Below are 57,671 nucleotides of genomic sequence, written 5' to 3'. Positions count from 1 at the left end.
ACAACGCCAAACGGCCCGGCGAACTTCCGCCGGGCCGTACTTTTTGAAAACTTCTCGTGCCGCAGGCCGGCTCTTTGCGGTATTATCCTTGCAGCGGCACGTACCCGGCTTGCTCCATCACGCTGCGCCCGGTATCCGACAGGATAAAGGCGCGCAGCTTTGCGGCCGGGCTGTTTGCCGGTTCATTGGCGCGCGTAACAAGATAATATTCATTGATGAGCGGATATGCGCCGGAGGCGATCGTTTCGCTGGACGGCGAAACGCCGTCCACGTCGAGCAAGCGTAAGCCATCCATACCATACATGCGCGATACGTAATAATAGACCGAATAGCCTAAAGCGTTCGCGGAATTATCGTATTCGGCAATGGAATCGACCAATCCGCCCATTTCTTCCGGGCGCAGTTCGGTTGGCGCCTCAACCGGCTTTTTGTCCCGCATCAGCAGCTTCATGAACAGACTTTGGCTGCCGCTCGCCTCCGGCCGCTGAAAGGCGGCGATGGACGCCCCCGCGCCGCCCACGTCGCTCCAGTTTGTTATGGCACCGGTATAGATATCGGTCAACTGCTCCTGCGTCAGGCCGGTGACCGGATTGCCGTCGTTCACCAAAAATACGAGCGCGTCGCGCCCGATCGGCGTGATCACCAGTTCATTGCCGATTTCGTCCAGCCGCTTTTTCGTTTGCTCGCTCGCTTCGTAAACGAGCAGCAGATCGGCTTCGCCGTTCGCCAGCGCCATCCATGCCTCGGGTGTTTTGCGGCAGGTAGTCATCGCCTCCGCTTGCTCGAGGGACTCGCCGGTCGCAGCGGCGCGTATGGCCGCCATCATCGGTAAGTTTGCGGTCGAGCCATCCACGCGGGGATAATCCGCGGGCGATAGGATCGGTTCGATCGACTGCGCCGGCCGTTCCGCCGGAGGCGTATCTGCGGCGGGCGGCTGCGGCCGGCTTTGAGACGCGCACCCTGCAAGCGTTAACAGCAGCAGGCAGGCAAGAACTCTTTTTTTCATCCGTCAATCCTCCAATCCGGTGAAAATGCTTTCCTTTGCGATCCAGTTGCCCTTCAGGTCCATGATACCGCAGGAAAACCCTCTGGTGCAGACGACGTAGTCCTCCCCAACATCGGTAATATCGCGCAGACCGCGCAGCAGCACTTTGCCATCCGGCGAAAACAGATCGCAAAGCGCGCTGTCATCGCTGCCCGCGTATCCGAGGGCGAAGCACGACGCTTCGTTCACATCGCCGTAGTAACCTATATAAGCATATTCCCGCTCGGTCTCGATCGGCTTGCCGTCCAAATCGTACAGCTTAATGCGGCTTTCGCGTTCCACCATGATCAGGTGCTCGTTTCCCCCAAGAATATACGAGTTCTCGCTCAGATGCAAAACCTCGCTCGCTTTTCCATCGTAAACACTCACGATGCCGTCCTGCCAGACGGAAAAGCGCAGCCGGTCGGCCGGCGCGCCCTTATTGACCGGATAAGCGCCGTTTGACCAGCCCGAATCCAACGAACGCAGGGGGATCGAAACGCTTACAAGCGCTTTTCCCTGTCCATCCAAGATTTCCACATTGGACACGGACCCATTTTCAGCGTCCACCACTTCGGAGGTCAAAATATAGCAAAACTCGCCTTTTGCATTCTGGACGACCTCTTTCGTCTTTGCGCTCAGCGGCACCAGAACCCGCCCGTCGGACGAGACCACACAGCTTTTTTTGTAACGATCCGTTGAGCAAACAAAGTATTGCACCGGCTGATCCGGTTCCACCCGTTCATTCGCGGCGGGTGCCTGCCGCTGCGCCGCGCAGCCCGTAAGCAAGCCGAAAAGCGTAAGCACTAACCAAATTCGTTTCATCTCCGGCTCCCCTCCTTTTCTCTTTTATAGCACGATTTCCCTCTCGGCGCAACCCACAAAAGGGAAACAGCCGCTCAACCGAAAAAAGCGCCGTATGCAGCAGCATACGGCGCTTCCAGAGCAGCGTTATTTTTCTTCCACCGGTTCGGATTCGGCCGCCGCGGTGGTTTCAAAGGTGACCCCGCCAACGTGAATGTTCACCTCGGTCACGGTAAGGCCTGTCATCGACTCGACCGACGCCTTGACGTTTTCCTGTACAGCCCGCGCCACATCGCGGATATTGTGGCCGAAAAGCGCCAAAAAGCTGATCTCGATCTTGACCGTGCCCTCGTCCGACAGTTCGATGCGGACGCCCTTGGACAAATTTTTCTTACCTAAAAAGCTGACGATGTCGCTGGTCAGGCTGGAATACAGCCCGCTGACGCCTTCGGTGTCGGATGCGGAAAGCGCAGCGATGGAAGCGACGACGTCCTCCGATATCTTAATCGTGCCCTGATCGCCCGCGGTTGACCAATATTCCTTATGGTCTGCCATAAAAGCTCACTCTCCTTTAGGGGCATTATAGCACAGTTTGCCCAAAAAGCAAAGCAAAATGTGTCTGTCAGGCCGCTTCTACGATCTTAATTTGCCCTGCCGCCATATCGGTTTCGGACATTACGATATCTTTAATGACGGTGACGTCGGTCGCGGCCAGACCACCCTCGGGCGGCTCGACGACGATGTTGACGCTGTCATCCCCGATCATGACCACCGCGTCCACATAGCCCTTGGCGCGGATCAGGCTTTCCACCCGTGCCTCGGTCACCGAGTTTTCAGCCAGCACCGATATCTTGGCGGCGGCCTGTTCCTTTGCTTCCGCGTCCGCCATTTCGCTTTCCGTTGTTTCCTTCAGGATGCTGACCGCCTCGTCCCTCGCCTGTTCGCGCGTCAGGCGCGAGGATACAAAGTAGTCGTCCGACTGGGCGCTCGTCTCAGCCGACCCGCCATCCTGTGCCGCCGTGTCCGCCGCGCCGTCCGTCTGCCGCGCCACCATCAAATCCTCCGGCGCGCCGACGTGGCTCCAGTTCAGGTATACCGCAACGCACAGCATCAGCGCGATCACGCCGTACACCGCCCCGCGCTTCTTGATCTTTTTCATGCAAAATCGCCCTCCCGTGTTTCATTACTAAGACTTATGACTCCGCCGCCATTTTCAGAACCGTAACTTTGTCCGTACCCACGCCGCATATTGTCGAAACCGCCTGCGTCACCGCATAGCGTACCGCGGTGTTATCCGCGCCTTCGCACAAAACCACCGCGCCGCGAAAGGTCGGCAGCAGGCTTTTGACCGTAACAGGCGTTTCGCCGTAGCTGCCATCCGATAAAACGGTCAGATCGCTTTCATAGCTCTGTCCGCTGGTACCGTTTTTGGTTTGCCGCACGTTGACCGCGTACACGGCCTCTTCCGTTTCATCGAGCGAGAGCAGCAGCGAAACGCGGCCCACTCCCTCGATCGCGCCGAGCTGATCGCTGAGCGCCTGCTGGAACTCCGCCAGATTAAACCCCTCGCCCGCGGGTTCCGTACCGGCGGGCGGCGCTTTTACCTCCGCGGCGTCGCGGAACCAGCCGCCGGAGGCGAGCAGCAGCACGCCGGTCAGCAGCACAATGATCACCGCGCGGTACTTTTTCAGCAGCGGCAGGCATTTTTCCGCCGCCTTCCGCAGCGGCGCTAAATCAATATTCTTCATTTTTCAATCAGCTCCTGTCGGTCCGCGGGCACGCCGCTCTCCTTTAAAATCAGCTCTTGCAGCTCCGCAAGGCGGGCGGCGTCCTTTTTGCGGTAAAATACGGTCACGTGATCGGTTTGCAGCAGTCCGTCCTCATCGGTCGCCATGGTGACAAGCACCGTGCATTCGATGCCGATCTCGGACGCGCGCTGTTCCAGCGCGCTTGCCACGGCGGCGCCCATGGCGTTCAGCGTCGTCTGTCGGTTTTGCGCCTCCAATTCCGCGATCGAGACGTCCCCCGCCGCCGTGTCCGCCCGCCTTGCCAGATCGGTCAGACGCAGCCCGGACAGCGGCTGTAACAGCGCAAGCGCCATCAAAAGCCCCGCCGCGATACGCACGATCTCTTTCAGCGCCGAATCCTTGGCCACCGACAGCGCCAGCGAGGACGCCGCGCCCGCCAGCGTGACGCGCAGCAGGATCGTTCTAAATAATTCCATCATACCGGCTTCACCATCGCAATGACGTAGACAAGTTCAAAATAAAGGATCATGCTGCATGTGGAAAGCATGCCGAGCAGCAGGCCGAAGCCCGTGCCGACGCCCGAGAGCAGCCCCTCCATGTTTTTGCTGCAAAGCGGTGAAAACACGGCGGCGCCGATGCGATAGAATAAGTAGCACGCGCCCGCGCGCAAAAACGGCACGATGCAGATTGCCGTGATGCACAGCATGCCGAACACGCCGACCGAATTTTTCAGCAGGGCCGCGCCGGTGAGCATGGTTTCGGTCGCGTCCGACAGGATACCGCCTACGACCGGCACCGCGCCCGACACCGCGAATTTGGCTGTTTTGAGCGCCATGCGGTCCACGCTTCCCGAAACGCCGCCCGCGATCGTGATATAGGCGATAAACAGCGTAAGGATCAGCTTTAAAGCGCCCGCCGTCAGGCTTTTGATGCCGTCCGCCAGCCCGTGCAGCAGACCGTTGCCGGTCGCCGCGTCCACAGCGGTGATGGCGAGATAAGCACAGGCGGCGGGCACGAGCAGCGTTGTCACCAGACGGATGACCAGATCGAACACCAGCATGGTGGCGACCTGCAGCGCCGTGGCCGTTACCGCAGAGCCGCCCACCGACAGCGCCGCCGCCAGAACCGGCTGCAAGGTCGCGGAAAACACGCTGATCTGTTCGAGCGCCTGTCGGCACAGGCTCAGCACGCCCGAAAAATCGGTAAGCAGGATCGCGCCGCAGCCGAGCGCGCCCGCCATATCGATCGCCGAATCCGCCGCGCCGCCCGCGGCCGAGGAAAAACCGCGCGCCACCGCCGTCAGCACGACCACGCCGGCCACGCGCAGCAGCCCGCGGAAGGCGCTTTGCACCGCGTTTTGCCCATCCTCCGCAAAGTTCCCAAACATGCCGGAAAGCGACGCGGTCAGATCGGTCGCGCTATCCGGCGTAATACCGTTTAAGTATTCCTGCTGCTCGGCGGGCAGCGCGTCCGCCAATCTGTCCTGCCCCACATCGGGCGTTTCCCCCACCGCGTATGCCGGAGAAAGGAACAGCAGCGCGAGCAGAACAGCGAAGCATATGTTTTTTCCCATTTCCGTTCCTTTCAGGATTTTTAGATCCATTCCTCGATCAGACTCAGCACCTGCTGCAAAAGCGGCATGCAAAGCGCGATTGCCAGCACCGAACCCGCGATCTCCAGCTTTGCCGCGAGGGCGGACTGCCCCGCGTCCCGGCTGAGCGCGCCCATCACCCGCACGACCACGGCCACGCCGACCGTTTTGATCACCGGCAGATAAAGCGTTTCGCTCATGCCGCCCTGCGCGAACACCTGCGTGATCTCGCGCACCGCGCCGCCCATTCCCGAGAATACGCGAAATAGGATGACCAGCCCCGCGGTGAGCGCCAGCAGGAAGGCGATGGCGGGGCTCTCCTTTTTCAGCGTCAGCGTCAGCACGATCGCGGCGAGCGCGATGCCGCACAGGGCAAGCAGATCGCCCATGTTCAAAAGCCGAACACGCTTTTCATCATCGAGAACAGCTGGCTGATCTCCTGCACGATCAGCATCAGCACGACGATGAGCCCGGCGAGCGTGGTCATCAGCGCCTGTTCCTCCCGCCCCGAGCGGGTCAGCAGCTGGCTGAGCACAGCGACCAGAATCCCCACGGCGGCGATTTTAAAAATCAGATCAACATCCATGCTTTCCTCCGCTCATATGAGCACCAGCACGAGCAGGATGCCCATCGCGATCCCACAGGTGCGGTACAGGTTCCCCTTGTTTTGCAGATCCATTGCCGCCGCGTCCCGCGCGGCGGTGAGGCGGCGCGCAACCTGCCGCAAGCCCGCGAGCTGCTCCTCCGCATGGTAGCGGCCCAGGAAATTGGCCGCGTCGCCGAGGATCTCGCACTCCTCCCGGCCAAGGCCGACCTCTGCTCCGGTCTCGCGGAAGCATTGCCGCCACAGGTAGCCGAGCGACAGGCCGCTTTGTTCGCGCATACGGCGCTGTAAGCTCATAAAAACACAGCAGACCGCCTCGTTTTCGTTTTCCGACAGCTCATTGATGATCTCGGGCAGCGTCGCCCGGCAGGCCGATATTTCGCTTTCGATCAATGAAAGGGCGAGCAGCATGGCGTCCGCCGCCGCGATCCGCCGGCCCAGCGCCTGTCTCGCGGACAGGCCCAGCGCCGCGCACGAACCGAATATCATGACCGCTCCAAGCAGCCTCAGCATTTCCTCATCCTCCTTTTAAGGGTATCGTTTGATAGCGCCTCTCCCCACCCTCCACCGAAATGACGACCGCTTGCCGGAACAGCCTAAGACCGAGCAGCTTGCGGTAGAGCGCGCGGCGGGATAGGTCCTGTACGTCCCGTGCGTGCGCGCTGGCAAACACGGCCACGCCGCAGTGCGCGCAAAGGGATACCGCTTCCACATCCGCAGGCGCGGTGATCTCGTCGAACACCAAAAGAGTGGGCGACATGGTTTTCAGCAGCATAATGGCCGCCTGTTTTTTTCCGCATCCCTCTATCACGTCGGTGCACGAGCCGATTTGGAACTGCGGCCGGCCCCCGCTGAGCGCGGCGAGCTCGCTGCGCTCATCCGCTACCGCCACCGTCACGCCCTGATCGGACACGCGGCGCGTCAGCTCGCGCAAAAGCGTGGTCTTGCCCGCGCCCGGCGGCGAGAGCAGCAGAGTGGATACCAGCCTGTCCCCGTTTGTCAGCCGGATATCCTGTCCCACCGTGTCGATCTGCCGGGCGACGCGCAGGTTCAAGGAGGATATTTGCCGGATGCCGCGCACCTCGCGATCCTCCATGATCGCGGTGCCGCACACGCCGAGCCGGTGCCCGCCGGGCAGCGTCAAAAATCCGTTTTGCAGGCTTTCCTGATAGCTATGTACCGAATACCGCGCGGCGCGGGACAGGATGTCGCGCAGGATCTCCGGCGTGAGCGGCTCAAGCGCCGTTTCCCGCTCGCCGCCAACTGTTTTAAAAGCGGGCGGCCTGCCTGCGCGCAGGCGTATTTCCTCCACCGTGCCCGCCGCCTCGCTGCCGGTAAGCGCCGTCAACAGCGGCGGCGGCATGCATTCCAGCGCCTGCCGGAGGGCCTCGTCCTTGTTCATTTCCATTCTAATCACCTGTCTTACTCTATGCGGCGGCCTGTCCCGCTTATGACAGGTTGGGGAAAAAAGTACGTGCGAAAAACACGGCCGTCTACTTTCCATTTTCCTTCAAAAAACCATTGACAAACCGAACGGGTGAATTTATAATATCAATATATATTGCACAAAGCGATGACAGAGGAAAGTAATTATCCCAAGTGCGGCTTACAGGGAGTGTCCGGCCCGACTGAGAACGGACGCAGGCGCCGGTATGATGAAGTTCCCTCTTGAGCCGCAGCGCTGAACCGTTTTTTCAGTAGGCGCCGCCGGGTTTCCTCCGTTACTGGGATAGGATATACTTTTTGTATCCGAAAAAGTGCGGCAAGCATTTTGCCGAATGTGGGTGGTACCGCGGAAACCGTTTGTCTTTCGTCCCTCTTTGTGGATGAAAGGCTTTTTTTATGCTTTTTTGCCGCGAAAGACAAACAGAATCCCCCAACCACAAACCACTTTTGCAAAGGAGAAATGAACCATGATTATCATTATGAAACCCACCGCCACCAAGGAACATGTAGAGGAGCTGTCCCGTCACATTGAGAGGATGGGCGTAAAGGCCAACCCGATCTTTGGCACGGGCACCACCGTGATCGGCCTTGTGGGCGACACTGCCGCCGTGGACCGCGACGCGCTGCTGCGCGACCCGCAGGTGGATAACATTATTAAGGTGCAGGAGCCCTTCAAACTCGCCAACCGCAAATTCCACCCGGACGATTCCAGCGTTGCCATCGGAGGGGACGTTGTCGTGGGCGGCAAAAAGATCGTCGTCATGGCGGGTCCGTGCTCGGTAGAGGGCCACGACCAGATCATCGACGTGGCGCGCCACGTCAAGGCCGACGGCGCGACCGTGCTGCGCGGCGGCGCTTGGAAGCCCCGCTCCTCCCCGTACTCGTTCCAAGGCATGAAGGCCGAAGGCCTTGATCTGCTGCACGAAGCCAGTCAGGATACGGGTCTGCCGGTCGTGACCGAGATCACCAACCCCGCCCACATCGATCTGTTCATGGAAAAGTGCGACTGCTTTCAGGTGGGCGCGCGCAACATGCAGAACTTCGAGCTGCTCAAGGAACTGGGTCAGGTGAACAAGCCCGTACTTTTAAAGCGCGGCTTTGCCAACACCATGGAAGAATTTTTGATGAGCGCCGAATACCTGATGGCGGGCGGCAATGAAAACGTCATTTTGTGCGAGCGCGGCATCCGCACCTACGAGACCTACACCCGCAACACGCTGGACATTTCGGCGGTGCCGGTGCTCAAGCGCATGAGCCACCTGCCCGTCATCGTAGACCCGAGCCACGCGGGCGGTATTTACTGGATGGTGGAGCCGCTGGCCAAGGCTGCTGTCGCCGCCGGCGCGGACGGCCTGATGATCGAGGTGCACAACGATCCGGCGCACGCTATGTCGGACGGCGCGCAGTCGCTCACCTACGATTCGTTCCACGAAACCATGCATAACCTGCGCGCCATCGCCGCCGCTGTGGGCCGCGAGATATAACCCGATCAAAACACCACGCGAAGGAGTGTTGTCAGTGTCGTATCATTTAAGCCTGACGGGTGCGAACGGCGTATCCGATATCTATATCGAAACCGGCCTTCTGGGCCGCGCGGCGTCCCTTTGCGGCGAGGCGTTCACGCCCAGCCGCGTACATATCGTGACCGATTCGACCGTTGCGCCGCTGTACCTTGAGGCGCTTGCCAGCCAGTTTTCCCTGCCGGTATCCCATACGGTCATTCCCGCGGGCGAGGAACACAAGCGCCTTGCGACCGTGGAGACCATTTACCACGACCTGCTGGCCGCCGGTATGACGCGGGGAGATCTGATCATTGCCCTTGGCGGCGGTGTGACCGGCGATATCACGGGCTTTGCCGCCGCGACCTTTTTGCGCGGCGTGCCGCTCTGCCAGATCCCAACCACGCTTTTGGCGCAGGTCGATTCCTCGGTGGGCGGCAAAACGGGCGTTGATCTGCCCGAAGGCAAAAATTTGGCGGGCGCGTTCTACCAGCCCCGGCTGGTGCTGATCGACCCCGCCGTGCTCCAAACCCTGCCCGAGAAAACTTTGGCGGACGGCATGGCCGAGGTGGTCAAATACGGCTATATCGCAAATCCCGCGATCTTGGAGATGGCCGCGCAGCCGGACTATCAAAACCAGATCGAAGCGCTTATTTACGAGTGCGTCAAGATCAAGCGCGACGTGGTCGCGATCGACGAGCACGACACCGGCCTGCGCATGATCCTGAACTTCGGCCACACGATCGGTCACGCGGCGGAAAAGCTCGGCCATTATGTCGATCTGACGCATGGGCAGGCGGTCGCCATCGGCATGGTCGCGGCCATGCGGCTTTCCGCGGCAATGGGAAACGAGGATCTATCCGCGCCGCTCATCCGTCTGCTCACGCAGCTCGGTCTGCCGTCCGAGCTGCGATACGACCGTGAAGCGGTCTACGGAGCGCTGCTGTCCGATAAAAAGAAGTTCGGCGGCACGGTGAACTTTATTCTCGTGCGAGAACCGGGCCGGGCGGAGATCACGCCGATCGCGGCCGAAACGCTGCACGACTATATTTTGAAACTGTAAGGAGGGCGCAAAATGGGCTCCACTTGGGGAAACAGCATCAAGATCTCCATCTTTGGCGAATCGCACGGGGCCGGGATCGGCGTAACGATAGACGGGTTCCCGCCCGGCGTACCCTACGACGAAGCCTTTGTTCTGCGCGAAATGGAACGCCGCGCGCCCGGCCGCAACAAGCAGTCCACCGCGCGGCGGGAAGCCGATTTGCCCCGCGTGCTTTCGGGCATGCGAAGCGGCAAAACGACCGGCACGCCCATCTGCGCGGTGATAGAAAACACCAACCAGCATTCGGGCGACTATGCCGAGCTTGCCGACCAGCCGCGCCCCGGCCACGCCGATTATACCGGCTTTGTCCGGTACAAGGGCTTTGGCGATCCGCGCGGCGGCGGCCACTTTTCCGGGCGGCTGACCGCCCCCCTTGTTTTCGCGGGCGCGCTTTGCAAGCTGTGGCTGCGGAGCGAGGGTGTACTGGTCGGCTCGCACATCCAATCCATCGCGCAGATACAGGACATGCCGTTTGACGACGTGTCCGTGCCCGCCGAGCAGCTCGAAAAGCTGCGCCTTGCCGATTATCCGGTAAACAATCCCCGCGCGCTCACCGCCATGCTCGCCGCAATCGAGGACGCGCGCACCCAGCAGGATTCGGTCGGCGGGGTGATCGAATGCGCCGCCACCGGACTGCCCGCCGGGCTTGGCAGCCCGATGATGGACACGGTGGAAAGCCGCCTGTCCTCTATCCTATTCGCCGTGCCCGCCGTCAAGGGCGTGGAGTTCGGCGCGGGCTTCGGCTTTGCCGCCATGCGCGGCTCGCACGCGAACGATCCTCTGTGTGAGGAAAACGGCGCGGTACGCACCGAGACCAACAACAACGGCGGCGTGCTGGGCGGCATCACAAGCGGCATGCCCCTTTTGGTTCGCGCGGCGATCAAGCCCACGCCGTCGATCGCCGCCGAGCAGCGCACGCTGAATCTCCGCACCGGCAAGGTGGAGCCGCTCTCCATCCACGGGCGGCACGATCCTTGCATCGTCACGCGCGCCGCGCCGGTGATCGAAGCCGCCTGCGCCGTTGCGCTGGCCGATCTGTTGAGGGAGGCGAAGGGTTATGCGTGACCTGCCTGAAATCCGGACCGATATCAACAAGGTGGACGAACAAATACGCGACCTGTTTTTAAAACGCATGTCGCTCGCGCTTGAGGTAGCCGAAACCAAGGCCGAGACGGACGATAAGATCTTCAAACCCGACCGCGAGGCCGAAATACTCGAAAAGCGCGCGGCCGGTATGGAGGAGGAGCTGCGGCTCAAGTACGTGGCGCTGCTGCAAAGCATGATCCGCGCGAGCCGCGAATACCAGTACAGCCAAACTCTGCGGCACGTCCCCTCGAAATTCCCCATTCATGCCATGCGGCAGGCGCTTTCGCCGAAAACCGTCTATTACCAAGGCGTGCCGGGCGCTTATCAGGAACTTGCCGCCCGCTCACTCTTCCCCGAGACCGAGCCGCAGCATGTGCCGACATGGGAGCAGGTGTTCCAATCCGTTCGCGACGGCGTGGTGGACGCGGGCGTGGTGCCGGTCGAAAACACGACCGCGGGCACGGTCAGCGAGGTATACGACCTGCTGCTGCAATACGACCTTTCGATCAACCGCTCTACAATCAAAAAGATCCGCCACTGTTTGGCCGCCGTGCCGGGCGCTTCGCTTGGCGATGTCAAACAGGTATGCTCGCACCCGCACGCGCTGCCCCAGTGCCATGATTTTATCGCCGAACACGAACTGGAAGCCATCGAGGTGGCCAACACCGCGATCGCGGCGAAAAACGTCGCCGCGCGCGGGGACAAGGCGCTTGCCGCGATCTGCTCGCGTCAGGCGGCGGAGCTTTACGGGCTATCCGTTCTGGCCGAGGGCATCAACGACCTCAAGCATAACGAGACCCGCTTTATCGCGGTGAGCCGCAACCTGACCGTGCAGCCGGAGGACAACCGCATTGAAATCGCCTTCCACATCCCGAACATTGCCGGTTCACTGCGCGGCGTGCTCGACATCTTCGCGGATTACGGCGTAGACATGACGGAGATCCATTCCCGCCCGATGAAGGACAGCCCGTGGTGCTATGTGTTTTACATCGACTTCACCGGCAATCTGAACGACCACGCGGTACGGGCGATGCTGTACCAGCTGTACGAGGAGCTCCCCTACATCAAAGTCATTGGCAGCTACCGGGTTGCCCAAACGACGGAGGAATAACAAGACATGCAACTGAAACCATCCGGCCCGCTGCGCGGCTGTATCACCGTGCCGGGCGATAAATCCATTTCGCACCGCGCCGTCATGCTGGGCGCGCTGGCCAGCGGCGAGACCCGCATCACCGGCTTTCTGATGGGCGAGGATTGCCTTTCCACGATCGACTGCTTCCGCAAAATGGGCGTGGAGATCGAGATAAACGACACGGAGGTGGTGGTGCACGGCGTGGGTCTGCACGGCCTGTCCGAGCCTGAGGGCCCGCTCTACACCGGCAACAGCGGCACGACCACCCGGCTGATCTGCGGCATTCTCGCGGGCCAGCCGTTCACCGTGACCGTATCGGGCGACGCTTCGATCCAGAAGCGGCCCATGGGCCGCGTGATCGGGCCGCTGCGGGAAATGGGCGCGCGCATCCATGGCCGGGATGACAATTTTTGCCCGCTGACGCTTTACCCGAGCGAGTTGTACGGTATGGAATACACCCTGCCGGTCGCTTCAGCGCAGCTAAAAAGCGCCATCCTGCTCGCCGGTCTTTACGCCGAGGGGCAGACCACGGTGATCGAACCCACGCCCTCGCGTGACCATACCGAGCGCATGTTCCGCGCGCTTGGCGTAGAGATCGAAACGAACGGCAACGTCATCACGCTGGACCCGCCCGAGGACCTGCACGCCATCGATATCGCGGTGCCGGGCGACATCTCCTCGGCCGCGTTTTTCCTCGCCGCGGGCGCGATCGTACCGGGCAGCGAGCTGACCATTCAGGGCGTCGGCGTCAATCCGACGCGCACGGGTGTGATCGACGTACTGCGCGCCATGGGCGCGGATATTACGGAATCGAACCATCTGGACGGCGCGGAGCCGGTCTGCGACCTGACCGTGCGCCATAGCGCGCTGCATGGCACCGAGATCGGCGGCCCCATCATCCCCCGGCTGATCGACGAGCTGCCGGTGATCGCCGTGGCCGCCGCCTTTGCAAAAGGCACGACCGTGATCCGCGACGCGGCGGAACTAAAGGTGAAGGAATCCAACCGCATCGCGGCCATGGTGACCGAGCTTGTAAAGGCCGGCGTCGATATCGAGGAAACGGCGGACGGCATGATCATCCGCGGCGGCAAGACCGTGCGCGGTGCGGATTTTGCCACCTACGGCGATCACCGCATCGCCATGAGCCTCGCGGTGCTCGCGCTTGCGGCGGACGGCGCGAGCCGCATTGCCGATCCTGAGGTCGTTTCCATCTCCTATCCCGGCTTTTTCGACACGCTGGACCGGCTTGGAGGTTGACCGCAATGCTGCTTACCATGGAAGAGTTTCGCGCCTATCAGCCAAAGCGTGAGACCTACGCCCTGTTCGGCTGGCCGCTCGGCCATACCATGAGCCCGGAGCTGCACGCTTCCCTGTTCGCGGCTTCCGGGCGCGAAGCCGATTATATCGCGGTCGCCGTGCCGCCGGAGCAGCTGCAAGAGGCGTTTGACCTTGCAAGGCAAAAGCTCGGCGGTATCAACTGCACGATTCCGCACAAGAAAGCGATCATTCCCCTGCTGGACGATGTCGACACGGCCGCGCGCGACCTGCACTCGGTCAATACCGTCGCCTTCCGGGGCGGCAAGGCGATCGGCTATAATACCGATATTCTGGGCTTTGCCGAATCGCTTACGCGCGACAAAGTTTCCCTTTCGGGCAAAAAGGTGCTTCTGATCGGCTACGGCGGCGCGGCGTCCGTGATGGCGTACCACTGCGCGCGCGAGGGCGCGGTGCTCACGATCACGGGCCGCGATCTGGAAAAGGCGCAGGTGCTGCAGCAACAGATCGTTTCCGCCGTGCCCCGCGCCAAGGTGGCGGTGTTCAGCCGCCGCCATATCCCGCGCGACGTGCAGATCGTTTTAAATTCCACGCCGGTCGGCATGTTTCCCAAGGAGGAGCAGGCGCCGCTGCACTACCTGCCGCGCAAGACCGAGTATGTGTTCGACGCGATCTATAACCCGCCGGTCACGGCCACCATGCGTCTGGCCAACCCGAAGAAAACGAAAACGCGCGACGGGCTGTTCATGCTGGTCATGCAGGCGGCGCACGCACAGACCATTTGGACGGGCGACGCCTTTGATCCCGCCGCGTGCGAGACCATCCTGCGCCGCTTATACGGCAAAATGGCGGTCAAACGCCTTTCGGAAAAGCACGGCAAGCAGAACATCGTGCTGTGCGGCTTCATGGGCAGCGGTAAAACAACCATTGGGCGCAAGCTGGCAAGGCTGACCGGCCTGACCTTTATCGACGCCGATCAGTATTTGGAGGACAAGGAAGGCCGCAAAATCTCCGATATTTTCGCGGCCGAGGGCGAAGCCTACTTCCGCGACCGGGAGACCACTTACCTCAAGGAGCTGAGCCAGAAAAGCGGTATCGTCCTTTCGCTCGGCGGCGGCGCGGTGTTGCGCGAGGAAAACGTAAGAGCGGTCAAATCGACCGGCCTTCTCATCCACCTCGACACGCCGTATTACCGCATTTTGAAAAACCTTTCCTATTCGGATTCCCGCCCGCTGATCGCGGGTCCTTCGGGCCAATCCGAGACCACGCGCCTTTACCACGCGCGCAAGGGTACCTATCACCGCGTATCCGATGTTTCGGTACGCAGCCCCAAGATTTCCGAAGTACTCGAAAAAGTTGTTAAGAGCATTTGAGAAAACGAGGAGAACCATGAAACACTTTCGCAGATCCATCCGCGCGCTGGCGCTCGCGCTGAGCCTAACCCTGCTGAGCACGGCGGGCGCGGCGTTCTCGAGCGGCTTTTCCTATTCCTATCCGGTCGGTGAAGGGCTGACCTACACCAGAACCGAGGGCAAGAACGCCTCCGGCCTGCAAAAAGCCAATATTCTGACCTACGAGCCGAACGGCACGGTATCTCCGCTGATCGTTTACGCCGATGAACAGCTATACGGCAGCAACGCCACCATCATGAACGCGGTGAAGTACTTGGAGAACCAAGGACAGCGCGTGATCGGCGGAACGAACGCCGACTTCTTCGTCATGTCGAGCGGCATTCCGATCGGCCTTGTCATCGACGAAGGCGAGCTGATCTCCTCCGATGCGTGGCAGTACGCCGTCGGCTTTAAGGAGGACGGCTCCGCCGTCACCGGCAGGCCGACCATGGATATGAAGATCACCGGCGCGAGCGGCACGGTCTCGGTCTCCTATTTTAATAAAACGCGCACTACGGCGGGCGCGTACCTGCTGGACCATAATTACGATGATTCCACGCATTTTTCCGCGAACGGCACCAATATCATTTTGGAGCGCGTGGACGATACGCCGGTGCAGGTAAACGGTTCGGTCAAGATGAAGGTCATCAACAAGGGCACGGGCTCCACCCCGCTCACCATTACGGAAAACCAGATGGTGCTGACCAAATCGGACGGCGCCAAGGTGCCGAGCTGGGTCGATTTCCCGGTGGGCGAGGAAGTGACGCTGAACGTATATTCGGCGGATAAATCATGGAGCGACGTACAGTACGCCGTGGGCGGCAAGCTGCTGGTTGAAAACGGCACGGTCACCACCTCCGGCATCGACGCGGCTTCCTCCAAAACGGCGCGCAGCGCGGTCGGCGTCAAGGCGGACGGCACGGTCGTCCTGTACGAGATCGACGGCCTGCAATCCTCGCACAGCGTCGGACTGTCCGCGGCTGAACTGGGACAGGAGATGATCGAGCTCGGCTGCGTCAGCGTCATCTGTCTGGATGGCGGCGGCTCGTCCGCCATGGCGCTGCGGCAACCCGGCACGAGCGAGGCCACGCTTTTGACCAAGCCTTCGGACGGGTCGCAGCGTTCCTGCGCCAACTATATTTTCTTTGTCAATAACGCGGTGTTTGACGGCGTAACCGCGCATGCGGTGCTCTCGCCGAGCTACCGTTATTTGATGCCCGGCGCTTCCACGTATTTTGCCGTGGGCGGCGCGGATTCGGCCTACGGACCGGCGAACGCGCCGACCGATCTTGTCTATACGGTCTCCGACTCGCTCGGTACGGTTGAAGGGCAGACCTTTACCGCCGGTATGACGACCGGCAACGCCACAATCATCGGCTCGAACGGCACCGTTGAAGGGTCCATGACTGTTTCCGTCACGGGCGACGTTAATTCCATTTCGCTGCAAAGCGACGGAAGCGAGGTCTCCTCGATCTCTTTAAAGCCCGGCAAGACCATGCAGCTGGACGGCACCGCCTATCACCAAGGCCAGAAGATGGCTTCCATCAACTCTTCCTTCACATGGTCGGTAACGGGCGGCGTGGGCACGGTGGATGAAAACGGCCTGTTCACCGCGTCCACCAACATGGCGAGCGGCACGCTCACCTGCGCCTACGGCAACACCAAGAAAACGGTGGATGTGAACGTCGGCATGGGCGACCCGCAGAAGGGCCAGAAGATCGCGGACTTTGAGTCCGCGCAGCCGTTTACCGCGACCGAGGGCGTGGCCCTTTCGGTTACCGAGGATTACACGCAGGTCGCGCGCGGCGAGAAATCGCTCATGGGCGTGTTTGACGGTACCCGGGTCGACACCGCGACGCTGTCCATGTCCGGCGTAAGCGTGAGCGGCATGAAATATCTATCGCTCTACGCGCGCTCCACCGGCACGGCGGAATCGCTTCTCGCGGTGTTCACCGGCGCGGACGGCGGCGAGCTCACCGCTCCCCTATCCGCTGCGACCACCGGCTCGTGGCAGCAGCTTAGCGCGACGATCCCCGAGGGCGCGCAGACGTTTACCGGACTGCGCATGCAGCGCTCGGGCGACGGCGCGGCAAATTCCGTTCTTTACCTCGACCAGATTATTGCGACCGACCACCACGCGATTACAAACACCGACGCGCCGAAGCTTTCCGTCGATAAGACCTCGCTCACCGTATCGGGCGGCGCCGCCGCGACGATTACCGGTTCGGCGACCATGGAAAGCGGCAAATACCCGGTGCGCGCGGAAAACATCATCGTCAAGGTGGACGGCAAGGTCAACACGGGCGCCGCCAAAATGAGCGGCTCCTCCCTGACGGTGACCACCGCCGCGCTCGCGGCCGGCACGCACACCGTGACGATCGAAGCGCAGGACGATGCGGGCAACCGCTCGCGCAAGTCGGTTACCGTGACCGCGAGCGGCGGGTCGAATCCCTTTGCCGATACGGAGGGCAACTGGGCCAAGGGCTACGCTTCCCTCCTGTATACGACCGGCGTAATGAAGGGCGAGACTGCGGGCGGCAAGAACTATTTCAATCCCGGCCGCAATCTGCGCCGCATGGAGTTCGCGGTATCGATGGCGCGCATGCTCGGCCTCGACACCTCGTACAGCGGCAAGCTGGACTTCGCGGACGACGGCGAAATTCCCTCTTGGGCGCGCGGCGCGGTATACGCCGTATCCAAGGCGGGCATCATGGGCGGCCAAAAATCGGGCGACAAGCTCTATTTCTCACCGAACGCGGATATTACCCGCGCCGAGGTCATGACTGTGATCGGCCGCAGCCTGCCGCGCGGCTACGCGGCGGCTTCCCTCGGCTATAAGGACGCTTCCTCCGTGCCCAGCTGGGCGGCCGAGCAGGTAAAGATCTGCGTTTCCGCCGGTATCATCAGCGGCTACGAGGACAACACCCTGCGGCCCAACAACAAGATCACCCGCGGCGAGATCGCCAAGGTGCTCGCGGTGCTGTAAACCGGAGCAAAGTAAAGTAATATTGCATTAGAAAGAGCGCCCGGATACGCGGAATGTTGCGTATCCGGGCGCTCTTTTGTGTTTGTCTCTATGTCGGTCGCACTTATTGGCCGTCTGTAACGGTCTCGATAAAACGGCGCAATACGGCGGCGGCCTCGGCGCGTGTGGCGGTACCCTGCGGGTCGAACTTACCGCCCGGCTTACCTTGCATGATGCCTGCCCGCTGCATCTCCGTTATCGCCTGCCGCGCCCATGCGCTGATAAGCGAGGCGTCGGCGTATGCGGTTTCGTCCTGTACTGCGGAAACGGTGTAGTCCATTTTCCCGGCGTATCCATCAAGCATCACCGCGAGCTGCTCGCGTGTGACCGACTCGTCCGGCCGGAACAGACCATCGCTCCCGCCCCGAACAATGCCTTGAGCCGCCGCCCACCGCACCGCGTCCGTGTAGTAAGCGTTCGCGGACACATCGGCAAAAGCCTTGCCCGCGGAATCGCTTTGCGGCGAACCCGCGAGCCGGTACAGCGCCGTCACGAACATGCCGCGCGTGATGGTTCCCTCCGGTGTGAAAACAGTCTTGCCGGTTCCAATCAATAGGCCTTGGCTTGCCACGAACAGGATATCGTCCTCGGCCCAGTGGCCCTTGATATCGGTGAATTCCGGATAGTCTGTGATGCCGAACACGGTAAAGTGATTCGTTTGCCCCAGTACAGCCTTGGCGTTTCCGTCATATTGGGAGCCGGCCAGATGCCGCACCGTCCCGTCCGTCTCTACCCAGGCCATGCGCAGGTCGGAGCTGCGCTCTCCGCTTTGCGGAGTATAGGGCAGCGCGATGTCCACATTGCCGCCAAAGGACGAAATAAGCTTGCCGCCGCTCGTCGCGGTGAGATCGTAGGCCGGGCGGTCCCGGAGCGCTTCCGGCAGGCTTTCGGCCTTGGTCGCGTCGATGGTCACGTCGCCGGACGCGGCGTCATAAATGGTTTGCAGGGCCGCCAAATCAATGGTCAGCGAGATTTGCGGCGTGCGGATGGAAAGGTACCGCACCCCGGCGTCCACCAGCTTGCCGTAGGCCGTCTTGGAAAGTGTCAGCGGCAGGGTGTGAAACACGGTTTTAAGTCCGGTAAGATCGATGGACACGGCGATGCCGTTCTCCTGCGCGCCGTCCTTCTTGGCCTGCGCGAGCGCTTTGTCAATGGCGTTTTGAATGTCCCGGTCGGTGATCGTCACCCGTACTTTACCAGCCTGATCCACCCGGGCGGTGGGCGTCACCTCCCCCACTGTGGGTGGGTTGGGATCGTCTGCGGTAGGCGTTCCGGTAACGGCTGACACCTTGGCGCCGCTTGTTCCCGAACTGCCGCCGGTGACCGGAGGCACATCGCGCTGATTGATCAGAATGCTGAGCTGTTTGCTCGCGGAGCCGACAGCGTTTGTAACCGTCACGGTGAAGAGGAACGTACCGCTCTCCTCCGGCATACCGGAGAGCGCGCCGGTAGCCGGGTCAAGGCGCAATCCGTTAGGCAGACGGTTTCCTTCTTCGTTGCTGACGCTCCAGTGGAGCGGCGCGCCGCCGGTTGCCGACAGCAGTGTCTGATAGCCCGCATAGAGCATGCCGCTCTTCACTTTTTGATCGGGCACCGTGGGATAGGCCGGCGGTTGTTCGGACACTTCAAACTCCGCTATGATCGCAAGCGGCTCGGTCACGGTATATGTATCGCTGGACGCAAACGGCTGGCCGTTTACCGTAAGCGAGGCCAGAGCGTATCCCTCATCCGGCGTAGCGGTGATCCTAATTTGGGCATTCGGAGCCACCAGCTTATCAGCGGCGATCGGTGCGCCGTTAATACCGATCACGGTAAGCGTTCCGCCGGCAGGGTCCGTATCATAGGTGAGCTGGATCTTCTCCAAAATCCGGATTTTCAAATCAGTCTTTACTTGCTCCACGGTCAGCGTGCGCGTGTTTGGATCATACTGCTTCGGCAGCTCCGCTCCCGTGAGATCCGCAGCGTTCCACACATGGATGTTCCCTTCTGTAACAGCGTATCCCTCCTGTGGCTGGAGCACAACGGTAAGCGTTCCGCCATAAGGAACTTGGGATGGCAATTCTGACGCGGACACATGCTCCGGCAGGCTGTACGAGACTTTTAGGGAATCCGGTAATTTCTTTGTAAGCGTCCACGTTTGAAGTCCGCTTTGTGCTGCATATGACATAAAATATCCTTCCGGCGGATCTTCCATGATAAAAGCATCTTTCAGCACATAAGGACCCGTCTTGATCAGCGGCGTCGCGGTATCCCATGTCTCCCCCGCCCCAAGAGGCGCCAACTCAACCAGCCGCTCTCCGAAGGACATCGTCGATCCGTCTAGGCCGCTCAGATCGAGCGTCTGGCCATTGTGGATGCGGATTGTTCCCTGTCCAAAAAACGCATCGGTCTGAAAAGGACCGGTCACCTCAAGTATCGATCTTTGATCGATATTGATCCCGCCGGAAATCGTGCAGTTATTGACCACTAATTCAGCGCCAGCCTGAACCAAAACCGCTTTAAACGTTGAGCCGCCGCCTTTTACTTGGCCGGTTCCTTTGGCGTCCAGCAACGACAAGCGGTAGTCACCCGTTACATAGATCGCATAACTTGTATCATGCGCCAATTTATATCCGTTCAAATCCAGTGTTGCGCTATACCGAAATACTGTAATAGAGGACTGTAATTGTACATCTCTCAACAGTTTCACATGTCCCGTTGCAGGGTCAATTTCCGCGCTGCCAGCACCGCCCTTCTGATTGATACTGTTTAACAAAGTATTGTTTCCCGCCTGATCCGGATCGTCCACCGCCGTTGCCTTTACCGGAAAGAAACTAAACAGCAGACATATGACGAGCAGATAAGCCGACGCTCGCTTGATTCGTTTTTGTATCATACTTTTATCCTCCTTCTTGTTTGTAGACGGAGGAACAGAGCCCTTTGAACAGCTCTTCTAGAGCTGTTCAAAGGGGGTATACCCCCTTGCCTCCACATAATTACTTTTTCTTGCATTTGTACTCGGCTTCTCTACCCTCCTTCGTTCCGGAAACACCGCTTGCTCAGAAAAACATAAAGCACCGGCTGCCCGCGCACGATGGGCAGCCGATGTTTTCATAATTATATCATAACGCTTCGATCAAAAGCGCGAAAATCAAGAAAATTTGATTTTCGACGGGACATACCCCCCGGGGCAGGGGGCCTCCTTTTCTGCGCTTTCTTATTTTGCCACCTGCACAATCTTCTGTACGTTTGCCGATCTTATGATATAATAATGTAATTCCAAACGAACGGCCCGTAACGATCATGGATAAGGAGGCAGTGATGGTATATCTTGAGGCGATGCGTTTTCTCTCCCAATTCGGCTTAGGTGCGGTCCTCATTTCAAACGACGATATTATTCTGGAGAGCAACGAAGCGGCAGACTGTCTCCTTGCCGACGCGGGAGCGCTCAAGGGACGAACGCTTTCCGAAATTCTTCCCGATATGACCCGTCAGCTGCCGGGCACATATATCAATATTGCATTTTCCAAATATCTGACCCTCTGCCCTACACCCGTGGGGGTGGACCTGCCCGCGCACACGCGGCTTATCTGTTTTCGTGACGCGGCCAGCGAGGTATCTCACCGCATGCTGGGCACCATTGTGAACCTGATCCGGGAGCCGATCTTGTTGTGCGATGAAAAAAAGCGGATCATGCTGGTCAATGACGCGCTGATGCGGATGGAATCACTGGTGCCTGAAAACGTCGTCGGCAAGGATATCAATGAGGCGTATACCTGTATCGACGGCAATGAGTTGACCGTTCCCGTGGTGATCGCGGACAAAAAGCCCATTGAGGACCGGCGGCAAGCCTATACGACCTTGCATGGCAAACGGCTGGATATCATGTGCAACAGCTACCCGATTTTTGAGGAAGGCGCGATCTTAGGCGTGTTTTGCATGACGGCGGACGTTTCACGTATTGAGGTATTGAGCCAACAAATCATTGATCTGCAAGAAGGTCTGCTCAAAAAGCATCCGGCCGCGAAAAAGCCGCAAAAAAGCGGCTTAAGCGCAAAATTTCATTTTGACGATATTATTTGCCAGAGCGCTCTCATGAAAGAAATGATAGAGCGGTGCAAAATGATTGCCCGGTCTGATTCTTCGGTCATGCTCTACGGTGAGACCGGGACCGGTAAAGAGCTGGTGGCGCAGAGCATTCACAACGCGAGCAACCGGGCCGACGGACCTTTTTTAGCCATCAACTGCGCCGCCATACCGGAAAACCTGCTGGAATCCATGCTGTTTGGCACCGAAAAAGGGGCCTATACCGGAGCGGAACGCCGCCCCGGTCTGTTTGAACAGGCCAATGGCGGAACGCTGCTGCTGGATGAACTGAATTCCATGAGCATGACGCTGCAAGCCAAGCTGCTGCGCGTGCTGCAGGACGGCGTGGTGCGCCGCGTGGGCGGGACGGAGGAAAAGCACGTTGATGTGCGGGTGCTGTCCAACATCAATGTGCCGCCTTATCAGGCGATCGCGGAAAACGCGCTCCGTCAGGATGTGTTCTATCGCCTTGGCGTGGTCAACATCAGCATCCCTGCGCTGCGCCGGCGCAAGGAGGATATCCCGATCCTGATCCGTTCCTTTTTTCAGCAAATGAACAAAAAGCTGTCTAAAAGCGTGTCCGACGTGGACGAAGAGGTGCTCGCCATCTTTTGCGCCTACAACTGGCCGGGCAATGTACGGGAGTTGCAGCACTGCATCGAGCACGCCATGAACCTGCTCCCCTATGAGGAAACGGTGATCCGGAAAGAGTACCTGCCCGAGCATATCCAAAGCGTATGCGGCTATCAGCGGTTGGCGCTGGAAACCGCGGACGATGGTATGCTGGAACAGGTTCTTTCCAATGTGGAACGCTGCATTTTAACCAGCGCCATACAAAGAAATAAGGGGAATATCTCACGGGCCGCCCGCCAACTGGGCATCAGCCGCCAGAACCTGCAACATAGAATGAAGCGCAACGGACTGGTCTTGGAGGACATCCTCAGCGCCAAACCGCGGGCGGATTAACGCAAATATATTTGCTCTGCAAATATATTTTCACGCGCCGAGCCGCTTTTGAAAATCCTAGTTTTGAAGCATTTCGATCAATAGGCGATTGTAGATATCATAAAAAATAAGGTTATTTCATCTTTTCTTCTGTTTTGAAAAGCGCAACCATATTTGCACCTATTTCCGTCGTACAGGTGCAAATATGGTTGCGCTTTTATCTGTTCTGCAAGGCCGGTCATCATGTCCACTAAGCCGCTTTCAGCGGTTTCTATCTGATTTGCACAATTTAAAATATCAAAAACCACAGCGAAGCAGACTTTTTTTATGCAACCTGCTGAAATATGAAAAGCGTGATGAGAAAAGCGGCGCTGGCACGGAATATTGCTTTTTATCTTTATATCAAGCTGACCGCATACAGGCGGCCCACAAAACAAATGTCCCGCCGGGGCAGAAATCATTTTAGGAGGTAAGACCATGTACAACGATCGAAAAATGAAGCTGGGTATGCACACTTACACCCTGCACCTGAACGGCTTAGGTCAAAACTGGGGGTTTGTGGGCGAGCAACGCGAACAAAGAATCAACATATTTCAGCTCATGGATCTGGCTGTGGAGTGGAAGCTGGACGGCTTGCATGTGACGAACTGTGATCTGGTCGAACACGATCCGGAAAACTTGGCTAGGATCAAGCAAGCCGCCGAGGATCACGGCCTATACATGGAATTCAACTGCTCACTGGATGAGGAGTTCGATCCCCGCCTCAACGAAACCTTCGAGAGCGCCTGTCTGGTCGCGGAGGCGATTGGCGCGGATCTGGTCAAGTTCAGTTTGGATATCCGTCGCCCCACGCCGCTATACGGCAGTTGTATGCATCCCGCCGTGATGCGGCAGCTCTGCGACGTCGTCGATCAGATCAAAGAGGCGTTGCCCGAATATGAACGCACCGGCATTCGTTTGGCGATCGAGAACCACACCGAGACCTTCGCCGATGAGATCGTTTGGGTGATCGAGCAGCTCCATCATCCTCTGGTCGGCGCCTGTGTGGATACCATTAACTCGGTTTCTGTTTTGGAGAACCCACAATACGCTGTTGAGCGTTTGGCGCCTTACGCGTTCAACTGCCACTTCTGTGATAACAAGCTGGTGCGGGACGATCAGGGCGCGCATTTTCTAGGCGTCGCGCTGGGACAGGGCGATATCGACTGTAAAAAGACGCTGCAAACGCTCAAGGATCTCTCCCCCGCTTTCTTCGACCGCATCACCTTTGAAGTCGAATATCCCAGCGCCGGAGAACCGCTGGATATCGCGCAGGAAAAGGAGGTCCAGTTCTGCATCGACAGCATCCGGTATTTGCGCGAGGAGCTGGGCTTGGGCCTAAGCGGACGGTAAGGAATAGGAGGTGAAACGCCCATATAGGGGGAGCTGAAATAACATGAAAAAAAAGTTCAAGATCAACTCGATCATCTTTTACCCGGGCGCGGGCATTTTGCTAGCCCTCATCCTCTATGGCTTCTTGTTCAACGAATCCTTCGTCCATATCATGACCGGTCTGTATAACGCCGTTACCGATTCCACCGGCTGGTTCATGATGCTCATCACGGCGCTCATTCTGATCCTGTGCTTTGTCGTTTGCCTGACGCCGGTAGGCAGCAAAAAGGTGGGCGGCCCGGACGCTAAGATCAAGCACGGCATGTTTTCTTGGTGCGCCATGGTCACCTGCGCCGGTACCGCCACCGCCGTGGTATTCTATGCCGTGGGCGAACCGATCGGCTATTTCCACAATCCGCCCGCATGGTGGAACATGGCGCCCGAAACCATGGACACCGCGGTACGCGCGCTATCCCAATCGGTGTTTCATTGGAGCTTTATCTATTATGCCATGTACGCCTTCTGGGGCTTCATCTGCGGCTATATGGTGATGAACCACAAGCTGCCGCCGCGCCCCTCCTCGGCGCTGTATCCGATCATCAAGGACAAAGCCTTCGGGCCAATCGGCAAGGTATTTGACGTGATCGCCCTGCTGGGGCTGGTCGGCGGCATGGTCACCTCCCTTGGCCTCGGCGTGCAGCAGTTCGCTTCCGGCCTGAACTATGTGTTTGGCATTTCCCCCTCCAACCTTGTTTATATCATTACCCTTGTGGTGGTCATCTGTTCCTTTACCATGTCCTCGCTTCGCGGGGTAAAAAAGGGCATGGCCATCATCAGCAATGCAAACGCGTGGATTTATCTGGTCGTGATCGCGTTCTTATTTATCGCCGGGCCGACGGTGTTTGAATGCAAGATCATGACGCAGGTGATCGGCGAGGTATTCACCAGATTCATCCCCAACATCACGGCAACGGATTCATTTAACGTGGGAAACGGCTGGATCTCCAACAACACCGTGTTTTACGTCGCGTGGATCATGGCCTATGCGCCGCTGATGGGCGTTTTTCAGGGCAAGGTCGCCGTGGGCTACACTTGGCGGCGCTTCCTGCTGGTCAACGTGCTCGGCCCCGGGGTTTTCAACCTGATCTGGTTTGTCGCGTTCGGCGGGAACGCCATCTTTCTGGACGCGTTTCGAGGCGCGAATCTGGGCGAAGAAATCGCCGCCGGCGGCATACCGATTGCAAACTATGCGCTGCTCAAACACATGCCGCTCAGCGGAATCATGATCCCCTTGGTCGTTGCGGCGCTGTTTTTCGGCTTCATCACCCTCGCCGACGCCATGACCGGCACGTTGGCCAAAATGACCATCAAAACCTCGCGCAAGCAGGAAGACGAGGAAGCGCCTATGGCCATGAAGATCATCTGGGGCGCGCTGGTCGGCGTGGATACCTTTTTGTGCTTGTTCTGCCTCGGCGCGGTCGGCACCGGCGCGCTGCAGTTTATGTCCGTTATCTTCGGCCTGCCCATCTTCATCGTCACGCTTTGCGTCATCTGCGGGCTTGGTAAAATGTGCAGCGGAAAGCTGGACCAAGAAATTGAGGGCTTGCCGCCGGAGCATAAGGCGGCCCTGTACGAAGGGCGCGTGTTCAAACGCAGACCGGCGGACGCGGCGCGGAAAGATTCCGCGAGCAAGTAAGCCTTCAGGTCCCGCAGCAAAAATTGCCCATACATACCTCTATATACCCCGCCGAAGGGCCGGGAATCTAAGATAGATTCCCGGCCCTTCGGTCGCTTGTAGGTTGTTTTTCTATGTATTCCGCCTGCTTCAAAATCCGCCGGTCACGCCGATGGTCTGGCCGGTGATGAAGGAGGCGCTGTCCGAACAGAGGAACAGGATGGTCTGCGCGACCTCCTCTGCCGTGCCCATGCGGCCAAGGGGCGTTTGCTCCGCGAGGGTGCGGATGGTATCCTCCGTGTGGGCGGCGTTCATCTCGGTATCGATCACGCCGGGCGCGACGCAGTTGACGCGGATACCGCTCGGCCCCAATTCCGCGGCAAGCGAGCGCGAAAGGCCGATCAGCGCGGCCTTGCTCGCCGCATAGTGGCTTTCGCAGGAAGCGCCCTCGATACCCCAGACAGAGGACACGGTGACGATGCTGCCGCGCTTTTTATGGATCAGATCGGGCAGCACTGCGCGGATGAAATGCACCGCGCCCATGAGATTGACGCCGAGCATACGATCCCAATCGTCATTTGTCAGGTCGCAAAACATTTTTTGTTGGGCGATGCCCGCGTTGCACACCAGTGCATCCAGCGGGCCGAGGCAAACGCGCGCTTCCGCGACGCAGCGCTCTGCTTCATCCCGATGGGAAACATCGCCCGCGAGCGCGACGGCGTGCGAGAACTCCTCGAGGAGCGACGCTGCCGCCGCGCGGTTTTCGCGGTAGGTAAAGGCCACGCGCCAACCGGCGCGCGCAAATGCCTTGACGGCGGCGCGGCCTATGCCGCGCGTGCCTCCGGTAATGAGTACGCTTCCAGCCATCAGATCGCGACCGTTTGCTGGGCAAGGAACAGATCCTGTTCCAGATCCTTCTGCCGCGCAAGTCCTTCCTCGATATCCAGATCGGTCACGCGGTTGTCGTCAAACACGATGACGCGGTTGGTCTTACCCGCCTCAAGCGCCATAACGGCCTCGTATCCCATGCGGGTGGCCATGACGCGGTCGCGCGCCGTGGGCGAGCCGCCGCGCTGGATATGACCCAGAATGGTCACGCGCGTATCGATACCGGTCGATTCGTGGATACGGTCGGCCACCTCCTGCGCGGAACCGTAGCCCTCCGCCACGATGATAATGTGGTGGTTACGGCCCTTGATACGCCCGACACGCATTTTTTCGACCAGCTCGGTGTCGAAGTCGATCTCACGCTCGGGCAGCAGGATGGCGGTAGCGCCGACCGCGCAGCCAACGTGCAGCGCCAGATGGCCCGCGCGGCGGCCCATGACCTCGACGACCGAGCAGCGTTCATGAGACTGCATGGTATCGCGCAGCTTATCGATGCATTCGATCGCGGTGTTGCACGCGGTATCGAAGCCGATGGTGTAATCGGTGCAGACGATATCGTTATCGATCGTGCCGGGCACGCCGATGCAGGGCACGCCCATGCGGGAAAGCGCCTGCGCGCCGCGGAAGGTGCCGTCGCCGCCGCAGCAGATCAGGCCGTCTATCCCGAGGTATTTACAGGTATCCGCCGCCTTTTGCAGCCCTTCGTCGGTCATCATTTCCTTGCAGCGGGCCGTGTACAGCATGGTGCCGCCCTTGCGGATGATGCCGTCCACGCTGCGGGAACCCATTTCAATAATGTCTCCGTTGATCAGGCCGCTGTAGCCGCGACGCACGCCGAGCACCGAGATGTCATGCGCCGAAGCGGTACGGACGACCGCACGGATCAATGCGTTCATACCGGGCGCGTCACCGCCGCTTGTGAGTACGCCGATCCGGCGAATTTGCTTGTCCATAAAGGAGCCTCCCCTGTCCGAAATCATTCAAAACTAATATTTGTGATTATTATATCATCTTTGCCCCGTATGAGTAAAGGGCTATTGTTCCCCGGCAGCCATTTCTTAGCAAGCCGCGGCAGCCTTTCTTACTTCATCGCTACGTTTTCTTCGCCGATGACGGCGCGCAGCTCGGTCAGCAGCGGGATGCCTGCCGCGCACCAGAGCGTGCGGGGCGCCAGCATCCGCTTTCCCGTATCCGCCGGACAGAACACCACCGGCGTTTCGCCCGCGTGGCCGGCCAAAATACTTTTGATTCGGCCGCATGCGTCGCACGCCATGTCCGGCACGCGGATATACAGCTTCTGCGGCGCTTTTTGCGCTGCCTGCCGCGGTGTAAATACCGATTCCTGCGGCTTTTCACGCGAATGCGTGGAATCCACCGCCTCGACCGTCAAGGGTTGCGCTTCGTTGAGCAGCACCTTGGGCGCTTCGTCTTCGCGCGCGTCGATCTTGCCGGTGAGCAGTACGGCGCTATCCTCCGTCAAATACGAACCGCACTGTTGGAGCGAACGCGGAAACACGACCAACTCGATCGCGGCCGATTCGTCCTCCGCCATGACATAGGCCATCATGGAGCCGTTACGCGTCGATTTCAGCCGAACCGAAGTGATAACGCAGGCCAGACGCACGGTCATACCGTCCTTATAGACCGGGGCCTCGACCTCGCCCGACAGATCGTCGATGATGGCGCGGATGGAGGCGGCGTTTGCCGCCCGCGCCAGATCGCCGTATTCGTCCATCGGGTGGCCGGATAGATAAAGGCCCGTGGTCTCCTTTTCCATGGCGAGCAGCTCGCGCTTGGATGCCTCCTGAATATCGGGCAGAGCGATCTCACTGTCCTGCACCGATTCGTTGCCCATGCCGAACAAATCCATCTGCCCTTCGATATTGCGCTTGCGCGCCTGCGAGACCGCGTCCAGTACCAAGTTGGCGATTTGCAGCAACTGGCTGCGGCGATAGCCTAAAGAATCGAACGCGCCGGCTTTTATCAGGCTTTCCACCGCGCGGCGGTTTAATTCACGGTCGAACATGCGCTCGCAGAATTGCTGGAACGAGAGAAACAGGCCGTGCTGCTCCCGCTCGGCCACAAGCTGCTTCATAAAACCGCGTCCCACTCCCTTGACGGCGGCCAGACCAAAACGGATATTTTCACCCGAAACGGAAAATCCGTCAAAGGATTCGTTCACATCGGGCGGCAGCACCGCGATACCCATTTCCCGCGTGGAAGCGATGTATTCGGAGATTTTTTCCGACCAATCGAGCACCGAAGTTAAAAGCGCCGCCATATATTCGCGCGGATAATGACACTTGAGGTAGGCCGTGCGGTACGATACCACCGCGTAGCACACCGCGTGCGCCTTATTGAACGCATAGTTGGCGAAATCCATGATCTCGTCGAAAATCGAGGCGGCTATGTTTTCGGGCACGCCGCGCTTGACCGCGCCGTCGATGCCCTCCTCCTCGCTGCCGCTTATAAAGGTGACGCGCTCCTTGGCGAGCTCCTTCATCTTTTTCTTGCTCATCGCGCGGCGCACCATATCCGCCTTGCCGAGCGAATAGCCCGCGAGCTGGCGGAACACTTCCATAACCTGTTCCTGATACACCATGCAGCCGTAGGTGACCTTTAGGATAGGTTCCAGCATCGGGTGCTTGTACACGACTTTTTCCGGATGGTGCTTGCATTCGATGTAGCGCGGAATAGACTGCATCGGTCCCGGGCGGTAGAGCGCCACGACCGCGGTGATATCTTCGATCGATTGCGGACGCAGGCCGGTTACAACGTTGGTGATGCCCGCGCTTTCCAGCTGGAACACACCCATGGTCGAACCGTGAGCCAGCATGGCATAGGTCTCCTCATCCTCGGTGGAGGCCTTCTCCATGGAAAACTCCGGCGTGTGGCGGCGTATCATTTTCTCCGCGTCCGCGATGACGGTCAGGTTGCGCAGGCCCAAAAAGTCCATCTTGAGCAAGCCGAGCTCTTCCAGCGTGGTCATGGAGAACTGGGTGACCATCTGCTCGTCGTTTCTGGCGAGCGGCACATAGGTATCCACCGGGTCCTTGGTGATGACCACGCCCGCCGCATGGGTGGAAGCGTGCCGCGGCATGCCTTCCAGCGCCTGCGCGGTGTCGATCAGCTCGCGCACGGTCGGATTTTCGTCGTGCATCTTTTTTAGTTCTTTATTAACGCGGAGAGCCTTTTCAATCGTGATGTGCAGTTCGTTCGGCACCTGCTTGGCAACGGCGTCCACGTCGTTATAAGGTATGTTGAGCGCGCGGCCCACGTCGCGGATCGCGCCGCGCGCGGCCATTGTGCCGAAGGTGACAATCTGCGCCACGCGATCCTTGCCGTATTTATTAGTGACATACTCGATGACCTCGGGCCGGCGGACATAGCAGAAGTCCACGTCGATATCGGGCATGGACACGCGTTCGGGATTTAAAAAGCGTTCAAAATAAAGCGAATAGTGGATGGGGTCCAGATCGGTAATGGCGAGGCAGTAGGACACGATCGACCCCGCGGCCGAGCCGCGCCCGGGGCCGACCGGAATGCCGTTTCGCTTGGCATAGCCGATAAAATCCGAAACGATCAGGAAGTAATCGACAAAGCCCATTTGCGCGATCATATCGATCTCGTATTGCAGGCGCTCGCGCACCGTGCCGTCGTCCTCCGGGTAACGCTCCGCAAAGCCTTCGTCGCATAGCTTTTGCAGGTACTGGAGCGCCGTATAGCCTTCCGGCACGTCGAATTCGGGCAGGTGGTATTTGCCGAATTCAAAATCCACATGGCAGCGCTCCGCGATCTTGACGGTGTTCGCGAGCGCCTCCGGATGCTCGGGAAACAGGGCGGCCATTTCGTCCGCGTCCTTGATGTAAAACTCCTCGGTCTCAAACTTCATGCGGGTCGGGTCGTCCACCGTCTTACCCATCTGGATGCTCATCAGCACATCCTGCAGCTTGGCGTCCTTTCGGGTGAGATAGTGCGCGTCGTTCGTGGCGACCAGCCCCAGTTCGAGTTCCTCCGCCAGCTTAAACAGACCGGCGTTGACGCGGCTTTGCGCTTCGATGCCGTGGTCCTGAATTTCCAGATAAAAATGCTCGCGGTCAAAGATCGTGAGAAACTTCTCACACAGCTCGTAAGCGCCGTCGATGTCGCCGTCCGACAGCGCGCGCGGGATCGCGCCCGCGAGGCAGGCCGAAAGGCAGATCAGCCCCTCGCTGTGCTCGCGCAGCAGCTCCATATCGATACGGGGCTTCATATAGAAGCCCTCGGAAAAACCAAGGCTTACCATATGGATCAGGTTGCGGTAGCCCGTCATATTTTCGCACAGCAGAATCAGGTGGCTGTGCCACTCGCTGCCGACATAGCTCCGTTCCAGCCGAGAGCGCGGGGCGACATACACCTCGCACCCGATGACCGGATGGATGCCCTTGGCTTTACAAGCCTTATAAAAATCGATCACGCCGTACATCACGCCGTGGTCGGTCAAGGCGACCGAGGTCTGCCCCAAATCGGCCACGCGGTCGACGAGCTGCTCGATGCGGCACGCGCCGTCCAGCAGGCTATACTCACTATGGACATGCAGATGGGCAAAGGGTTCCATTTATGCTTCCTCCCTGAGCGTACACTCCAGCGCGCGTTCGGTGATTTTCTTCAGGCGGTGGCTAAGGCCGGGCTTGGAGATGGGCGGATCGAACCGCGCGGCAAGCTCGGACAGGCTGTCAGCCGGATACTGAAGCCGCAGCCGCACGGTCTCGCGCAGGTTTTCCGGAAAAAAAGTATCTCCGTGGCTGTTCAGCGCCGCTGTGATCGCCGCCACCTGCCGGGCGGACGCGCCGGTCGTCTTCATCAGGTTGGCGGTCTCGCAGTTTACCTGACGGTTGATCGTGTTGCGCAGGTTTTTTTCCACCTTTGCTTCCATCAGCTCCATGGCGGATTGCGGCGCGCCGATCGTCGTTAAAAAATCCTCCACGCTCGCGCCGTCCTTGAAATACAGCACATGCACGCTCCTTCGCTCGGTCTGCTTGGGAAACAGGTGCAGATCGAGCAGCAGGCTCATCTGCTCGCCCGCAAGGCTTGCATGCGAGGTGGTCAGCTCCAAATGGCTTTTTTTATCCGGCCCGGCCACCGTACCCGCCATCAAAAACGCGCCGCGCAGGAACGCGGCCAGACAGCAATCGCTTTCCAGCACATTGCGGTTCAGGTGATAGGCCACATGGTTTTTGATATCATACCCAAGCGTTTCAAAGATACGCCCGATTATCTCCGGATCGGTCAGAATGAACTGTTGTTTCTTGCCGGCCTGCACCGGCTCCGCCTCGATGGAAAAGGCGCGATCGAGCAACGCGCGGATGCGGCGCGCGACTTCCCGGTTCTCGGTCGACAGACGAATCAGCTTATGTGAAAAAACGGAGGCGTTGAGCAGCATGCCGTATGCCTCCGCGCGGATACAGCAGGCGCGCTGCATCGGCGCGCGGCACGCCTCTGTTTTGACGAAAGCGGAAAAGGACATTGGGTGTTTCTCCTTCTATATGCGAAAAAGCGATTAGCGCTGATAGTCCCGGTGCATGGTGACGACCCCGTAATCCCTGCCCCGGATATGGTTGCTGAGCGCTTCGGCGATCGCGACCGAGCGGTGCTTGCCGCCCGTGCAGCCGATGCCGATCACCACGCTGGTTTTGCCTTCCGACACATAACGCGGCAGCAAAAAGTCGATCAGGCTGGTCAGGTGGCTCATCAGAGCGTCCGCCGTGCCGCCTTGAAACACATAATCGCGTACATCGGGATCGGTGCCGTTTTTTTCGCGCAAGCTCATTTCATAATAGGGGTTGGGCAGAAAGCGTACATCAAACACCAGATCGGATTCAGCCGGAATGCCGTATTTAAAGCCGAAGGACTGCACGATGACCTCAAGCGCGCCCATATTGTCCGCCCCGGAAAAGAGCGAGAGCAGGCGTTCGCGCAGTCCCGCGGCCGACAAATTCGTGGTATCCACGACAAAATCCGCACGATTGCGCAGCACGGAAAGCATTTCGCGCTCTTTTTCTATCGCCGCGGTCATACTGATGCCCTTATCCATCAGCGGATGCTTGCGCCGGGTCTCCTTGAAGCGGCGGATCAGCATCTGCGTGTCGGTATCCAGAAACAGGATGCGATATTCGCAGCCCATGTCGCGGATAGAATCGAGCGAATCAAAAAGCTGCTGAAAATCGCCGCCCGTGCGCACATCGGTCACGAGCGCGACCCGCTCGTACCGCTCGGTCGCGGCAAGGCATATCTCCGCAAAACGCGGAATGAGCGCGATCGGCAGGTTATCCACGCAGTAATAACCCAGATCCTCCAGCGAGGCCGCCGCGCGGCTCTTGCCCGCGCCCGACATACCCGAAACGATTAAAAAATACATTTTTTTGCCCTTTCCTTTTCCCTGCGGTTTTTCGCTATCCGATGATGCGAACCTCGCATTCCAGCTGCACGCCGAACGCCTCCCGCACACGGTTTTGTACGGTTTCGATCAGCTTTAGCATATCCGCGCAGGTCGCGCCGCCGCGGTTGATCAAAAAGCCCGCGTGTTTTTCCGACACCTGCGCCGCGCCGACCGACAGGCCTTTCAGGCCGCATTGTTCGATCAGCTGTCCAGCAAAATGCCCCTCGGGCCGCTTGAACGTACTGCCTGCGGAGGGGTAATTGAGCGGCTGCTTCTCCCGCCGCCGCTGCGCCAGATCGTTCATTTTCAGCAGAATCGCCGCGGGGTCGCCCTCGGCCAGCTCCAGCTCGGCGCGGACGATCGTCCACTCCGGATGGTCGCGGAAAATACTTTTGCGATAGCCAAAGGCATTTTCCGGCCCTTCCGCCATGCAGAGGTTGCCCTCGCCGTCCAGATATTCGGTGCGGCGCACGATGAGCGCCATCTGCCCGTCATACGCGCCGGCATTCATAAATACCGCGCCCCCCAAGCTGCCCGGTATGCCCCCGGCGAACTCCGCGCCGGTCAGGCCCTCGCGCTGGGCGCGCCGCGCGATCGCGGAAAGCAGCGCGCCCGCGCCCGCCGTGATCCGCCCCCGCGTACCGACCGCGATATGATCCATCTCTGCGGTGCAAACGACCGCGCCGCGCACGCCCGCGTCCGACACCAGCATATTGGAACCGTTGCCGACCATCAAATAAGGCGTTTCGGTTTGCCGCAGGCAACGCAGCGCGTTTTGCAGCGCGCCCACGGTTTTGGGCTGTATAAACACATCCGCCGGGCCGCCGATCGCAAAGGTCGTGTGGCGGCTCATCGGCTCGTTTTCATATATTTCAATATCGCTTTCCGCCTCTTGCAGCAAAGCGATCAGTTCTTGCGTTGTTACCATACTCTCCTCCAACACCTTCAGGAAAACTCATATAGAATAGTATACCAAATTTACGCCCTTTGTGCAAAAAATATTTCTGACCCGGCGCACGGTTCCGGTCGGAAAATGCATAGAAAAGCGCCCGGATACCGATCCGGGCGCTTTTCAGAGTACCATCAAACAAAGTTCGTCTTTTATTTCAGCCACAGCTCTTCGTGCTCGCCGCGCCGCGGGCGCGCGAGAAGCTGACGGATGGCGTCCTTAGCGGCAACATCGCGGTACAAAACGCCGTACATCGACTCAACGATCGGCATGGAAACGCCCTGCTTCTGCGCCAGCATATAACCGGCTTCGGTCGCGTAATAGCCCTCTACCGTCGCGCCGACCTCCTCCATGGCCTGCTTCGCGGTCTTACCCTGACCGATCAGGATGCCCGCGCGGCGGTTGCGCGAATGCATCGAGCAGCAGGTAACGATCAGATCGCCCACGCCGGAAAGACCCGCAAAGGTCTCCTGCCGCGCGCCGAGGCGCACGCCCAGACGCGCGATCTCGGTCAGGCCGCGGGTCATAAACGCAGCCTTGGAGTTGTCGCCAAGGCCCAAGCCGTCCGAAATGCCGGCGCCCAGCGCGATGATATTTTTGAACGCGCCGCCCAGCTCCGCGCCGACCAGATCAGCGGAGGTGTACACGCGGAAAAAGCTGTCGTTCATAAAGGCGGCCTGCGTCAGCTCCGCCGCGGCGCGGCTGTGCGAGGCGGCTACGATAGCGGTCGGCACGCTGCGCGCGACCTCCTCCGCATGGGTCGGCCCGGTCAGCGCGACGACGGGGTTCTTGCCTCCCATGGCGCGGTCGATGGTCTCGGAAAAGCGGCAGTAGCCGTTTTTCGCGTCCAATCCCTTGCCCACGTTGACGATGACCGTGCCCGCCGGTACGATGTCCGCGAGCTGCTCCGCCGTTCCCGCGACCGCAAAGCTCGGCACCGCAAGCACGATCAGATCGGCGCGGGCGGCGCCCGAAAGGTCGGTCGTCAATTCGATATTTTCCGGCAAACGAACGCCGGGCAGCAGCTTTTCATTGGCGCGCTTTTCGCGCAGCAGGTCGCACTCCTCCTGCAAATAGGTCCACGAGGTGACCTCGTGCCCATTGCCGCTGAGCAGCATGGCCAAAGCCATGCCCCAGCCGCCCGTTCCAAGTACAAATACCTTCATTGCTTGCTCTCCTCCTCCGGCGCGTTTTCTATCGCCTTTTTGCTGTGAAAGGAAAACCTATTTTCATTTCCATGCAGCATCCGTCCGACATTGGCGCGGTGCATGAAGATGACCGCGACGGCCATGCCAAACGCGATGCCCACCAGTACGGGATCACGGTAAAAAATGAACATGGTGATCGGAAAGCTGGCCGCGCCCAAGATCGAGCCGAGCGAGATCCACCGCGTAAAAAGCACGGCGATCAAGAAGCAGGCCAACGCGATCAAGAAGATGCGCCAATCGAACAGCGCCAGCATCGTCGCGCCGACCAGCACGCCCTTGCCGCCCCGAAAACCGAAATAAACCGGGAACATATGGCCCAATATGACGAAAACACCCGCGAGTAGCTTGCCGAGATTGCCCGCCGCCAACGCGCCGATCGCCACGGCGGCCGCGCCCTTGGCGATATCGCCCAGCAGTACAAGCAGCGTTTTCCCCGCCCCCATGGTGCGGTACGCGTTGGTAAGGCCCGCATTGCCCGAACCATAATCGCGGATATCCTTGTGCAGCGTCATTTTGCATACGATGATCGCAAAGCTCAAAGAACCCAGCAAATAGGCGCTCACCGCGATGATCCCAAATTGCAGCATGGTCATACTGTCGTCACTCCGTTTTCTGTCTTATTCCTTATCGCCGCGCTGCCGCACGACCATGCGCACCGGCGTACCGGTCAGTCCAAACACCTCGCGGATCTGGTTTTCCAGATAGCGCTGGTAGGAAAAATGGAACAGCCGCGCATCGTTGCAGAAGCAGACGAAGGTAGGCGGGCATACGCCTGCCTGCGTCATATAATAAATCTTCAGGCGGCGGCCCTTGTCGGTCGGCGGCTGAACGCGGGCGGTGGCTTCAGCCAAGATCGCGTTGAGCTGGCCGGTCGGTATGCGCATATGGTTCTGCTCATACGTTTCGCAGATCAGCGAAAAAAGCTTTTCCACGCGCTGGCCGGACAGCGCGGAGATGAACAGCACCGGCGCGTAGGGCATATAGGCCAGTCCCTCGCGCACCTGCAAGGTATATTCCTTCATGGTGCTCCCGTCCTTTTCGACGAGATCCCACTTGTTCACCACGATGATGCACGCCTTACCCGCGTTATGCGCCTCGCCGGCCACCTTGGTGTCCTGCTCGGTCACGCCTTCGGTCGCGTCGATCATGATGACGCACACGTCGCTTCGCTCAATCGCGAGAAGCGAGCGCATAACGGAGTACTTTTCTATTTTTTCCTCCACCTTGCTTTTGCGGCGAATGCCGGCGGTATCGACAAAGGTGAATTTGCCGTATGCATTATCGAGTTGCGCGTCCACGCTGTCGCGCGTGGTACCGGCAATATCCGAAACGATCACGCGCTCTTCGCCGAGCACACGGTTCAAAAGGCTGGACTTGCCGACGTTCGGCTTGCCGATCAGCGCCACGCGGATGCGGCCTTGGTCCTCTTCCGCTTCGTCCGCGGGCGGAAAATACTCGTAAGCCGCGTCCAGCAGCTCGCCCATGCCGTAGCCGTGCAGCGCGGAAATGCCGTACGGCTCGCCAAGGCCGAGATTGTAAAATTCGTAAAACTCAGGCTCGGGCTGACCGGGCTTGTCACACTTGTTAACAGCCAGCACGATCGGCTTGCCCGACCGCTGCAGCAAGGCGGCCACGTCCTGATCGGCCGCCGTGATGCCGGTGCGCAGGTCGGTGATCAGGATGATCACATCCGCGTTCGAGATGGCGGTTTCGGCCTGATAGCGCATAAACTGCAATATTTCATTATCGTTCGACGGTTCGATACCGCCTGTGTCGACCACGGTAAAATCGCGTCCACGCCAATCGCTATCCGCATACAGCCGGTCGCGTGTCACGCCGGGCGTATCCTCCACGATGGAAAGCCGCTTGCCCGCCAAACGGTTGAACAGTTGACTTTTGCCCACGTTCGGCCGTCCGACGATCGCGACGATCGGTTTTGACATTGTAAAACCCCCTTTAACTAATTAGCAATGAGAAATTAGTAATTAGTAATTTTGGCGCCGGCTATGCCGGCCATATGATCTGTCGCGCCTTGCGCGATCCATTCATTCCTAACTTCTAACTACTGATTGATTGAAAGATTTTTTCCAAAAGGTCCGCGCCGTCGATCTCAACGGGTACGAGCGGCACGCCGATGGCTTCCGATACCTGCCGGGGCGTTAGATCGTCCAGAAACACGTCGCCGCCGTCGCGCAGCATATTGGCTGAAATCAGCACACGCTCGCCAAGATCGTTTCGGTTTTTCAGTTGTGCGATCAAATCCTGCCCCGTTATCAGACCCGCGACCGATACGCTGTGCCCAAAAAAATTGTTCTGAATCGCGCAAACATTTCCTCTTAAATTATCGCATGCGGCGGCGGCTTCGTCAAGCAGCTTTGCAAGCGAGGGCGCGGCCGCCGTACCGGTCGCTATGGTGAAGGGGCGGGCGGAACGGCCCTTGTAGTCCGGCAACGCCAGACGGAATTCCTCGGCAAACAGCGGCAGCATGCCGATGCCGTTTTCAAACTGGGTAAAATCTTCGTAATAGTCCGCGTCCGGCAGCTCGCGCCGCGCTTTCAGGTACAGCTCATCCCCGCACCAGACAAGGCGCGTGCCGATCTCCCGCAGGCAATCGGCCGCAAAGGGTTCTACGATATCGAGAACTTCCCCCGCGCTTTCCGCCGTGGTCTCCCGCAGCGGATACAGGCCCTCGCGGTGGCGCGTCTGTCCAAACGGAACGACCGAGACACTGCTCACCGCCGGATAGAGAGTCCGCAGATCGCGGAGCGAACGCCGCAGTTCTTCCCCGTCGTTAAGACCCACGCACACCACAAGCTGGCAATTCATCGTAATGCCGCCCGCCGCAAAGCGCTCCATGATCTTCAGCGCCTCGCCCGCGCGCGGATTGCGCAGCATTTCGACCCGAAGCGCGGGGTTTGTCGTCTGCACCGAGATATTGACCGGTGAGATGCGCATGCGCAAAATGCGGTCGACATCGTCCTCGGACAGATTGGTAAGAGAAATATAATTGCCCATCAGAAAGGACATGCGCGCATCGTCATCTTTGACATAAAGCGTTTCCCGCATACCTCTCGGCAGCTGATCAATAAAGCAAAAAACACAGCTGTTGGAGCAGCGCTTCATGCCATCCATCAAATAATGCTCGAAATTCAGACCGAGCGGCTCGCCTTCGCGCTTTTGCACCGACACGTCGCGGATGGTTTGTCCATCCGCCGCCAGCACGCGCAGGGTAAGCGCTGCGTCGTAGCTGTAAAATTTATAGTCCAGCACATCGCGGATCGGCGTGCCGCCGATATCGAGCAGGGTCTCCCCCACGCGAAGCCCGGCCCGTTCCGCCGGACTGCCCGCGTCTATTTGCGTGATCCGTGACGCCATACGGCACACCTCCATCCATAAAAAAACGGAGAAAGCACATCCGCCTTCTCCATTTTCATTCTGTCTAGCCTTACGCTTCCTTGACGGCGACGACCTCGCGGCCGTTGTAATAGCCGCAAGCCTTGCACATTCTGTGGCTCAGCTTCATCTCGCCGCACTTGGGGCACTTGCTCATGCCGGGCAGAGAGAGCTTCCAGTGAGAATTACGGCGCTTGTCGCGACGGGCTTTCGAGATCTTTCTCTTCGGTACTGCCATGGTGGATACACCTCCTACTTTATCTTCTATGATTCTTTTTGACTAATGAAACGTTTACTCGTCCTCTTTCGGATCGAGCAGCGCGCGCAGCGCGGCAAATCGAGGATCGATCTGCTGGCTTTCGCAGTTGCAGGTCACCTTGTTGCGGTCCGCGCCGCAATGCGGACAGAGGCCTTTGCAGTCCTCCTTGCAGAGGTATGTCATTTCGACCTGCAAAATCAACTCGGGCACTAGGATATCCGCCGGATCCACGGTGTCGGTCGTGAGCACTAAGACTTCGTCGTCCTCCTCGGCCTCGGGATCGGTGGTAAGGATCACGTCGGCTTCAGCCGTCAAGAGAACCTCGAGCGGCTCCAGACAACGCGCACAACAAGTCGAATAGATCGTCTTGATCGTTCCCGTCAATCGGATAACGCCCCGCTCGTTGGACACTTCGCCGCTGAGCGTTACCGGACTTTGAAACGGATATGCGCCGTAAAGCTTTTCCTCGCGCAGAGAGATCGTTTCCGAAAACGGTATGGAAGCGACGGCTGCGCCGGTAAGTTTTCTTAAATCAATCTTCATGTCAACCTCACATGGTACATGGAATAGTATACTATACCGCGCTCCCATTTGTCAACCAAAAATTGCGCAAAACGCGGCTTTTTCTGTCCATTCCCTCCCTTTCCCACAGACGGCGCGAATACCTGCCGCGGCATTTGCTTTTTTGATCAAATCCGCTATACTAAAAGGAAGAGAATAACCGGGAAAGGACCCTGCTATGAAAGAGTACAGTATCGCGAAAAACGACAGCGGCCAGCGCCTGAACAAATTTCTTGAAAAAGCGGTGCCGCGGCTTGGCGGCGGCCAGATGCATAAATATCTGCGCCTCAAGCGCATCAAGGTGAACGGCAAGCGGGCCGAGGCTTCGCTCCGCTTGTCCGAGGGCGACCTTGTACAGCTCTATCTCAACGATGCGTATTTCTCCCCCGTGCGGGAGGACGAGGCGTTCCGGCTGATCTCGTCCCCCAAACTCACGGTGATTTATGAGGATGCAAACATTTTACTTGCCGACAAGGCGCCCGGCATGGTCGTCCACGCCGACGAGTCCGGCGACGCCGATACGCTGATCGCGCACATTCAGGCCTATCTGGTGCAGACAGGCGCGTGGGACCCGGCGGACGCCGCGTCCTTCTCGCCCGCCCTATGCAACCGAATCGACCGCAATACCGGCGGCATTGTCGTCGCCGCAAAAACCGCCGAAGCGCTGCGTATATTAAATGAGAAGATCAAGGAACACGAATTGATCAAAAAATATCTGCTGATCGTGCACGGCGCGCCGACGCCGCCCAGCGGTCAGATCGAGAACTTTCTGCGCCGCGATGAAAAGCGCAAGCAGGTCACGTTGCATAGCGCCCGGGTGCCGGGCAGCAAAACGGCGATCACCCGCTACCGCACGCTGGCAAAAAACGGCGGGCTTTCCCTTGTCGAATGCGAACTGCTGACCGGCCGCACGCACCAGATACGCGCCCACATGGCCTCCATCGGCTGTCCGCTGCTAGGCGACGGCAAATACGGGTCAAACGAACAAAACCGGCCGTACCGTGAAAAGGGACAGGCGCTTTACGCCTACTCCCTCACCTTCCGCTTCGGGGACGGCGCGGGCGCGCTCTCCTATTTAAACGGCAAGACCTTCCGGGTCAAGGACATTCCCTTTGTGCGAAAATATTTCCCCGGCTTCCAGCTTTCTTAGGAACACGAAGCATAGGCGCTTCGTCTAAAACAATAGGGAACCTATTAAAGGAGGGAAACATTATGAAAAAGGCGATCTCTATCATTTTATCTGCATGCTTGCTTTTCGGCTCCGCCTTCGCGGCCGAAGCGCCGCAGTCCGACCAGCTCGCCAAGGTGACAAAGCTGGTTAAGGCGCAGATCGACGTCGGCGACCAGTACACCGATTTCAAGGGCTATCAGTCGAGTGAAATGGGCCTAACCTATTGGTCGCTCAGCTGGTCGGGGGACGGCGAATCCCTTGAGGTGCAGGCCGGCGAGGACGGCACGATCTATTCCTATTGGCAAAGAGGGCGAAACAGCGCCTACCGGGACGACTACGCGCCCAAGCTGCCCAAATCAACCCGCGGCGAGGCGCTTGCCGCGGCGGACGCCTTTGTATCCCGCTTGATGCGCGAGAAGGAGGGCTATGTATTTGAAAATGATAACGACGACATTTCGATCTATAACACCGATTCCTGTAGCTTTTCCGGACAGATGACCTATGACGGCGTGCCCACGCCCGTGACCCTGCGCGTGCACGTTTCACTGCCCGATCTGACGGTGACCTCTTATTCCCGCAACGAGGAGCCGCGCATCGGCGCCATTCCCTCCAAAACGCCTGCCGTGACCAAGGAAGCGGCGGCGGCAAAGCTGCGCGCCACAAACGAGCTGCGGCTGGAATACGTGCTGGAAGAAGGCGAAACGCAGGCGGTCTTGCGCTACGTACCGCAGGCTGCAAACGATTTTTATGTGGACGCGCAGACCGGCGCGCTCGTCGATCTGGATCAACTGTACACAAAGGCACGTGACAAAGGCTATGGCGGCGCATACGCCGGTTCCAGTGCGGACGCCGCCGCTGAAAACGGTCTTTCCGCGTATGAACAGGACGCCATAGCGGCGCTGGAAGGCGTGCTGGGTACGGATGCGCTGGATGCGAAGCTGCGCGCCATGCCAGAACTCGGCCTGAACGGCTACAAGCTGTCCGGCGCACAGTACAGTCAGGTGGATGACGAGACCGGCGCGGTCATGTGCCGCCTGCAATATGTAAAAAACGGCACAGACCCCGCGCTGTTTAAATCGGCCGAGGTCGACGCGCGCACCGGCGCGCTGCAATACCTTTCCACCCATGGCGGCGAGGAGATCAAAAACGCTGCCACCACTTATGCGGGCGACGCTGGAAACGCCAAAGCGGCCGCGTTCCTAAAGCGCTATTTTGCCGATCAGGCGGAGCAAACCGCCCTGTACGATACGCTGGATTTCAGCAACCGCTATGTACGCTACACCTATGCGGAGCAGGCCAACGGTCACCCCTACCCCGGCAACGCCTTTACCGTAGGCATAGACCGGCAGAGCGGCTTCGTCGATTCCTTCTACTATACTTGGGACGATAGCGTGACCTTTGACCGTGCGGATGGACTGATCACCGCCGAAAAAGCGCTGGACGCGTACTTTGGCGCGCAGACGGTCACCCTGCAATACGTGGCCGTGCCCAAGGAACTTATCCCTTCCATGCCGGACTACCCGAAATATGCCGATTATTATGCGGCCGGCGGCCGTTACCTGCTTGAATGGAAGCTCGGCTATACCGCCGTATTCGACACGTACTGCCGCGGCGTGGACGCCAAAACCGGCGAAACGCTGTTCCCCACCTCCTCTTGGAACAGCGCAATCTCCTATTCCGATGTTACCGAGGCCTCTCACCCACAGGCCATGACGCTAGCAGAACTGGGCGTCGGCTACCGCGAAGGCACGCTACAGCCGGGCAAAGCGCTGACCCAGCGCGATCTGCTCGTTCTGCTCCTCAGCGCAAACGGCATGTACTATGAGGAGGACACCGACTCTTTGTACGAAGCCGCTTACTCCCACGGTATGCTCACCCGGAGCGAGCGCGCCCCGGATCAGCTCGTGAGCCGCGCGCAGTTGGTCAAAATACTGATCGACGGCACCGGCTTTGGCAAGACCGCCGGCTTGACCGGTATTTACCGCACCTCGTTCACGGATGACGCCGCGATTCCCAGCCAATATTACGGTTATGTCGCCACCGCGCAGGGCATGGGCCTAATCCGCGGCGACGAGCACGGCCGCTTTAACCCGAATGAAACCGCGACGCGGGGGCAGGCCGTCATCGTTCTTTACAACTTCATGGCGCGTTAAACGTCCAAGCCGCGATGCAGCGGCGTTTTGACAAGCTGAACCCGGCAGTCGGTGACTGCCGGGTTCAGCTTTTGTTTTACGTGAATTCAGCCGGAGAATAGGTGCCGTCCTGAATACTTTGCGCCGTGGCGTCGGACAGGTTGTTGTAAACCACGCCCGGTTCCAGCGTAATGCCCTTGATCGCCGCCAGCTCGGATATCGTTACAAACGCATAGGTCTTATCCGTTCGGCTTTGCAGATCGTCGATCGCGGCCAGACAGCCTTCGACCGAGGTGGTGTAAAGGTCGTGCATCAGCACGATATCGCCGTCGCCCGCGGTATTGACAATGGCGCTACGCACGCTTTCCTTATCGCGTATACGCCAATCCTCGGTATCAACGCTCCAGTTGACGATCGGCACGCCGATCGCCTTCATCTGTTCCTTCACGGTTGCGTTTACGCCGCCGCCGACCGGGCGCATGACCGTGGGCCGGTGGCCGGTCTTCTCTTCGATCAGCTTGCTGTTGGATTCCACCTGATCGTATACGCTTTCCGCGTCCAAACCGGAAAGCTTTGCGCCGGGGTGGGTCATCGTATGGTTGCCCAGCTCGTGCCCCTCTTCCAGCAAGCGGTTCATCGTCCCGTCGTAGCCCTTGATGCGTTCGCCCACCATGAAGAACGTGGCGTGCGCGCCGCGCTCCTTCAGGCCGTCGAGCAGATGGGCGGTCAGCCCTTCCGGATATCCGTCCAGCGGGCCGGTCGGGCCGTCGTCAAAGGAAAGCGCGATATAAACATCCGCCTCCGGGATATTGCCGCCGACAGATTGGGTCAGTTCGCTCTGCATGGAATCCAAATAGGCCTTTTGGCTGTCATAGCCGTCCAGCGGGGATTTTGTAAAAGCAAGGGTACCGTTGCCGTCATTCAGATCGCTGTAATGCTCGCCGATCAGCGCGGCAAACAGCTGCGCCGAAACATAAAAGCGGCCGCTGTCCGGATCGGTGTGCGCCGTTAAGTTATCGCCTTTAACGCGCTTGCCGTCCACCTTGGCCTTGCCGTTGTCCTCCACAGTGGATTCACGGCCCAAGACGTTCACCGTCCATCGGTTCTTGTCATCCTTGGATGCCTCGCCGCCCATGGCCGTTACAGCACCTTCCAACGGCACGAATTTTGTCCCGTCATTCTCCATGACCGCGCAGCCGCGCTTGCCCAGAGAATCGGTCATCGACTTTGCTTCGCCGCTGAGCAGCAGCTTATCGGAATCGACGCGCAGCAGCACGCTGCCGTCCACTACCTGTTGACGCGACGGGCCAAGCTTCGGAAGGGCTTCCTCCGCGATCTTCGTGAGCTTTTCATCATCCAACTCCTTTTTGGATTTGGAAACGACGATCAGATCGCCCTTGGTCGCGTCGAGCGTGCCGGTCTTCCAAGAAAGCGCCTCGCAGATCTCGCGCACCGGCACATAGGTCGTACCGTCCACAATGGCGGGCGCGGTTGCCATCGTGCGCGTTTCATCATTAAAGCGCAGCGTTTTGCTGCCAACAGTCACGCGGACCGTATCTTTTTTGTGTGTGATCGAGGCGGTTTTGCTCACCTGCTCCCAGCCCGGCTCTAAGCCTAGGCTTTCGCACATTGCCTTAAGCGGTACAACGGCTGTGCCGCTGTCATCCACAAACGGCGCGGCGCCGCCCATATCCTTTATTTCGCCGCCCACATACGCCTTGGAATTATAAACCTGAAATACCACCTGATTTTTGCTGCCGCCGAATATCGCGCCGGTCACGCCCTTTACCAGCCGGAACCCAACGGGCACCGCGATCACGATCAGTAAAATCAGCGCGATCAACACGCCGTAATGGCTGTTGCGTCTTCGGCGGCGGCGATACCGCCTCGCTTGATAAGGCATTGCTGTTCATTCCTTCCTGCCTATCCTGTTATTGATTTGTCATATCATATGATACTACGAATGATGCTAGAATTGGGTTACAATTCGACAAAAAGCTCGTCTGCAAGCAGTTGAACGCCGATTCCGAGCAGATGTGGGCCAACATACACCCCTAATGTGCAGTCGATCTCGCCCTCCATAAAATTTTCATGGTCCGGCAGGGCGCGCTGCGCCATGGAACGTATCTCTTTCAGCTCGCCCGGCGAATCGCCATGCGCCACGGCAAGGTTAAAACGCGCGCCGCGCGGCACCAGCGCCGTGGCCATTTGCACCATTTTCTCCATGGCGAATTTCCGACCGCGCACCTTGGACACGCTGACCAGTTCGCCGTCCGGAGCAAAAGAAATAATCGGCTTGATCTGCAGCAGCGTTCCAGCCACCGCGGCGATTTTACCGATGCGGCCGCCCTTTTGCAGATATTCCAGCGTATCCACGCAGAAAAAGACATGGGTATCCGCCATCAGGCGCGGCAGCGCGCGGGTCAGCGCATGCCAGCTCCACCCTTCCTCGATCCAGCGCGCGGCCTGCAAAACCGTCATGCCTGTGCCTAGGGAACCGCTCAGCGTATCGAACGCCGCGACCTCCAGCCCGGGCGTATTTTCCCCGACCACGCGTACCAAATTATGCGTGCCGCTTAATCCGCTGGAAAAATTGATGGCCAGCACTTTGGTATATCCGGCGTCCCGGATACGGATAAAGGCGTTTTCCACGGCTTCGCCGCTCGGCAGCGTGGTTTTGGGCAGCTCGGTCTTTAAGCGGCGGTATACCTCGTCCGGCGTGATATCAACATTATCGGAAAATTCGCCATCGAAAAAAATCAGTTTAAGTGGAACAACGTAGATATCATACCTTTTGATCAGATGCGCGGGAATGTCCGCGCAGGAATCGGTCAGCAATGCGATCTTTTGTTGGTTCATAAACCTCTCCCGCTTTTCTTAAAGATCTTCTCCGGCGCTCCAGTTGACGGAATGGGGCGTTCTAACAGGCTTTCGCTGATCGGGCGGCGCGACCTTGACGCCGAAAAAATCATACCACTCGCCGCAAGCGTCGCACTGCCACGCGGTGGCGTCGGTCTCGTCCATGATATAGATCTCGTTGCCGCATTCACAGGTTAAAATAGTCATTGCCGGTTCTCCTTTGCTATATTGACATTAGTATAACACAATGCGCACAGAAAGTCGAACCGAATCGGCATTTTTCACAGTTCGGTCATACTTTTTAAAAAACATACGACCGGTTGGGGGGCGCGGCCAACGCATGACAGAACAGCTATCCCCGAGAAATTCACTGCATTTCTCGGGGATAGCTGTTTCAAGCCATATATTTTTTCAGTACTGCCCGGACAGCGCCGGGCGCTACCGTCATTTCTTCCCAATAACCGATGGTTTTATCCATCAGTCCGCACGCTTGCAGATCGGCTCCGAACAAGTTTCGATTGGATAGGACAGACCGCACAGCCGCTACGCTCTGCTCCCCCACACTTCCTAACGAAATGCCCGACATTTTTTCTTGCAGCCAGCAGAGCAGCGGATCAGCGCTGCAAGAAAACGGCTTTCCCGTATCATCTACGGCCATTAAGTAGCGTATCCAGCCCGCAAGCACAAGCGGAACACAGGTGAGTCCACACGCATTTTCGCCATGGCTTTGTATGGTATAACCAAAGCGCGCCGCTATTTTTTGTGAGGTATCGGTCGCGATGCGCTGCGGGGTGTCCGGAACATAGGGATTGGGCAAACGCAGCTGTAATACCTCTTGCAAGAAATTATTTGGATCCAGCACCACTGGATCGCTCACAACCGGCATCCCCTCCTCACGGCCCAAGCGCCCCACGAGCGCCGCCAGTTCTGGATCCTGCATCTCCGCTGCGATTGAAGTATAGCCGAGCAAGCAGCCATACACTGCAAGCGCGGTTTGCAGCGGATTGAGGCACGCGCTTACCTTCATACGCTCTGCCTTGTGAACGGTTTCCCGGTCGGTAAAAATCGCACCGGCTTGATCAAGCGGCGGACGGCCATTCGGAAAATCATCCTCGATCACCAGATACTGTGGGCGTTCCGCGTTCACGAACGGCGCGATATATGTTCCTTTTTTTGTTATAAACGGTGTGATATCCTGCAAGCCATCAGCCGCGAGCCGCTCCGCCACCGTGCGCTCTGGGCGCGGCGTGATTTTGTCGATCATCGTCCACGGAAACGAGACCATTTGCAGCAGATAGATGCGCTCTCGCTCCGACAATCTGCCTGATTTATACCAGCTGTCCGCAATGTACAGAACGCTTTGCCGCAGCCTGTCTCCATTTTGCGAACAATTATCCATGGAGACAAGCGCGATCGGCGCGCCGCAGCTATGCATGCGGTGCAACAGCAATTCCGTCAGCCGGGCCATGAAGGATCGACTGTTTCCCGGCGCGGCTTTCAGATCGAGCGCGACTTCGGGCAGCAAGCGCTGCTCGCCGTCATACAGTGCATAGCCCTTTTCTGTGATGGTAAAGGTGGCCATTTGCAGCGATGGCGCGGCGAATATCTGTTCTATCCGCGCCCTATCTTGCTCTAAAACCAGCGTCTCCGTGACCGAGGCGATCACTTCCTTTTCTATTGCACCATCCGGTTCCAGTGTGATGTGTATGGTAAGATCATCAGATCGTCTAAAACATCCGGCAACGATCTCATCGTCATAGCCTTCGCAGGTAATGACGCCCCGCTCCATTGCGCCGCTGTTCAGCAGGCGCTGCGCCAACACCGCCGGAAACGCGCGGAACAGGTTCCCTGCTCCAAAGTGCAGCCATATCGGCTGTTCACGCGTTTTTCGCGCCACCGCGTCGAAATCAAACTCTGGTAATAAGTAGCCTTTCCATAGCCGCTTATCATGCAGCGATGCCTTTGACAATTTTGTCATTTCCAGTCCTCCTTGCGCCTTTTGCACGTGTCCGCGCCCTCAGTCTCTGCTTTCTTATCATCCCGTGGTGATGGAGGCGGGGTATCCCCGCCTCCATCACACAAGAGAAGAAGAGAAAGAGGAAGGCAAATCAAACGCTTTATTCATAAAAGTACGGAAAGTGCCGGTAGCTTTGATCCGCTTGCAGATCGTGCGAGTAAATTAACTTGGCTTTATGCTCTCGCTCGATACGGCGAAGCTTGATTACGCTCTTTTCGTATCCTAAGCTGTCATATAGGATGGCGGTCGGATGAACCGGCGGGCCGTAATTGATCCGCGAGCTGCATGCATCATTTGGAAATAGATAATTCCCGCTTTCCAGTTCGAGCAGAAGCGCACCCACAGCCGGTGTATGACCGGGCAGCAACAACACTTTAACGCCCGGAAACAATTCAGTATCCTCCTCCAACAAATGATAAGCAATGCCCGGCGCGGTCATGATACTGCGCCAATAAGGGGATTCGGTCGTTTGTTCATTATCCGCCGTTAAAGCAGCCAGACAGCCCTGTACAAAGTCCTCTTTCGGCACAAAAACGTTTTGCGCTGCGTGCGTTCCTTTAAAAAACTTGATGCCACCCGCATGGTCGTAATGCATATGGGATAGGATGATATGCGAAACCTCGGATAGCTGCACGCCATAGCGCGGCAGAATGCGGTCTATATAATCCTCACGGCGCATTTGCGGTCTAAAATACTCTTTCCAATAAACCGGACGCGGAACACCGTCCTCGCCGTCCGGAAAATCACCTACATCATAAAGGATGTACCCAACTTTGGGGTGCCGGATCAAGATAAAGGAGGCTGGATATTCCGTAAATACGCTTTCTGCCCGAGGATGATGCGCGGTCGCGGGATTGGGCACCGCTACGTTCCACGCTGGATCGTTCCAGATCGAACCATACCGAATAATTGCAAACGCAAGGCCTTTCATATACTTCCGCTCCTTTGCCATTGAGGATCAGTCGTCTTTTTTCAGACTGCTCAGCAGCAGACCGGCCAAAATGATGATCCCTTGTATGATGCTCTGATCGCCGCCGTCCATATGGAGCACCGCGACCAGACTGGACATAACGACCATAAACAGGCTCGCCGCGACTGTACCCGAAATGCTGCCCTTGCCGCCCGTAAAGGCGGCGCCGCCAAGCAGCGCGACTGCAATCGATCGCGTCTGATAATCCTCGCCGAGCTGCAAGCTGGCCGTGCCGATATAAGCCGATATTTGAAGCCCGGCCAGCGCCGCAAACACGCCGCACAGCATATAGCAAAGCAACTGGATGCGCACATGGTCCACACCGGACTGATAAACTGCCATAGGATTTACGCCGGTCGCAACGATATACCGCCCAATCGGAAGAAATTTCATCATCAGTACCACCAAAACGGTAATGACCGCCCAAACGATCGCGGCCATTGGGATTCCGCCCGCAAATCCGGTGCCGAGAAACCGGAAATTATCCGGGATTGATCCTTTGGGCGAACCGCCGCTGTACAGCAGTGTGACACCGAGCAGCAACGTGCTCATACCAAGCGTGACAACAAAACTCGGCATATGTAGAACCGCGCACAGCAAACCGTTGACCAGCCCGATCACCGCGCCTATGCAGATGCAGAACAGCGCGACCGGCAACGCCTTTGACGGATCATTCATCATCATCTGCGCTGCTACCACGTCCACCAGCACCATGACAGCCGCAACCGACAAGTCTAGCCCACCGATCAGCATGACGATCGTCTGACCGATCGAAGCAAGGATCATAGGCGCAGCCTGACGGGTAAAATCCAACAAATGCGCGGGTTTGACTGAATTCGGAGAGACAAGGCCAAGCACGATCAGCAGCGTGATCAATCCCCATAGAATAATCGGAATATCCCGTTTTTGCATCATCCCTTTTACTTGTTTTACAAGCCCACCGATCATTGCGGCCCCTCCTTTCGCCGGCTCTTAACCGAAAACACCAACACAGTGATAAGCAGGACCAAGCCCTTGAACACATATTGGTAATATGAGCTGACGCCTATCATATTCAAAATATTGCTGATGCCGCTGAGGATCAAGGTAGAGGCCAGCAATCCGACGATATTTCCCTGTCCACCAAACAGGCTGATGCCTCCCAATACGCAGACTGTAACAGAATCCATGCCGGTTAGGTCACCCAGCGTGGCGTCCCCCGATCCCATGCGCGCAGCGACGCAGATGCCGCCGACCGCCGCAATAACTGAACAAAGAACATGAGCCTGCACCCGCACACGCCCGACCGGTATGCCGGATAGCGCCGCTGTCGCCGCATTTCCGCCTATTGCATAAAGGTTGCGTCCAAAGCGTCGATGATGCAGCAGCCAAATAAGCGCGGCACCCAGAACGCTCCAAAGGAGAAGCGCATGTGGGAAAATACCGACGCGGCCAAATAACAGATCCATAAAGCCATACGGAATAGAGCCGCCCGGCACCGGTCGAATCTTCAACGCAATCCCATTGACCATGCACATTGTCGAGAGCGTCATAATGAACGGAGGAATGCGCAGCCGCACAATGCCAAAGCCGTTGAACGCACCTACGAGTGTCCCCGCCGCTACTGTGATACCCAGATTGAGCAGCACGCCCGGCGCTCCCGGCAGCAGCTCCACCGACATGATCGCAGTCGACAAGCTGACGACAGCGCCGACCGAAAGGTCAATGCCAGCTAAAAGAATCGCCAGCGCCTGCCCCAGCGACACGATACCCAGACCAACCGCCTGTTCGGCAATATTACCCAGATTAACAGTGGTAAGAAACCGCGGGGAGGATACCGTGCCGATAAGCAGCACGGCAAATAGCAGCGCATAGACGATACATAGGTTATCGTACTTCCTGATCAATACCCGTATTTTCATACTGCCGCTCCCTCCTCCGCCACATTGGTCGCCAGACGCATCACGCTTTCCTCGGTCGCCTCTCGCGCGGACAACTCCCCTGTCACGCCGCCGTCATATACGACAAGGATACGGTCGCTGACGTGGAGCACTTCCATTAAATCGCTTGAAACAAGGAGGATCGCCACCCGGTCTCGGCGCGCCAAAGTCTTTAAAAGGTTATAAATCTCCACCTTGGCCGCAACGTCGATACCGCGCGTCGGCTCGTGCACCAGCAATATTTGCGGCGCGGGAGACAGACACCGGCCAAGCAGCACCTTCTGCTGGTTGCCGCCGGATAGCTTGCGCACTGTTTCTTCCGCGCTTTCCGCCTTGATGTTCAGCAACTCCATATATCGCCGCGCCTCTTGTTTTTCTGCGCGTATGGTCAAAAACGGTCCTTTTTGTAGTCTGTGGAACACCGGCAGGCTGATATTCCGGTATATCGGCAGGTCGAGGCACAGCCCTTCGTTCTTGCGGTCGTCCGTTAAAAAAGTAAAGCCCAGCGCCATCGCGGAGTGTGTATTGCGCAGCGCGGCGCTCTTACCGTTAACCAGAATTTCTCCGGCGACCGGCTGATGCAAGCCGAATAACGCGCGCAATATTTCGCGCTGCCCCTGCCCCTCCAATCCGGTGATGCTCAAGATCTCTCCAGCGCGTACAGAAAAGCTTGCGGGTGCCTTGCCCGGAGCTATCACCATGTTCCGAACCTCAAGCCGCACGTCTCCTGGGCACGCGTCATCGCGCGGCGGAAAAATATTATCGAGCTTGCGGCCCACCATCCGTCTGACCACCTCGTCCTTTGTTGTATCCTGTGTGCGCAGCGCCGCGGACACGACACCATCCCTGAGTACGGTAATACGGTCGGAAATGTCAAACACCTCATTCAAGCGGTGCGATATGTAGATGATCGTCCGTCCGTCGTCACGCAGCCGCCGCATAATCTCAAAAAGAGTTTTTACCTCAACTGGCGTCAATGCGGCGGTCGGTTCATCCATAATAATAATCTGCGTGTTAAGCTCAATCGCTTTCATGATTTCAACCATCTGCTGCTGTGCGACCGTTAGGCGGCATACCGCCTTGTCGGGATCTGAATCCATATGGAGCATGGCCGCTAGCGCGGCGGTTTTGGACCGCATCGCGGCAACATCGATATTGCCGTTTTTTTTGCAAAGCTGCCGACCCAGAAATACATTTTCCGCAATGCTGAGGTGGGGCACCAAATTGAATTCTTGATGGATGATACTGACACCGGCCTGCTGCGCTTGCAAAGGATTGGTAAACCGCACCGGTTCGCCGTTGATAAACAGTTCTCCCGAAGTCGGCTGATAGACGCCGGAAATAATGCGCATCAGCGTTGATTTTCCGGCGCCGTTTTCACCAACCACCGTGTGTATCTCTCCGGACGTACAGGTAAAATTTACATGATTTAACACCAGATTATCATAAAACGATTTACAAATATCTCTTGTTTCCAAAACCGTACGTCCCATATCAAGCCCTCGCTTTCGTTTTTACTCCAAATAGTATTGATCCGCGACCGCCTTATCCATTTTGGTGTTGCACCAATACGAATCAGAGTACTCCGGGCGCACATACTGGTCGATATCAGCATCCGTGATCGTCGGTACCGGGATATAATTGTACTTTTCGACCGGTTCGCCGTTTAGCGCGCTCAGTGCGGTATCAAGCGCCACAGCGCCCATCCAGCAAGGATCGCTCGCGGCGACCGCCTTAAATCCGTCCGGCTGTGCGGCTTTCCATGCCTTTAGAAAGCCGTTTCCATCCTCGCCGGTCATTGGCACCAACGGGCGCCCGGCCGCTTGAAATGCTTCCAGCGCGCCCTGCGTCATCGCGCCGCCCTGTGACCAAACGCCGTCGATATCGGGATATGCCGCCAGCGCCTGTTCAGCCGACTGTTTGCCCTTGTCATAGGCCCAATCTGCATAATAGGTCGCAAGGATGTTGATATTTTCTCCACCGTCCGGCAACTCCTTAAGCGCTTTATGCAATCCATCTTCCCGCATTTCGTTTACGCCGCTTCCCGCCGTTCCGTCCAGCACAATGATGTTCCCCTTACCGTCCAGTTCATTGACCAACCATTTGCCTATGGTATAGCCGAATTCGACCGCGTCCGTGCCCACATAGCTGGTAAACGCGCTTTCATCCTCCACCTCGGAATTGAACACGATGACCGGTATGTTTTGTGACAGCGCCTTTTTTGTCACGGCATTCGTGACGGTGGTCGATCCCGGCGCAACCAACAGCGCGTCAATCCCGCGCGCCATCAAATCCTGTATGTCTGAAACCTGTTTGGAGGTGTCGTTACCCGCATCCGTCACGTATAACGTAACGCCTTTTTCCTGCGCGGCAGTTTCCAGCTCGCGCACCATTTGCATGCGCCATGTGTTTACAACTGAAATATTGGAAAAGCCAATGATATACGGCCCCTCCTTCTGAAACTGTGAAGTGTCCACCATGCCTTCCGGCACATTCGCCGCGCCGATCTGTGAACCACCGCTGTTGTCCTCACCCATTTTTTCGGTTACCGATTCTCCGTTACCACTACAGGCGGTGAGTGTCAACATACCCGCCAAAAGCAGGCTGGTCAGTGATAAGCCTCTCTTTTTCATGTTTCGCTCCTCCTTTTTGTTTTACATGTTCTCCGGCCGATTGGTCTTTAATGTATCCATAGTATAACAACCTATTCGCACTGCGAAAATCCTGAAATATACGAAATTTTTTCACCATCGGGTCTTTTAACAATAATTTATGATAAAATATCATACCCCTTTTACTCTTTGTATTTTTCTCCTATGGAATTTCCATCTTCGCTATTTTTATTGGCTCTTTAGCAAACATTTTTCTTCAATTGTGCATTTTTTGGAATTTGTTGCCGGTTGCAACCCGTTTCGTCTTACGGTATCATTGAAATAGAATATTTTGTTATTCTCTCTAGCATTTATTATCACCTTAAGAGGGAGGCGCAGTATGTCCGTCAGAAAATCTTTATTAGCGGTGATCACTTTGATCATCGCCGGTATGCTGTTTGTCGAAGGGCGCGTGTTGTTTGCCGCACCCGACGGCGATCAGCCATCTCCTAAGACCGTGATCGGTTTGGTTCTGACCGATTGCGAAGACGACTGGAAAACACAAATGTATGATGCTGTTCAGCAGGCCGCGCGACGCAGGCGGATTCAGGTAACGATTATCCAGACGTCGCGCACGCAATCCGACCAGATTGACGCGATCCGCACCCTTCTGGTCTATCGTACCGATGCGATTATTTTTTCTCCCGTTATGGAAAACGGTTGGGAGTATATCCTTTCAGAAGCGGAAGAGGCACAGATTCCACTGATCACGATCAACGAGCGCTTATCGCAGTCGAATAACGCGGATCTGCAAAAAGAAGCTTATCCGGTTTATCATATCGGCTTTGATTATTATGCCTTGGCAGGACAGCTTGCCGCGACGCTACTGCAAGTTCAGGGCGAACAACCCTTTTGGCTCGTGCAGCTCAATGGAACCGTGGCTTCCTCCGTCGCGCATGATATTTCAAATGGGTTTCGCGATACGCTGGTCGCGTCCGGCCGAAACCAGCAAAACTTCAGCGTCAACGGCGACTATATGCGTTCGCGGGCGCAAGAGCTGATAGGGGCGCTCCTGCATAACTCCTATCAGTTCGACACCGTACTTTCCTGTAACGACGCAATGACACTTGGTGCCGTCGACGCTTTGCGAGAAAACGGCCTGCGCCCAGGTCGGGATGTACATATTTTCTCTCTTGGCGGCGGTGAATCGGTTCTAGAGGCTTTTAGCGCCGGAGAAATCAACGTTCTCGGACGTTGCGACCTGACTGATTTCGGCGAAACGGTTATAGATACCGTGCTGCGTTTGCAGGACGGCGAAACACCGGACAAGAGCGTGCTGCTGCCCGGAACACTGCTTGTCAATGGAGAATCCGCTGTATGAAATATACGAAAAAAGCGCAAAGCATCCGCCGCCAGCTTCATTCCGCCTACCTGTTTATCGTCAGTTTACTCGCCGTCCCAACCATACTGCTGCTGGTGTTTTTACTTCCCATGACCGCGCGTTACCATCAGCATATCGGTTACATCGCGGACGCGCGCGACATTGTTGGACTGTCCGGCTCGCAGCTGGAAACCGAGCTTTGGAACATTGTCGCCGGCAATCAAGCATATGAGACCGGCGGACAGCGGCGTATCATGGAAGAAATATCACGCAGGCTCGACCATTTGCTCTATGAAACCGAAACCTATGAAAGCCGCCAGCAGGTGCGGGCGGCCATGCAGCTTGTTGAAACACTGAACACCTATATTGGACAACTCGGCGCGCCCCCTTATCGTCACTCTTCCATGTACTCCAATGAACAGACGCTGCGCGAGATCCGCAGCGTTTCCGGCCTGCTCGGCACCGTATTGCAAGAGTATATATATATTGAAATCGGTGTGATCGCGGATATCAACCAATCGCTGCGCGCATCAGCCGTTGTCATTACGTTGCTCGCCGCGCTCCTGTTGCTTATCATCGTAGTGCTGTCCGTCGATTCATGCCGATCGGTACAGCAGGATATCCGCGAACCAATCAGCTGTCTGGAAACCATGGCGGTGCAGCTTGCCGCCGGCCATCTGGATGCGCGCGCCGCACCGCCCGCCGTGTCCGAGTTATCCACGCTGACGCAAAGCCTCAACACGATGGCAGATCAGCTTGATGAACTGATCGACAGCCGCATTGCCGATCAACGCAATCTGCGCAAGGCTGAAATGCGCACATTGCAAGCGCAGATCACACCGCATTTTATCTACAATACGCTGGATACCATTGTTTGGCTCGCACAGCAAAAAGAAAATGAAGCCGTGGTCGATCTTACAATGGCGCTGACCCAGTTCTTTCGCATCTCTCTCAGCGGCGGCGGCGATTTTATCACAGTCGGTAAAGAGGTAATGCATGTTGAAAGCTATTTACAGATTCAAAGTGTGCGGTACGGAAACATCATGCAGTACAAAATCGATATTGACGAAGCGTTGCGCGAGTACCATATTTTAAAATTGCTTCTTCAGCCGCTTGTTGAAAACGCCATTTATCATGGAATCAAAAAAAAGCGCAGCCGAGGCTGCATATCGGTATCTGCAAAGCTTAACCCTGACCGCACGATGACATTTACCGTATCCGATACCGGTATTGGCATGACGGAAGCGCAGCTTAAGTCGCTGCGCGGCGCGCTCCAATCTGAGAATGCCCCGCGCTCCGGATTTGGCCTGTATAACGTCAACCAGCGTATCCGTATGTATTACGATACCCCCGGATTGACGATTGAAAGCGTTTATAAAAGCGGTACCATGGTTTCGTTCACCATTCCCAGCCACTTGGCATAACGGAGGATAAATTATGTATAGTTTATTTATTGTGGACGATGAAGAAGTGATCCGCAAGGGCATCCGCGAATTGCTCCAGAGCGCGGCAAACGCGTATACGATCTGCGGTGAAGCGCCGGATGGCGAACTGGCTTTGCCTATGATTCAGGAGCTTAAGCCCGACATTGTATTGACTGATGTTTGTATGCCCTTTGTCGACGGTCTGGAACTCGGCGCGATGATCCGAAAAAAACTGCCGTGGATTCATCTTTTAATTTTGAGCGGTCACGATGAATTTGAATACGCGCAAAAGGCGATCTCCCTCGGCGTTGACGAATACATTCTAAAGCCGTTTACGCTGCCACAGTTGCTCGGCAGCCTAGACAAAGCAGTACATAAGATCGAGGAGGAGCGCACTACTTACTTTGCGGGAGCGGACGATCCGCCAGATACTAAACACAGGCTGCTCGTCGGGCACCTGCTGAACGGTCTGGTTGATGAATGCTTCTCTTCTTCTGAATCGCTTGAGCGCGCGCAAAAACTAGGAATATCTCTTTCCGCGCGGCAGTATCTTGTATGTTGTCTTGACGTGCGCACTACTTCAGAACCGCCCGACGGCATGCTGCGCCGGCAATTTTACATACTGCTCGACCGAATCCTCGCAGATCGGCCGGATTCGCTTTGGGCGGCGCGCGGCGACGGCTTTCTTGTGCTTCTTCGAGCCGGCAGCGGCGATGCCGCGCTGGAATCCGCATATGAGATCGCACAAGCGCTGAAGCATGAAACAAAAAGACTGCTGAACGCCGGACTATCCGTCGGAATCGGCTCGGTCGTATCGCGCCTGAGCGAATTTGCGCAGTCCTACCGCGATGCAAGCCGATCACTCGGCGGATTGGTGGGCCAGCCGCACGGTTCCATTCTCAGTTCGCTTGACCTTGAGCATGGACTTTATCCGCGGTTTGATTTTACGGATGCGGTACCGCTTGCGGATAGGCTACAGCATGTTTCTCAGGAAGATATCGATTTTTTGCTTGCGCAGCATTTCGGTGCAGCTCAGGATGAGGATCAATCCAGTTTGCTGTATCGATATTATCTGCTCGCCGATCTGGTCGTTTCTTCTATGCGGCTATTGCGGCGGATCAATGCAGAACAGCCTCCGCTCCTGCGAGATACGGGTGACAGTGAAACCCTCATGCAGGCGGCCTTAACCTACGACAGCACCCTCTCCTATGCGCGCAAGATGATCGAAGCCGTAGTGTCCCAACGCGACTGCCGGCGGGGCGGGCATTATGGTGAAGAGCTTCAACGCGCAAAAGCATATATCCGGGAACACTATGCGGACAGCGACCTGTCGCTTAACACGGTCGCTGCTGAAGCCGGTTTTAGCCCCAACCATTTTAGCACTGTGTTTTCACAGCAGGTAGGGCAAACCTTTATTGAGTATTTAACGCGATTTCGTATTGAGCAAAGCAAACGACTGTTGCGGGAAACCGATCTGAAGCTATCCGACATCACTTATGCGATCGGATACAGTGAACCGCATTATTTTAGTTATATTTTTAAAAAATACGCAGGTGTTTCCCCCAGCATCTATCGAAAGCAGGAAAACCCAACAGCTCAATAAAAACATTCTGGAGCACGCGTTCACGCCCCGCGACCTTGGCCGTAGCGCTACCGGTTCCTTCAGCATCAGTAATATACAGTCACTCGGTGTTATCGTTTTCTACACAGCACGACAGCGACCGCCAAATGGCGGCCGCTCAGCGGGT

At 57.7% G+C, this 57,671-nt stretch carries 49 protein-coding genes and 1 other annotated feature; of the genes, 15 read left to right on the top strand and 34 right to left on the bottom strand.

Translation table 11 applies throughout. The annotated features are described in order from the left end of the window. Positions 1 to 82: 82 nt before the first annotated feature. The 11 genes from NE562_RS11080 to NE562_RS11030 all read right to left on the bottom strand — a co-directional run bounded on the left by NE562_RS11080 (position 83) and on the right by NE562_RS11030 (position 7,179). Positions 83 to 1,006, bottom strand: a complete 924-nt coding sequence (locus tag NE562_RS11080) for a PstS family phosphate ABC transporter substrate-binding protein (protein ID WP_280962487.1) — start codon at positions 1,004 to 1,006, stop codon at positions 83 to 85. 3 nt (positions 1,007 to 1,009) lie between these two features. Next, a complete protein-coding gene (locus NE562_RS11075; protein ID WP_280962486.1) occupies positions 1,010 to 1,849 on the bottom strand; it encodes a DUF5046 domain-containing protein in 840 nt (279 codons plus the stop codon). A 126-nt stretch (positions 1,850 to 1,975) separates the two neighbouring features. After that, complete coding sequence (locus NE562_RS11070) at positions 1,976 to 2,383, bottom strand: Asp23/Gls24 family envelope stress response protein (protein WP_280962485.1); 408 nt, start codon at positions 2,381 to 2,383, stop codon at positions 1,976 to 1,978. 67 nt (positions 2,384 to 2,450) lie between these two features. Further along, a complete protein-coding gene (locus NE562_RS11065; protein WP_280962484.1) occupies positions 2,451 to 2,987 on the bottom strand; it encodes a SpoIIIAH-like family protein in 537 nt (178 codons plus the stop codon). Between the two features lie 34 nt (positions 2,988 to 3,021). Then, the gene (locus NE562_RS11060) at positions 3,022 to 3,576 is read right to left on the bottom strand and encodes a hypothetical protein (protein ID WP_280962483.1); all 555 of its coding nucleotides are present in this window, start codon (positions 3,574 to 3,576) and stop codon (positions 3,022 to 3,024) included. Continuing rightward, positions 3,573 to 4,055: a hypothetical protein gene (locus NE562_RS11055; RefSeq protein ID WP_280962482.1), complete on the bottom strand. Its 483-nt coding sequence runs from the start codon at positions 4,053 to 4,055 to the stop codon at positions 3,573 to 3,575. The genes NE562_RS11060 and NE562_RS11055 overlap by 4 nt, the downstream gene beginning before the upstream one ends. Further along, the gene (locus NE562_RS11050) at positions 4,052 to 5,149 is read right to left on the bottom strand and encodes a stage III sporulation protein AE (RefSeq protein ID WP_280962481.1); all 1,098 of its coding nucleotides are present in this window, start codon (positions 5,147 to 5,149) and stop codon (positions 4,052 to 4,054) included. Before NE562_RS11050 ends, NE562_RS11055 begins: the two co-directional genes overlap by 4 nt. Positions 5,150 to 5,169: 20 nt before the next feature. Continuing rightward, positions 5,170 to 5,556, bottom strand: coding sequence for a SpoIIIAC/SpoIIIAD family protein (locus NE562_RS11045; RefSeq protein ID WP_280962480.1), 387 nt, complete (start codon positions 5,554 to 5,556; stop codon positions 5,170 to 5,172). Positions 5,557 to 5,558: 2 nt separating this feature from the next. After that, positions 5,559 to 5,753, bottom strand: coding sequence for a stage III sporulation protein AC (gene spoIIIAC / locus NE562_RS11040; RefSeq protein ID WP_280962479.1), 195 nt, complete (start codon positions 5,751 to 5,753; stop codon positions 5,559 to 5,561). A gap of 12 nt (positions 5,754 to 5,765) precedes the next feature. After that, a complete protein-coding gene (locus tag NE562_RS11035) occupies positions 5,766 to 6,284 on the bottom strand; it encodes a stage III sporulation protein AB (protein ID WP_280962478.1) in 519 nt (172 codons plus the stop codon). A gap of 4 nt (positions 6,285 to 6,288) precedes the next feature. Beyond that, a complete protein-coding gene (locus NE562_RS11030; RefSeq protein ID WP_280962477.1) occupies positions 6,289 to 7,179 on the bottom strand; it encodes a stage III sporulation protein AB in 891 nt (296 codons plus the stop codon). Positions 7,180 to 7,335: 156 nt separating this feature from the next. After that, positions 7,336 to 7,592 (top strand) — a binding site (T-box leader). Between the two features lie 92 nt (positions 7,593 to 7,684). Here NE562_RS11030 and aroF point away from each other — a divergent pair. The 7 genes from aroF to NE562_RS10995 are packed head-to-tail and all read left to right on the top strand — an operon-like array spanning position 7,685 to position 17,688. Next, complete coding sequence (gene aroF / locus NE562_RS11025; RefSeq protein WP_280962476.1) at positions 7,685 to 8,701, top strand: 3-deoxy-7-phosphoheptulonate synthase; 1,017 nt, start codon at positions 7,685 to 7,687, stop codon at positions 8,699 to 8,701. Positions 8,702 to 8,735: 34 nt separating this feature from the next. Beyond that, complete coding sequence (aroB, locus tag NE562_RS11020; RefSeq protein WP_280962475.1) at positions 8,736 to 9,779, top strand: 3-dehydroquinate synthase; 1,044 nt, start codon at positions 8,736 to 8,738, stop codon at positions 9,777 to 9,779. 12 nt (positions 9,780 to 9,791) lie between these two features. Next, on the top strand, positions 9,792 to 10,883 hold the full coding sequence (gene aroC / locus NE562_RS11015) for a chorismate synthase (protein WP_280962474.1): 1,092 nt from the start codon (positions 9,792 to 9,794) through the stop codon (positions 10,881 to 10,883). After that, a complete protein-coding gene (pheA, locus tag NE562_RS11010) occupies positions 10,876 to 12,015 on the top strand; it encodes a prephenate dehydratase (RefSeq protein ID WP_280962473.1) in 1,140 nt (379 codons plus the stop codon). The genes aroC and pheA overlap by 8 nt, the downstream gene beginning before the upstream one ends. A gap of 6 nt (positions 12,016 to 12,021) precedes the next feature. Further along, positions 12,022 to 13,293 carry a 3-phosphoshikimate 1-carboxyvinyltransferase gene (gene aroA / locus NE562_RS11005; protein WP_280962472.1) on the top strand — a complete coding sequence of 424 codons (1,272 nt, stop codon included), beginning with the start codon at positions 12,022 to 12,024 and terminating at the stop codon, positions 13,291 to 13,293. 5 nt (positions 13,294 to 13,298) lie between these two features. Further along, complete coding sequence (locus tag NE562_RS11000) at positions 13,299 to 14,684, top strand: shikimate kinase (protein ID WP_280962471.1); 1,386 nt, start codon at positions 13,299 to 13,301, stop codon at positions 14,682 to 14,684. Between the two features lie 16 nt (positions 14,685 to 14,700). Then, complete coding sequence (locus tag NE562_RS10995; protein WP_280962470.1) at positions 14,701 to 17,688, top strand: phosphodiester glycosidase family protein; 2,988 nt, start codon at positions 14,701 to 14,703, stop codon at positions 17,686 to 17,688. A 103-nt stretch (positions 17,689 to 17,791) separates the two neighbouring features. On the opposite strand, the gene NE562_RS10990 is transcribed toward NE562_RS10995, so the two are convergent. Beyond that, on the bottom strand, positions 17,792 to 20,602 hold the full coding sequence (locus tag NE562_RS10990; RefSeq protein WP_280962469.1) for an S-layer homology domain-containing protein: 2,811 nt from the start codon (positions 20,600 to 20,602) through the stop codon (positions 17,792 to 17,794). 425 nt (positions 20,603 to 21,027) lie between these two features. Between NE562_RS10990 and NE562_RS10985 the strand changes: the two genes are divergently transcribed. Then, complete coding sequence (locus tag NE562_RS10985; protein ID WP_280962468.1) at positions 21,028 to 22,758, top strand: sigma-54 interaction domain-containing protein; 1,731 nt, start codon at positions 21,028 to 21,030, stop codon at positions 22,756 to 22,758. 77 nt (positions 22,759 to 22,835) lie between these two features. Here NE562_RS10985 and NE562_RS10980 read toward each other — a convergent pair whose 3' ends face one another. Beyond that, a complete protein-coding gene (locus NE562_RS10980) occupies positions 22,836 to 23,216 on the bottom strand; it encodes a hypothetical protein (RefSeq protein WP_280962467.1) in 381 nt (126 codons plus the stop codon). On the opposite strand from NE562_RS10980, the gene NE562_RS10975 reads away from it, so the two are divergent. Both NE562_RS10975 and NE562_RS10970 read left to right on the top strand, forming a co-directional pair. Next, positions 23,215 to 24,129 carry a sugar phosphate isomerase/epimerase family protein gene (locus NE562_RS10975; protein ID WP_280962466.1) on the top strand — a complete coding sequence of 305 codons (915 nt, stop codon included), beginning with the start codon at positions 23,215 to 23,217 and terminating at the stop codon, positions 24,127 to 24,129. The two genes, NE562_RS10980 and NE562_RS10975, sit on opposite strands and share 2 nt — an antisense overlap. 43 nt (positions 24,130 to 24,172) lie before the next feature. Continuing rightward, positions 24,173 to 25,804, top strand: coding sequence for a BCCT family transporter (locus tag NE562_RS10970; protein WP_280962465.1), 1,632 nt, complete (start codon positions 24,173 to 24,175; stop codon positions 25,802 to 25,804). 129 nt (positions 25,805 to 25,933) lie between these two features. Here the strand turns inward: NE562_RS10970 and NE562_RS10965 are convergent, their stop codons facing one another. From NE562_RS10965 to NE562_RS10910, 12 genes are all read right to left on the bottom strand, one after another. Then, positions 25,934 to 26,650 (bottom strand): SDR family NAD(P)-dependent oxidoreductase, encoded by a 717-nt coding sequence (locus NE562_RS10965; RefSeq protein WP_280962464.1) that lies wholly within the window; start codon positions 26,648 to 26,650, stop codon positions 25,934 to 25,936. Continuing rightward, complete coding sequence (gene pfkA / locus NE562_RS10960; RefSeq protein WP_280962463.1) at positions 26,650 to 27,624, bottom strand: 6-phosphofructokinase; 975 nt, start codon at positions 27,622 to 27,624, stop codon at positions 26,650 to 26,652. The genes NE562_RS10965 and pfkA overlap by 1 nt, the downstream gene beginning before the upstream one ends. A 128-nt stretch (positions 27,625 to 27,752) precedes the next feature. Continuing rightward, a complete protein-coding gene (locus tag NE562_RS10955) occupies positions 27,753 to 31,268 on the bottom strand; it encodes a DNA polymerase III subunit alpha (RefSeq protein WP_280962462.1) in 3,516 nt (1,171 codons plus the stop codon). Further along, the gene (whiA, locus tag NE562_RS10950) at positions 31,269 to 32,177 is read right to left on the bottom strand and encodes a DNA-binding protein WhiA (protein WP_280962461.1); all 909 of its coding nucleotides are present in this window, start codon (positions 32,175 to 32,177) and stop codon (positions 31,269 to 31,271) included. Between the two features lie 33 nt (positions 32,178 to 32,210). Beyond that, the gene (gene rapZ / locus NE562_RS10945; RefSeq protein WP_280962460.1) at positions 32,211 to 33,068 is read right to left on the bottom strand and encodes an RNase adapter RapZ; all 858 of its coding nucleotides are present in this window, start codon (positions 33,066 to 33,068) and stop codon (positions 32,211 to 32,213) included. Between the two features lie 34 nt (positions 33,069 to 33,102). After that, positions 33,103 to 34,017 carry a UDP-N-acetylmuramate dehydrogenase gene (murB, locus tag NE562_RS10940; protein ID WP_280962459.1) on the bottom strand — a complete coding sequence of 305 codons (915 nt, stop codon included), beginning with the start codon at positions 34,015 to 34,017 and terminating at the stop codon, positions 33,103 to 33,105. Positions 34,018 to 34,190: 173 nt separating this feature from the next. Then, the gene (locus tag NE562_RS10935) at positions 34,191 to 35,204 is read right to left on the bottom strand and encodes an NAD(P)H-dependent glycerol-3-phosphate dehydrogenase (RefSeq protein WP_280962458.1); all 1,014 of its coding nucleotides are present in this window, start codon (positions 35,202 to 35,204) and stop codon (positions 34,191 to 34,193) included. Further along, positions 35,201 to 35,839, bottom strand: a complete 639-nt coding sequence (gene plsY / locus NE562_RS10930) for a glycerol-3-phosphate 1-O-acyltransferase PlsY (protein WP_280962457.1) — start codon at positions 35,837 to 35,839, stop codon at positions 35,201 to 35,203. The genes NE562_RS10935 and plsY overlap by 4 nt, the downstream gene beginning before the upstream one ends. Positions 35,840 to 35,863: 24 nt before the next feature. After that, positions 35,864 to 37,189, bottom strand: coding sequence for a ribosome biogenesis GTPase Der (gene der, locus NE562_RS10925; protein WP_280962456.1), 1,326 nt, complete (start codon positions 37,187 to 37,189; stop codon positions 35,864 to 35,866). Between the two features lie 115 nt (positions 37,190 to 37,304). Continuing rightward, the gene (locus tag NE562_RS10920; RefSeq protein ID WP_280962455.1) at positions 37,305 to 38,621 is read right to left on the bottom strand and encodes a DUF512 domain-containing protein; all 1,317 of its coding nucleotides are present in this window, start codon (positions 38,619 to 38,621) and stop codon (positions 37,305 to 37,307) included. 70 nt (positions 38,622 to 38,691) lie between these two features. Beyond that, a complete protein-coding gene (rpmF, locus tag NE562_RS10915; protein WP_280962454.1) occupies positions 38,692 to 38,877 on the bottom strand; it encodes a 50S ribosomal protein L32 in 186 nt (61 codons plus the stop codon). A 54-nt stretch (positions 38,878 to 38,931) separates the two neighbouring features. Then, a complete protein-coding gene (locus NE562_RS10910) occupies positions 38,932 to 39,441 on the bottom strand; it encodes a YceD family protein (protein ID WP_280962453.1) in 510 nt (169 codons plus the stop codon). 196 nt (positions 39,442 to 39,637) lie between these two features. On the opposite strand from NE562_RS10910, the gene NE562_RS10905 reads away from it, so the two are divergent. Beyond that, complete coding sequence (locus NE562_RS10905) at positions 39,638 to 40,609, top strand: RluA family pseudouridine synthase (protein ID WP_280962452.1); 972 nt, start codon at positions 39,638 to 39,640, stop codon at positions 40,607 to 40,609. Positions 40,610 to 40,671: 62 nt separating this feature from the next. Continuing rightward, positions 40,672 to 42,783 (top strand): S-layer homology domain-containing protein, encoded by a 2,112-nt coding sequence (locus NE562_RS10900; protein ID WP_280962451.1) that lies wholly within the window; start codon positions 40,672 to 40,674, stop codon positions 42,781 to 42,783. 76 nt (positions 42,784 to 42,859) lie between these two features. Here the strand turns inward: NE562_RS10900 and NE562_RS10895 are convergent, their stop codons facing one another. The 9 genes from NE562_RS10895 to NE562_RS10855 form a co-directional block, all read right to left on the bottom strand. Further along, complete coding sequence (locus NE562_RS10895) at positions 42,860 to 44,665, bottom strand: polysaccharide deacetylase family protein (RefSeq protein WP_280962450.1); 1,806 nt, start codon at positions 44,663 to 44,665, stop codon at positions 42,860 to 42,862. 77 nt (positions 44,666 to 44,742) lie between these two features. After that, positions 44,743 to 45,621, bottom strand: a complete 879-nt coding sequence (locus tag NE562_RS10890; RefSeq protein ID WP_280962449.1) for a DegV family protein — start codon at positions 45,619 to 45,621, stop codon at positions 44,743 to 44,745. A gap of 18 nt (positions 45,622 to 45,639) precedes the next feature. After that, entirely contained in the window at positions 45,640 to 45,828 is a 189-nt protein-coding gene (locus tag NE562_RS10885) for a hypothetical protein (protein ID WP_280962448.1), read from the bottom strand. Positions 45,829 to 46,015: 187 nt separating this feature from the next. After that, complete coding sequence (locus tag NE562_RS10880; protein ID WP_280962447.1) at positions 46,016 to 47,599, bottom strand: mannitol dehydrogenase family protein; 1,584 nt, start codon at positions 47,597 to 47,599, stop codon at positions 46,016 to 46,018. A 139-nt stretch (positions 47,600 to 47,738) separates the two neighbouring features. Continuing rightward, positions 47,739 to 48,569 carry an N-acyl homoserine lactonase family protein gene (locus NE562_RS10875; RefSeq protein ID WP_280962446.1) on the bottom strand — a complete coding sequence of 277 codons (831 nt, stop codon included), beginning with the start codon at positions 48,567 to 48,569 and terminating at the stop codon, positions 47,739 to 47,741. Between the two features lie 27 nt (positions 48,570 to 48,596). Then, positions 48,597 to 49,556, bottom strand: coding sequence for an ABC transporter permease (locus tag NE562_RS10870; protein ID WP_280962445.1), 960 nt, complete (start codon positions 49,554 to 49,556; stop codon positions 48,597 to 48,599). Beyond that, a complete protein-coding gene (locus NE562_RS10865; protein WP_280962444.1) occupies positions 49,553 to 50,509 on the bottom strand; it encodes an ABC transporter permease in 957 nt (318 codons plus the stop codon). Before NE562_RS10865 ends, NE562_RS10870 begins: the two co-directional genes overlap by 4 nt. Beyond that, entirely contained in the window at positions 50,506 to 51,963 is a 1,458-nt protein-coding gene (locus tag NE562_RS10860; protein WP_280962443.1) for a sugar ABC transporter ATP-binding protein, read from the bottom strand. Before NE562_RS10860 ends, NE562_RS10865 begins: the two co-directional genes overlap by 4 nt. Positions 51,964 to 52,041: 78 nt before the next feature. After that, entirely contained in the window at positions 52,042 to 53,160 is a 1,119-nt protein-coding gene (locus tag NE562_RS10855) for an ABC transporter substrate-binding protein (protein WP_280962442.1), read from the bottom strand. A 358-nt stretch (positions 53,161 to 53,518) separates the two neighbouring features. On the opposite strand from NE562_RS10855, the gene NE562_RS10850 reads away from it, so the two are divergent. From NE562_RS10850 to NE562_RS10840, 3 genes are read left to right on the top strand one after another with little or no spacing between them, the layout of a single operon-like run. Then, the gene (locus tag NE562_RS10850) at positions 53,519 to 54,499 is read left to right on the top strand and encodes a substrate-binding domain-containing protein (protein WP_280962441.1); all 981 of its coding nucleotides are present in this window, start codon (positions 53,519 to 53,521) and stop codon (positions 54,497 to 54,499) included. Beyond that, positions 54,496 to 55,923, top strand: coding sequence for a sensor histidine kinase (locus NE562_RS10845; protein ID WP_280962440.1), 1,428 nt, complete (start codon positions 54,496 to 54,498; stop codon positions 55,921 to 55,923). Before NE562_RS10850 ends, NE562_RS10845 begins: the two co-directional genes overlap by 4 nt. Before the next feature lie 13 nt (positions 55,924 to 55,936). Continuing rightward, entirely contained in the window at positions 55,937 to 57,526 is a 1,590-nt protein-coding gene (locus tag NE562_RS10840) for a response regulator (RefSeq protein WP_280962439.1), read from the top strand. The last annotated feature ends 145 nt before the right edge of the window (positions 57,527 to 57,671 follow it).

This window comes from Butyricicoccus faecihominis, assembly GCF_024462775.1.
Taxonomy (GTDB): Bacteria; Bacillota; Clostridia; order Oscillospirales; family Butyricicoccaceae; genus Agathobaculum; species Agathobaculum faecihominis_A.
This window is presented reverse-complemented; position numbering and strand designations above follow the sequence as displayed.

Bases quoted from the DNA above. Each gene is read 5' to 3' on its own strand.
- NE562_RS11080 (WP_280962487.1), bottom strand. From the start codon at position 1,006: ATGAAAAAAAGAGTTCTTGCCTGCCTGCTGCTGTTAACGCTTGCAGGG.
- NE562_RS11075 (WP_280962486.1), bottom strand. From the start codon at position 1,849: ATGAAACGAATTTGGTTAGTGCTTACGCTTTTCGGCTTGCTTACGGGC.
- NE562_RS11070 (WP_280962485.1), bottom strand. From the start codon at position 2,383: ATGGCAGACCATAAGGAATATTGGTCAACCGCGGGCGATCAGGGCACG.
- NE562_RS11065 (WP_280962484.1), bottom strand. From the start codon at position 2,987: ATGAAAAAGATCAAGAAGCGCGGGGCGGTGTACGGCGTGATCGCGCTG.
- NE562_RS11060 (WP_280962483.1), bottom strand. From the start codon at position 3,576: ATGAAGAATATTGATTTAGCGCCGCTGCGGAAGGCGGCGGAAAAATGC.
- NE562_RS11055 (WP_280962482.1), bottom strand. From the start codon at position 4,055: ATGATGGAATTATTTAGAACGATCCTGCTGCGCGTCACGCTGGCGGGC.
- NE562_RS11050 (WP_280962481.1), bottom strand. From the start codon at position 5,149: ATGGGAAAAAACATATGCTTCGCTGTTCTGCTCGCGCTGCTGTTCCTT.
- NE562_RS11045 (WP_280962480.1), bottom strand. From the start codon at position 5,556: ATGGGCGATCTGCTTGCCCTGTGCGGCATCGCGCTCGCCGCGATCGTG.
- spoIIIAC (WP_280962479.1), bottom strand. From the start codon at position 5,753: ATGGATGTTGATCTGATTTTTAAAATCGCCGCCGTGGGGATTCTGGTC.
- NE562_RS11035 (WP_280962478.1), bottom strand. From the start codon at position 6,284: ATGCTGAGGCTGCTTGGAGCGGTCATGATATTCGGTTCGTGCGCGGCG.
- NE562_RS11030 (WP_280962477.1), bottom strand. From the start codon at position 7,179: ATGGAAATGAACAAGGACGAGGCCCTCCGGCAGGCGCTGGAATGCATG.
- aroF (WP_280962476.1), top strand. From the start codon at position 7,685: ATGATTATCATTATGAAACCCACCGCCACCAAGGAACATGTAGAGGAG.
- aroC (WP_280962474.1), top strand. From the start codon at position 9,792: ATGGGCTCCACTTGGGGAAACAGCATCAAGATCTCCATCTTTGGCGAA.
- pheA (WP_280962473.1), top strand. From the start codon at position 10,876: ATGCGTGACCTGCCTGAAATCCGGACCGATATCAACAAGGTGGACGAA.
- aroA (WP_280962472.1), top strand. From the start codon at position 12,022: ATGCAACTGAAACCATCCGGCCCGCTGCGCGGCTGTATCACCGTGCCG.
- NE562_RS11000 (WP_280962471.1), top strand. From the start codon at position 13,299: ATGCTGCTTACCATGGAAGAGTTTCGCGCCTATCAGCCAAAGCGTGAG.
- NE562_RS10995 (WP_280962470.1), top strand. From the start codon at position 14,701: ATGAAACACTTTCGCAGATCCATCCGCGCGCTGGCGCTCGCGCTGAGC.
- NE562_RS10990 (WP_280962469.1), bottom strand. From the start codon at position 20,602: ATGATACAAAAACGAATCAAGCGAGCGTCGGCTTATCTGCTCGTCATA.
- NE562_RS10985 (WP_280962468.1), top strand. From the start codon at position 21,028: ATGGTATATCTTGAGGCGATGCGTTTTCTCTCCCAATTCGGCTTAGGT.
- NE562_RS10975 (WP_280962466.1), top strand. From the start codon at position 23,215: ATGTACAACGATCGAAAAATGAAGCTGGGTATGCACACTTACACCCTG.
- NE562_RS10980 (WP_280962467.1), bottom strand. From the start codon at position 23,216: ATGGTCTTACCTCCTAAAATGATTTCTGCCCCGGCGGGACATTTGTTT.
- NE562_RS10970 (WP_280962465.1), top strand. From the start codon at position 24,173: ATGAAAAAAAAGTTCAAGATCAACTCGATCATCTTTTACCCGGGCGCG.
- NE562_RS10965 (WP_280962464.1), bottom strand. From the start codon at position 26,650: ATGGCTGGAAGCGTACTCATTACCGGAGGCACGCGCGGCATAGGCCGC.
- pfkA (WP_280962463.1), bottom strand. From the start codon at position 27,624: ATGGACAAGCAAATTCGCCGGATCGGCGTACTCACAAGCGGCGGTGAC.
- NE562_RS10955 (WP_280962462.1), bottom strand. From the start codon at position 31,268: ATGGAACCCTTTGCCCATCTGCATGTCCATAGTGAGTATAGCCTGCTG.
- whiA (WP_280962461.1), bottom strand. From the start codon at position 32,177: ATGTCCTTTTCCGCTTTCGTCAAAACAGAGGCGTGCCGCGCGCCGATG.
- rapZ (WP_280962460.1), bottom strand. From the start codon at position 33,068: ATGTATTTTTTAATCGTTTCGGGTATGTCGGGCGCGGGCAAGAGCCGC.
- murB (WP_280962459.1), bottom strand. From the start codon at position 34,017: ATGGTAACAACGCAAGAACTGATCGCTTTGCTGCAAGAGGCGGAAAGC.
- NE562_RS10935 (WP_280962458.1), bottom strand. From the start codon at position 35,204: ATGAAGGTATTTGTACTTGGAACGGGCGGCTGGGGCATGGCTTTGGCC.
- plsY (WP_280962457.1), bottom strand. From the start codon at position 35,839: ATGACCATGCTGCAATTTGGGATCATCGCGGTGAGCGCCTATTTGCTG.
- der (WP_280962456.1), bottom strand. From the start codon at position 37,189: ATGTCAAAACCGATCGTCGCGATCGTCGGACGGCCGAACGTGGGCAAA.
- NE562_RS10920 (WP_280962455.1), bottom strand. From the start codon at position 38,621: ATGGCGTCACGGATCACGCAAATAGACGCGGGCAGTCCGGCGGAACGG.
- rpmF (WP_280962454.1), bottom strand. From the start codon at position 38,877: ATGGCAGTACCGAAGAGAAAGATCTCGAAAGCCCGTCGCGACAAGCGC.
- NE562_RS10910 (WP_280962453.1), bottom strand. From the start codon at position 39,441: ATGAAGATTGATTTAAGAAAACTTACCGGCGCAGCCGTCGCTTCCATA.
- NE562_RS10905 (WP_280962452.1), top strand. From the start codon at position 39,638: ATGAAAGAGTACAGTATCGCGAAAAACGACAGCGGCCAGCGCCTGAAC.
- NE562_RS10900 (WP_280962451.1), top strand. From the start codon at position 40,672: ATGAAAAAGGCGATCTCTATCATTTTATCTGCATGCTTGCTTTTCGGC.
- NE562_RS10895 (WP_280962450.1), bottom strand. From the start codon at position 44,665: ATGCCTTATCAAGCGAGGCGGTATCGCCGCCGCCGAAGACGCAACAGC.
- NE562_RS10890 (WP_280962449.1), bottom strand. From the start codon at position 45,621: ATGAACCAACAAAAGATCGCATTGCTGACCGATTCCTGCGCGGACATT.
- NE562_RS10885 (WP_280962448.1), bottom strand. From the start codon at position 45,828: ATGACTATTTTAACCTGTGAATGCGGCAACGAGATCTATATCATGGAC.
- NE562_RS10880 (WP_280962447.1), bottom strand. From the start codon at position 47,599: ATGACAAAATTGTCAAAGGCATCGCTGCATGATAAGCGGCTATGGAAA.
- NE562_RS10875 (WP_280962446.1), bottom strand. From the start codon at position 48,569: ATGAAAGGCCTTGCGTTTGCAATTATTCGGTATGGTTCGATCTGGAAC.
- NE562_RS10870 (WP_280962445.1), bottom strand. From the start codon at position 49,556: ATGATCGGTGGGCTTGTAAAACAAGTAAAAGGGATGATGCAAAAACGG.
- NE562_RS10865 (WP_280962444.1), bottom strand. From the start codon at position 50,509: ATGAAAATACGGGTATTGATCAGGAAGTACGATAACCTATGTATCGTC.
- NE562_RS10855 (WP_280962442.1), bottom strand. From the start codon at position 53,160: ATGAAAAAGAGAGGCTTATCACTGACCAGCCTGCTTTTGGCGGGTATG.
- NE562_RS10850 (WP_280962441.1), top strand. From the start codon at position 53,519: ATGTCCGTCAGAAAATCTTTATTAGCGGTGATCACTTTGATCATCGCC.
- NE562_RS10845 (WP_280962440.1), top strand. From the start codon at position 54,496: ATGAAATATACGAAAAAAGCGCAAAGCATCCGCCGCCAGCTTCATTCC.
- NE562_RS10840 (WP_280962439.1), top strand. From the start codon at position 55,937: ATGTATAGTTTATTTATTGTGGACGATGAAGAAGTGATCCGCAAGGGC.